Genomic DNA, 57,671 nt, shown 5'->3' with positions numbered 1-57,671 from the left:
AGGTCGACGCGGATCCGGCCGGCTCCCGGCAGATGGCCACCTCGACGGACCTGAGCAAGTACGACTTCGCGTTCCCGTCCAGCGCGGACGCCGCCGAGCGGATCCAGTTGGCGCGCAAGGTCGGAGCGGCCAAGTACACGCCGTTCTCCTCGCCGATGGCGATCGCCACGTTCGCGCCCATCGTCGACCTGCTCACCGCGGCGGGTGTCGTGACGCCCGGTCCCACACCGCAATTCGACGTACAGAAGTTCCTGCAGCTGGCCGAGCAGGGCAAGCAGTGGAATCAGTTGCCCGGCAACACCTCCTACGCGGTGCCCAAGAACATCCTGGTGTCCACCACCGACCCGCGCACCTCGAACTCGGCGGCAATGTTCCTGGCGGTCACCGCCTACGTCGCCAACGACAACAGCACGGTCCGCGGCGGCACCGCGGAAGACTATGCGGTGTCGCGGATCTCGCGGCTGTTCACCCGGCAGGGCTTCACCGAGCCCAGCTCGGACGCGCCGTTCAAGGACTACCTGGCCAACGGTATGGGCCCGGCGCCCATGGTCTGGATCTACGAGGCCCAGTACGTCGACGCGGCCGCGCACGGGGCGCTGAAGCCCGGCATGGTGCTGATGTATCCCAAGCCCACCACCATGTCCCAGCACACCGTCGTCCCGCTGGACGACAAGGGCGACACCCTGGGCAAGCTGCTGACCACCGATCCGGTGCTGCAGCAGCTGGCGGCCGAGCACGGCTTCCGCCCCACGGATCAGAGCCTGTTCACCAAAGTTGCCGCCGCCCACCAGGTTCCGGTCGACGCGGACGTCCTGAACTCGATCAACCCGCCCGACTACGACACCTTCGAACACCTTCTCGACGGCGTCGCCAAGGCCTACAGCTGACCCACCCGGTCCACGGCACCGACGTCTCCGGTGCCGACATGAGAGAGCCGGTCGTACCGTAAACCCGCGGTGCGACCGGCTCTCTCGTCGTCCCGGGTCAGATGGTCCAGTCGATCGGATAGTTCACGATCGGGTGGAACGTCAGGCCGCCCAGCGCCTCGAACTCCCCGCGAGCCACGACGACCATCTCGTGCAGCCGATCCATCTGCGCCGCATGCTCTTCGGAGTCCCAGATACTGACGTTCGCGATCGAGCCCTCGGGCGAGACCGCCGTGTACCAGTGGATGAGCCCCGGGAGCGCCCGGATGGCCGGAACGAGATAGTCGGCTTGCTTGCTCGCCAGGGTGTCGACCTCGGCGAACCGGCTCGGGTCGAAGCTACCGCGGGCGAAGTGCACGACCGCGGTCACCGGCAACGATCGGGACATGGAAGTTCCTTCCGGCGCTCGGGGTCAGATGGTCCAGTCGATCGGGTAGTTGATGATCGGCCGGATGAATTTCCCGCCGATGGCTTCCATCTCCCCGCGGGCGACGACGGCCATGAGCTTCAGCTCGTCCATCTGTTCGGCGTGCTCCTCGGTGTCCCACACGCTGATCTGCACCATCGACCCCTCCGGCGAGACACCGGTGAACCAGTGCAGCAGTCCGGGAAGTTCCTCGATGGCGGGGACCAGGTATTCGGCCTGCTTGCGCACCAGGGCGTCGAATTCGGCGTACCGGCTCGGCTCGAAGGTGGCGCGTCCGACGCGGACGACCGCGGTGGCCGGCAACGACTCGGTCATGGTGGATCCTTCCTCGGTCAAAAACATTACGATATACACTCGGAACGTAATGGACTTCCCACCGATGAAAGCAGGGCGACCGCGCAATCCGGCGCTCGACGAAGCACTCCTGTCCACCGCCGCGCGTCACCTCGGCGAATTCGGTTATGCCCGAATGTCGTTGGAGGCCGTCGCGGCCGCCGCGGGCACCACCACGCCCAGCCTGCGCCGGCGCTACCGGAACAAGGCCGAGCTGGTGGCCGCGGTGATCGGCTCACTGCGGGTCGAGGAGCCGCCCGCGGGCGCGCCGACCCCGCGGGCGCACGCACTGGCGATCCTGACGAACTTCCACCACAATCTGCGGTCCATCCCGGCCATGGCGATCCTCGGCTCACTGCTCGCCGAGCAGGAGCGGCACCCGGAACTGTTGCAGCTGTTCAAGACTCGCTTGGTCGAGCCGCGCCGGGCGATGCTGCGCGCGGCGCTGGCGGCGGGCGGTTTTCCCGAGTCCACCGACTTCGACGCGCTCACCGGCATGCTCATCGGGTCGTTCTACGGCGCGTATGTCACGGTCGCCGGTGTCCCCGACGACTGGCCGGAGCGGGTGCTGCATGTCGTCTGGCCCGCGAGCACTTGACGGCGAACGTCGACACACGAAAAGGCCGGTCACACAGAGCATTCGCTCCGCGTGACCGGCCTGGAGTTTCGAATCAGCCCCGAACCCGCGCCACCACGGCCTCCACCGCGGTGTCCGCCGGGATCTCCTCCGCCGTACCGGCGAACCGGTCGCGGATCTCGACCTTGCCGTCGGCGTACCCACGGCCCACGACCACGATCAGCGGCATGCCCAGCAGTTCGGCGTCCTTGAACTTCACCCCCGGCGAGGCGGTGCGGTCGTCGAGCAGGACCTCGAGACCGGCCGCATCCAGTTGCGCGGCAAGGGCTTCGGCGCCGGAGCGGGCACCCTCGTCCTTGTTGGCGATCACCACGTGCACGTCGAACGGCGCGACCTCGCGCGGCCAGCGCAGGCCTTTCTCGTCGTGCTTCTGCTCGGCCAGCACCGCGACCATGCGGGACACACCGACACCGTAGGAACCCATGGTCAGGCGCACCGGCTTGCCGTTCTCGCCGAGCACGTCCACGTCGAAAGCGTCGGTGTACTTGCGGCCCAGCTGGAAGATGTGCCCGATCTCGATGCCGCGCGCGGACTCCAGTACGCCGGCACCGTCGGGCGACGGGTCACCGTCGCGGACCTCGGCGGCCTCGATGGTGCCGTCGGGGGTGAAGTCGCGGCCCGCGACCAGGCCCACGATGTGCTTGCCCGCTTCGTCGGCGCCGGTGATCCAGGTCGACCCGGTGCTCACGCGCGGGTCGACCAGGTAGCGAACCCCGTTCTCCAGCAATGCCTTCGGGCCGATGTAGCCCTTCACCAGGAAGGGGTTCTCCTTGAAGTCGGCCTCGGTGAGCAGTTCCACCTCGGCGGGCTCGAGCGAGGCGCCCAGGCGCTTCTCGTCGATCTCACGGTCGCCGGGCACGCCGATGCCGAGCAGTTCGGTCTTGCCGTCCGGGTGGCGCAGCTTCACGATCACGTTCTTCAACGTGTCGGCCGCGGTGACCGGGCGGCCGAACTGCTCGGCCAGGCCGGCGCCGTTGGCCCAGTCGACCAGGGTGGCGATGGTCGCGGTGTCCGGGGTGTCGTGCACGACGGCCGCGGGCAAGCCCTCGATCGGACGGGCGGCGGGCGCCGGGGTGACCACGGCTTCGACGTTCGCGGCGTAGCCGGACTCGCGGCAGATCACGTAGGTGTCCTCGCCGACCGGGCTGTCGGCCAGGAACTCCTCCGACGCGCTACCGCCCATGGCACCGGAGGTGGCGGCCACGATCACGTAGCTGACGCCGAGCCGGTCGAAGATGCGCTGGTAGGCCTGCCGGTGCGCGGCGTAGCTGTTCTTCAGGCCCTCGTCGTCGAGGTCGAAGGAGTAGGAGTCCTTCATGATGAACTCGCGGCCGCGCAGGATGCCCGCGCGGGGACGGCCTTCGTCGCGGTACTTGGTCTGGATCTGGTACAGCGTGACCGGCAGATCCTTGTACGAGTTGTACTCACCCTTGACGGTGAGCGCGAACAGCTCCTCGTGGGTGGGGCCGAGCAGGTAGTCCTGTCCCTTGCGGTCCTTGAGCCGGAACAGGCCGTCGCCGTATTCGGTCCAGCGCTTGGTGGTCTCGTACGGTTCGCGCGGCAGCAGCGCGGGCAGCGAGATCTCCTGTGCCCCGATGGCGTTCATCTCTTCGCGGACCACGTCCTCGACCTTGCGCAGCACCCGCAGTCCCAGCGGCAGCCACGAGTAGACGCCCGGGGCGACGCGGCGGACATAGCCGGCGCGGACGAGAAGCTTGTGGCTGGGCACCTCGGCGTCGGCGGGGTCGTCACGCAGGGTACGCAGGAACAGGTGCGAGAGGCGGGTGATCACGGGTGCACAGCGTAGTCCCTGGCAGGACGGTCCTCGCAAGGCGATTACCGTATCCGTTCGTGCTCGTATTGCTGCCGCCCTCCGAAACCAAGTCCGACGGTGGTTCCCCAGCTCCGCTGGACCTGGACGCACTGTCGTTTCCCCAGCTCACCGCGGTGCGGGCGGAGCTGGTGGATCGGCTCGTGGCGCTGGCCGCAGACCCGGCCGCGTCGGTGGCCGCGCTGTCGCTCGGCAAGGGGGGTGACGCCGAGATCGCGCGTAACGCGGCGCTGCGGTCCGCCCCCACCCGCCCGGCGCTGCAGCGCTATACCGGGGTGCTCTACGACGCCCTGGACGCCGGCTCGTTCACCAAGGTGCAGCGGGAGAAGGCCTACGCCCGGCTCGCGATCGGCTCGGCGCTGTTCGGCGCGGTCCGCGCCGCCGACCCGATTCCGGCCTACCGGCTCTCCGGTGGCTCGAAGCTGCCGGGGCTGTCCACCTTGGCCGCGCTGTGGAAGCCGGCCCTGGCGCCCGCACTCGCGGCGGGCAGCGACGGCGAGTTGGTGGTCGACCTGCGGTCGGGGGTGTATCAGCAGTTGGGCCCGGTACCGGGCGCGGTGACCGCCACAGTGCTCACCGAGAAGCCCGACGGCACCCGAACCGTGGTGAGCCACTTCAACAAACACCACAAGGGACTGCTCGCCCGCGCGCTGGTGCTGACCCGCGCCGAGCCCACCGACGTGAAGGGGCTGGCCCGAATCGCCACCAAGGCCGGGTTGCGCACCGAGATCGCTTCTGCGACAGAACTTCTCGTCCTCACCTGAGTCGTAGTGGGCCCGGCCGAGCCGGTTCGGGCCCGAACTCGAGAAAACCTTGTGGACACCGGCACGGCGTCCTACTATTTCACGCACCAAGTCTGAATACGCAAATATTCGAACTTGGTCGTATCTCTCAGGAGGAAGTCCATGCCCGAGCCCACTCCCGCTCGCCGACGCAGAAAAGCGCTGCGCCGCACCGCAACCATGATCGCCATCGGCGTCGCCGCCGTCACCGCTCCCGGTGCGGTCGAATCCGCGAACGCGCAGACCGCCCTGCAGGAGGTGATGCTCGTCGGCAACAACTGGGACGGCACCGCCGACGTCATCCACTCCACCGGCGACTTCGCCAAGATCGGCCGGATCAACATCATCCCCGACAAGGACCAGCGCCTGGCGGAGATCTTCAGCAACCCCATCCGGGCCGGGTTCTTCCTCGGCATCCGGCAACTCGTCGGCCAGGGCCACGACCAGTACGTCGACGACATGTACACCACGCCTGACGGTTCGGCCGTCGTGGCGTCGCGCCCCAGCTTCGCCGACGTCGTCTCCATCGACACCGCGACCGGAAAGCTGAACTGGCGCTTCGCCGTCGCAGGCAACCGGGCCGACCACATGGCGGTGTCGCCGGACGGCAACCGGGTCGCGGTCTCCGCCTCGACCGCCAACAAGGTGCAGGTCCTCGACATCCACACCGGCCAGGAGGTCGGCGAATTCGCCACCGGCGACAGCCCGCACGAGAACGTCTTCACCAAGGACGGCAAGTTGTGGAACATGTCGATCGGCAACGTGGAAACCGGATTCGATGCACCCTGGCAAGACTTCACCAAGGGTGACCGGCACATCACCATCGTCGACGCGAACACCTTCGCGCCGATCAAGACCATCGACATGCGGGCCCGGCTGGACGCGTTCGGCCGCAACGACCTGTCGAACGCCGTGCGCCCGGTGGCCTTCAGCCCGGACCAGACCAAGCTCTATTTCCAGGTGTCGTTCTTCAACGGCTTCCTGGAATACGACATCGCCCAGGACAAGATCCTGCGCATCGCGACCCTGCCGGGGAACCCGAACCTCAACCCCGACCGCACCACCTGGGTGCTCGACTCCCGCCACCACGGGCTGTCGATCGATCCGACCGGCGCCAAGCTGTGCGTCGCGGGCACCATGGACGACTACGCGACGGTCGTCGACCGCACCACCCTGCAGCCCGGCGCGCTCGTCCCGGCGTCGAAGCCGTACTGGGCGACGGTCAGCGGTGACGGCAAGGACTGCCTCATCTCCGAATCCGGCGCGAACCAGGTGACGGCCATCGACTTCGCCACCGGCGCGAAGGTCACCTCGACACCGGTGGGCACCCACCCGCAGCGGGTCCGGCTCGGGCACCTGCCCGCCACTTGGACCGCGCCGCCGGACAACGGCGGTGGCACATCGACCGGCGGTACCGGAAGTTCCGGCAGCGCAGGCAGTTCGGGTAGCTGAACCGATCGAGCCGGTGCGCGCACAGCCGCGCACCGGCTCGTACCGGGTGCACACTAGGACTGCGCGGCGTCGCCGGACTGCTGCGCGGCGTGGCTCGGCAGCACGCACACCGCGTCCAGCCCCAGCACCCGGTTGAGCCGGCCGAAGGCCAGCCAGGAACCCAGGCACATGGACAGTTCCACGATCTCGGTGTGGGTGTAGTGCTGCTTCATCCGGTCGAAGAACGCCTCGTCGAGGCTGTGGTGGTCGAGGGCGTACAGTTCGGCGTACTCGGCGGCGAGGCGGGTCCGGTCGTCGAAGGATTCGGTTGTGCGCCATTCGGTTACGGCGTCGGCGAAAGACTCCTCGACCTTCTCGCCGTCGCGGTCGGTGCGCCAGTCCAGGCAGAACAGGCAGCCGTTGATCTGGGCGATCCGCAGCCGCGCGGCCTCGAATTCGCGCAGGCCGAGGGTGCTGTGCGAGTAGACCGCGAGCGAGAGGTTCGCCGCGGCGATGCCGATGCCCGGCACCATCTCCCCCCACACGTAGGCGATCGGGTCCTTGTCCGCGGGAATGTCGATCATCATGGCCGGTTCCTTCCGAGGTTGCCGTAGGGCAGCGGTACGTCGAGGGCGTCGTAGAGCCCGGGTTCGGCGGCGGTCAGCCACGGGATCGCGTTCACCAATCTGCCTACCGCCGTGGCGTTTCCGCCGGCGGCGTGGTTGCCGCCCTCGTCGGTGGCCTGGACCGTCACCTCGATGCGCGGCCGGCCCTCGATGATCACCCGATGCGCGCCCGCGCCACTGGGCGGCTGCGGCCAGTCCGGCGCGCAGCTCGCGTGGATGCGCGTCACGTGCTCGATCACGATGCGCGGTTCGCCCGCGACGATGCCCTGCACCTCGAACCGCACCGCACCCTGGGTGCCGGCGTCGAACCGGCCCATGAGTTCGGTGTCGACGTCGGTCGCCAGCGGCAGGCGTTCGACCACCTCGCGGATGTCGGTGAGCTCCACCCCGAGCCCGCGCGCGATGAGCCGAATCTGCCCGCCCCACACCATGGTCGGGACGGTCGGGGCCAGCATGGGCGGCTGATAGTCCATCGGCTGGCCCATGCCGACCAGGTAGCGAACCGAATCGGGCTGGTCGTAGCTGGTGTAGTCGAAGATCTCCTGGCAGCGCACCACGTCGACGTCGCTGCCCAGCCCGCTGACCAGCAGCGGCAGTACGTCGTTGCCCCAGCCCGGGTCGACACCGGAGACGAACAGTGAGCCGCCGCCCGCGTCCACGGCCGCGGTCACGCGTTTGCGCAGTTCCTCGGGCGCGTTGCGCGAGTCGTAGAGCGCGTACAGCGCGGGCGTGACGACCACGGCCCCGGCGCGCACGGCCCGCTCGATGTCGGCGAGGGCGTCGTCGGGCCGGATGTCGCCGGATGCGGCGTAGACGACCGCGCCCGGTGCGGCGGCCAGCACAGCCTCGATATCGGTGGTCGCGGCGACCCCGAGCGAGGTGTCCAGGCCCGCGAGGTCGGCGGCGTCACGACCGGCCTTGGCCGGATCGTGGACCAGGACAGCGGACAGTTCCAGGCCGGGATGGGCCGCGACAGCGCGCACCGCGGCGCGGCCGACATTGCCCGTACCCCACACGACGGTGGAAATCATGGTCGGACCGTAGCAATTTCCGGGTGCACAGAACTGGAATTCGTTACATTTCGGTATGGACTTCGAAGCACTCGAGACGATTCGCGCACTGAAGTATCGCTACCTGCGCACCCTGGACCTGAAACTGTGGGACGAGTTCGGCGACACGCTGTGCCCGGACATCGTCGGCTCCTACGGATCCCCCTCCGGCGGCAGGCCGTTGGAGTTCACCAGCCGCGACGAGATCGTCGAGTACATGCGCGGCGCGCTCGGCGGCAACATCATCACCGTCCACGTCGCCGGTCACCCCGAGATCACCGTCGACGGCGACACCGCCACCGGCAGCTGGTGCATGGAGGACACCGTCATCGCCCCCGACTTCGAGATCCTGATCCGGGGCGCCGCCTACTACCACGACACCTACCGCCGCGAGGACGGCGTGTGGCGCATCGCGAGCACCGGTTACCAGCGGATCTACGAGTCCCACCAGTCCACCAAGGGCATACCCGGGTACGGGCTCACCGCCAACCGCTGGGCGCCGGAGTCGGCCGGACACGACAGCTGACGGCCGCGGTGACGGAAAACACTGTTGCCCTTGGCCGCCGGACCCCGGTAAGCTGACCGGCGTCTTGTCCCCGATGATCGGAGTCGGTCGGTTGATCCTGTCGAAGTAGCCCTCGCGTGGCCCGCATTCTGCGCGCCGCACTCTTCTGCTACTTCCGGGAGCACGCCATGTGTACCGTCACTCTGTCCGATCTCACCTTCGCGCGGCCCGACGGGCCCGTTCTGTTCGAGGGACTGAATGCCACGTTCGGCCCCGGCCCGGTCGGCTTGATCGGCGCCAACGGTGCCGGGAAGACCACCCTGCTGCGGCTGATCGCCGGTCGGCTGCGACCGGCCCGCGGCTCGGTCACCGTCACGGGACAGCTGGGCTACCTGCGCCAGGACCTCACGCTGGCGGCCGGGCAACAGGTGTCCACCGTGCTGGGTCTCGACCCGGTGCGCGACGCGCTGCACCGCATCGAGTCCGGTCACGGCACCGAGGCCGATTTCGAACTGGCGGACGGCAATTGGGATGTCGAGGAACGCGCGATCGCCCTGCTCGGCCGGCTCGGGCTGCCGTACCTGGCCGACGACGTGACCCACCTGGACCGGCGCCTGGACACCCTGTCCGGCGGCGAGACCGAATTGCTGGGCCTGGTCGCCGAACTGCTGCGCGAACCCGACGCGCTGCTGCTCGACGAGCCGACCAACAATCTCGATTCCGTTGCGCGGGAACGACTCTGGTCGGTGATCGCCGAGTTCTCCGGCACCGTCCTGGTGGCCGGACACGACCGCGAGCTGCTCGACCGGATGGGCACCATCGCCGAACTGCGGCGCGGCGAGATCCGCATGTTCGGCGGCAATTTCGCCCACTACGAGGAGATCGTCGACGCCGAACAGGAAGCCGCCCGGGCGGCGGTGCGGGACGCGCGCAGCGATGTGCGCAAACAGGCGCAGGAGCTGATCGCGGCCCGCACCACCATCGATCGGCGCCGCCGGTACGGGCAGAAGATGTTCGAGAACAAGCGGGAACCCAAGATCGTGATGGGCCAGCGCAAACGGCAGGCGCAGGAGTCCGCGGGCAAATACCGCAACCTGCATCTCGATCGGGTGGCCGAGGCACGCGAACAGCTGGCCCACGCCGAGGAACAGATCCGCGACGACCGGGAGATCCGGGTGGATCTGCCCGACACGCGGCTGTATCCGGGGCAGCAGGTGGTCGAGCTGGCCGGGGTCGAACTGGCCTGTGGCCCGACGGTCGATCTGGCCGTCACCGGCCCGGAACGGATCGCGATCACCGGCCGCAACGGAGTCGGCAAGACCACGTTGCTGCAGCGCATCATGGCGGAATCGCCGGCGGTGCCGTGGCGGCTGTTGCCACAGCGGCTCGACATCTTCGACGAGGACCGTTCCGTCGCGGCGAACGTCCGGGCCGCGGCGCCGGGCCGCTCCGACGAGGAGATCCGGGCTCGATTGGCCCGCTTCCTGTTTCGCGGCACCGCGGCGGATGTCCCGGCCGGCGCGCTGTCGGGTGGCGAACGGTTGCGGGCCGCGCTGGCCGTACTGCTGCTCGCCGACCCGGCGCCGCGGTTGCTGCTGCTCGACGAGCCGACCAACAACCTGGATCTGCCGAGCCTGCGTCACCTCACCGAGGCGCTGGCCGAGTTCCAGGGCGCGCTGATCGTGGTCAGCCACGACCAGCGGTTCCTCGACGAGATCGGCATCACCCGGCAGCTGGAACTCACGCCGGACGGGCTGACCGAAGCTCCCTCAGCTCCGTGCTGAGATTCGCCCGCGCCGCGACTTCGTATGCGGCGCGGGCGATCTCGGCGTGGAACAACCGGGGCAGGTCCAGCAGGGACTGCAGCACGGCCGCCCGGCCCCCGCGGAACAGGTCGTCGGGAACGGTGGCGTATTCGGCGCGAACCGCGGCCGTGTACGCCGCGTAGTCGGCGGCCGAGCCACCCAGGACCGCCAGGTCCACGTCGCAGAGCACGGCGCCGTTGCGGTCGCCGGGCTCCGGGGCGTGGGCGGCGGTGAGCCGCACCAGCCGGACCACCTCGGCCACCGTCGCGGGATCGAATTCGGCTGCGGTGAGCACGGATTCGGCCAACTCGGCGCTGCGGTCCTCGTTGTCGGGGGCGCCGATCACGTAGATCGCGTCATGGAAGAAGGCGGCGAGCACGACCGCGGTGACGTCGTCCGCGTCCGCGGCGAGCCGGTCGATCGCGCGCAGCATCGCGGTCAGATGGTCGACGGTGTGATAGCGGCGGTGCGGCTCACGGTAGCGAGTCACGAGATCCGTTCCAGCGCAACGGTTGCGCTCCCCAGCCACCGCCACCCAGCGGTCCAGCAGTTCGTCGTCGGTCGGCGTCATCGCTCGCCCCTCCCCCGGAGTCACCTGGAATCCGAGCAAGTGTGCGCCGCTGGTGGACGCCGCGACAGTACTTGTGACACATGCCATCCGGACACCGACCGCTCACCGGATCCCGCCCCGACGCTCGGGGCGATGCGCGGCCGGGATGCCGGCCGGTCGCGGCCCGACGCTCAGGGGTGATTCGAATCCGGTCCCGCCAGCAGGTCGGCGAGATCGACGCGGATCGGGAACGGGACGGTGGTCGCCAGCACTCCGGTGTGCGCGTAGGCCGGGGCCGGGCGATACCGGCGGGATTCGTGGTCGAGCCAGTATTCGTACACGATCGGACGGCCGTCGAGGCCGCGTTCGACCCGCCAGAAGTAGGCGATGCCGGCGGCCGCGTAGCGGCTGGGGGTCCGATACCAGCGGTCGGAGCGGTCGCCGGCGGAGACGATCTCCACCACCAGGACCGCCGCGTCGGCGGGCAACACCTCGGCGGCGTACAGGTCGACCGCGGCCCGGTTCACCACGACGACGTCGGGCACGGCCGGATTGTGCTCGTCGAGCAGGACGCACTGGCACGCCAGCACGGCGTAGGGAGCGCGCTGCACCTCCGACAGCGCCGCGAACAAGCGGTCGGCCACCGCCGAACGCCATGGGTCGCGCCGGTGCCGTACGGTCATGCAACCGTCGGTCACCTGCCATTCGAACGGCAGAGCCGCACTGCGTAACTGCCGGTACCCGAACCCTCTGCGGCCGCCCCGCACGCGAGCCGACGGATCCACTGCCATCCAGCCCCCTCCCTATCGAAAGATCGTGGAGGCGAGCGTAACCGGATCCGGACCGGATTCGCAGCCGGAAATGACCAGCCGCACACCGGTCAGGCCTGGGCGGCTTCTTCCTGGTTGTGGTGCGCCTCGGCCAGCTGAGCGGGGGTGAAACGCAAGGTGAGCACGATCAGTCCGACGACGATCGCCATCAAGCCGCAGACGAACAGCACCAGCGTGTAACCCGAACTCAGCGCGACGATCTCGTCGTGGTTCATGGTGCTGGCCTTACCGACCCGCCCGCCCATCGACAGTGTCCGCGACACCGCGACCGGGGTCATGATGCCGACTCCGAGCGGAGCGCCGATCTCGAACGCCATCTGCCCGATCGCGGCCAGCGGGCCGATATTGTTCGGCGGCACGCCCACCAGCAGGCACAGCGGAACCACCACGATCACCATGCCGACACCGAAACCGATGACCAGCAGCAGCGGCAACAGGGTCGTCGGATAACTGACTCCCGGTCCGAGGGTCGAGGCGATCAGCAGCCCCACGGCCAGTCCCGCCGCGGACCCGCTCAGCAGCCAGCGCGGCGCCACCATCAGCGCCAGTTTCGACGACAGGGCGCTGCCGGCACCGATCGCCAGCGTGAACGGGATGGCCCGCAAGCCCGCCCCGAGCGGCGTGTAGCCGAGCACATTCTGCAGGAACTGCGCCACGAAGAAGGTCATGGCGCCCATGGCCGCACCGGTGATCACGATCGACAGCAGCGTGATCACCCGGTCCCGAGAGCTGAACAGCGACCACGGCAACAGCGGGTTGTCCACGTGCTGCTCGGCGAAGACGAACACGACCAGCAGGAGCAGGCCGATCACGAACGAGCCCAGCACGATCCAGCTGTCCCAGCCCAGCCACGGCCCCTCGGTCGCGCCGAAGACGATGCCGGTGCAACCCACGGTGGCCAGCACGGCACCCCGCACATCCAGCGTCAGCCGGTGATGGTCGGTGTCGCGCAACTGCGAGATCGCCCCGATTGCGACGAGGACACCGATCGGCACATTGATCAGGAAGATCCAGCGCCAGCTGACCTGTGTGAGCGCGCCACCCACGACCAGACCGCCGACCGAACCGAGCCCCATCATCGACCCGAAGATCGCCATCGCCTGCGTTCGTGGCTTACCAGGCGCGAACGTGCTGGCCACCAACGCCATCGCGGTCGGCGCGGCGATCGCCGCGGCGGTCCCCTGCATCCCGCGTGCCGCGACCAGCATCCATTCGTTCTGCGCGAGCCCGCACAGCGCCGAGGCGAGGGTGAACAGAGAGACGCCGAGGATCAGCATCCGCTTGCGCCCGAACGCGTCACCGAGCCGGCCGCCCAACAGCATCAATCCGGCGAACGGCAACCCGTACGCGGTGACCGTCCACGCGCTCGCCGAACTGGACAGGCCCAGGTCCTCCTGCAGCTTCGGAATCGCGAAGATGGCGACGGTGCCGTCCAGCACCACCATCAGATTCAGCCCGCTGAGGACCAGGATGGGCAGCCCGAAGGCGCGTCCGGTCACCGGATAATGCATCGTCGCAGTGGGTTGGTCCAGCACATCGAGCAACTGTACGGGATGGGTTCTCCCGCGGAACCGGACTGTCGGATCCCGATCTGCCCAGCTCAGCACCCGATTCGCCTGAAGTGACGCGGTCGCGGGACCGCTGACCTGCGTCGACGTACCTACCGGTAACCGTTACTGTGCAGCACCCGCGGTGAAGCCGGCGGTCGGGCCGATCACCACGATCGCCGGCGGGCGGATGCCCTCCGCGCGGATCCGCTCGGCGACGGTACCGAGGTCGGCGCGCAGGCTGCGCTGGGTGCGCAGGCTGCCCTCCTGGACGACCGTGACCGGGGTGTCGGCGGACCGGCCGCCGGCCAGCAAGGCGGCAGCGAACTTCTCGATCCGCTCCACGGCCATGAGCAGCACGATGGTGCCGCGCAGCCGGGCCAGGGCGTCCCAGTCCACCAGCGAATCCGGGTGGTCCGGCGCGACGTGGCCGCTCACCACCACGAACTCGTGGGTGATCCCGCGGTGCGTGACCGGGATACCGGCCAGGGCGGGCACCGAGATGGCACTGGTGACACCCGGCACCACCGTGACCGGCACCCCGGCCTCGACGCACGCCTCGAGTTCCTCGTAGCCCCGGCCGAATACGTACGGGTCGCCGCCCTTGAGCCGGACCACGAACTTGCCGGCCTTCGCGCCCTCGATCAGCGCGGCGTTGATCGCCTCCTGGGCCATCGAGCGGCCGTACGGGATCTTGGCCGCGTCGATCACCTCGACGTCGGGCGACAGTTCGGCGAGCAGTTCGGGCGGGGCCAGCCGGTCGGCGACCACCAGGTTCGCGCGGGCCAGCAACCGCCGGCCGCGCACGGTGATCAGGTCCGGGTCGCCGGGGCCGCCGCCGACCAGGGCCACTCCGGGGATCACGTCGCCGGAGTCGTCGGTGACCACACCCGACTGCAGCGCTTCGAGCAGCGCGGTGCGCACGGCGGCCGAGCGCCGGTGCGCGCCGCCGGCCAGCACGCCGAGGGTCAGACCGTCGTAGCGGGCGGTGGCGGGGGTGACAGCGGTGCCGAGGCGGGCGTTGTCGGCCCGCACGCAGAAGATGCGGCGCGCGGTGGCCTCGGCTACGACCGCGGCGTTGGTCTCGGGTTCGTCGGTGCAGGCGATCGCGTACCAGGCGCCGTCCAGGTCGCCGTCGACGTAGGCGCGCAGCTGCACCGTCAGCTGACCGGCCGTGGCCATCCCCTCGACGGCGGGCGTGACCTCCCGCGCGATGACGTGCACGTCGGCGCCGTGGGCCAGCAGCAGGCCGAGGCGGCGCTGCGCGACGGTCCCGCCGCCGACCACGACGACGCGGCGGCCGGCGAGGTCGAGACCGGCGAGATAGTTCTGGTCACCGGCATGCTGGTCATCAGGGGTATTCGGCACAATATTCCAGCCTAGGGCCTACCGCGGCCCGGCCGATAATCGGCCGCGAGTTCACAGGTTGCCGACGATCTTGTGCGGTGTGACCCGCACGATCACCCGTGCGGCGTCGTTGACCGAGGCGGGATTGAACTCGGCATAGGGCAGCCCGGTGTACTTGTGCGACAAGCGGTTCGGCAGCACCTTGTCCGGGTCCGGGGTGATGGTCACGGTGCCGCGGACCTCGGCGTAGGCGAACGGGCGGTCCGGCGGATACAGCATCACCGTCACGCGCGGGTCGCGGACCATGTTCTTGTACTGCACTCGCGAGACGGTGGTGGAGAACACCAGATCGGTGTCTTCGCGCTCGAGCCAGATCACGGTCAGGTGCGGGCTGCCGTCGCGGGCCACCGTCGCCAGCGTGGCGTACGGCTTACCGTCGTCGATGAATTTGGTGAGTTCCGGAGAGAATTCCACAGTCACGCTCGGGTGTAACAACCGCGGGCGCGATCGTGTTCCCGGGCGCCGATAAGCTGGCCGACATGGCGAAACTGCGGACTCGGGTGGTCGAAGCTGCCGAAGCCGCACTCGCGCAACGCAAATACGTGGCGGCGGTCGAGGTGTTCACCCGGCTCGGCTGGCTGCGCGCCGCGCAGGTGGACCGCTGGCGGCAGGGGCAGGTGGCGACGCTGGTCGAGCTCGCCGCGGTCGAGGAACCGCGCCTGCGCGATGTGGTGACCCTGCTCGCGGACTGGGCCCGTGAGCGCGGCCTCACGCCCGGCGACGCCACCTATGTAACGGCGGGACGTGATCAGGAACCGTTGCGGTTCACCGCATCCGGTGACGACGCCGCGTTCCGGACCCACTGGCTGTCGGGTGAGTTGTCCGACGCCGCGCGCCGACGCCTGGTCGACCGGCAGAACAAGGCACCCGACCTGCAGGTGGTGGTGGCCGAGGAACCGTGGCGGTGTGCCGAATGTCGCGACACCGGACCGTATTTCATCATGTCCGCGACCGGCGCCCAATGCCTGACCTGCGCCGATCTCGATCACCTGGTGCTGCTGCCGGCCGGTGACGCCGCGCTGAGCCGGCGGGCCAAGAAGGAGAGCACGCTGGCCGCCCTGGTGGTCCGGCACAATCGCCGCCGCAAGCGCTACGAGCGGACCGGCATCCTGATCGAGGAGGCCGCACTGGACCGCGCCGAGGCGCAATGCCTGGCCGACGAGGACGCGCGGGCCCGCCGCCGCGACCGCGATCGGGTCCGGCGCGCCGACCAGGACGTGGAGTTCTGCGCCCGGATGGCCGCCGAGATCCGCCGCCTGTTCCCGCACTGTCCGCCCGAGCGGGCACAGGCGATCGCCGAACACGCCGCCCTGCGCGGCAGCGGCCGGGTGGGCCGCACCGCGGCCGCGAAGGTCCTCGACACCGAGGCGGTCACGTTGGCGGTGATCGCGTCGATCCGGCACCTGGACACCGAATACGACCGGCTGCTCATGCGGGGCGTGCCGCGCATGGACGCCCGCGCCGCCATCCGCGACACTCTCGACCGGGTGCTGGAGTCCTGGCGCGCCTGACGACACGCCGAAATCCGGTCCGGCGGCAGCCGTGTGGCTGTAACTGTGATGTAGCTCTCGGGTAGCGTGCTGCCGGAATCGACGCCGGGCCGCCGGCCCGGGCAGCACACACGAGAGGCAGCAGGGATGACCGGATCAGGTGTTTCGCGCGGTGTGGCGGGTGCGGTGCTGGCCGCGGGGCTGGCGGTACCGATGGCCACCGGGCCCCAGGCGGTGGCCGCCCAGCCGGAGATCGCGATCACGATGCTCGGCTCGGGACTGACCATGGTCGACTCGGCATCGGTCGGCTGCAACCAGACCGTCCAGGTGTCGGTGAAGAACCCGGACGGGTCGCCAGTCACCAACGGTTCGGTCGACTTCACCAGCCATCTGGTGAACGAGGCCGGCAACGTGGTCGGGACCGTCCCGGTCAGCGCCGACGGCACCGCCTCGATCGGCTGGACCCCGGATGTCGCGGGCGAGCACATCGTGGGCGCCCTGTACTTCGGCGGTGACCCGGGCACGCAGTCGACCGCCACCAACATCCAGGTGGTCGCGCTGCCGCTGGCCGGTATCTGCGTGTGACACGCACGAAGGCCGCGCCGTTCACCGGCGCGGCCTTCGTTGTTCGTCAGGGACGCATCTCGTAGGCGCCGTCGTAGGCGACGACCTGGTCCCACACCCGGTCGAACCGCGCCTTGTCGGCCACCGGAGCACGCAGGGCCTCCACGGCCCAATCCCGTTGCGCGGCAGTCGCGGACGGCTTGCCGAGCAGGGCGGTGGCGTAGCCGTTGAAGTCCCGGACCTGGAAGTCGAAGATCGAGTCGAGCAGGTCGTGGTTCAGGCCGGTGAGCTCGGCCTGCTCCAGGATCAGCTGGCCGTAGACCACCAGGGAGAACAGGTGGCCGACGGTCAGCATGAAGTCCAGATCCTTCTGCTGATCGGCGTCGGGGGCGGCGGACAGCAGCAGGGCGCGCAGCGCCAGGGCCTGCTCGTAGAAGCGCGCCACATTCGGGACGGCGGCGAACCGCTCGTAGACCGGGGTCCAGTCCGCGAACTGCACCTTGCCGGCACCCCGCGCCGGACCCTGCGCCCAGAAGAAGGCGTTGTCACCGGCTTCCAGCATGGTGGGGACCGGCGGGTACTCCTTCGGGTTGAGCAGATAGTTGGGCATGAACTTGAGGATCTGGCCCACGTTCACGTGGACGGTGCCCTCCAGCCGGGGCAGGTGGTTGATGTAGCGGGAAGCCTGGGCGAAATAGGTGGCCTTCTCGAATCCCTTGGCGGCCAGCACATCCAGCAGCAAGGTCATGGCGACCTCGCCCTCGGAGGTGACCTTCGACTTCGTCATCGGGTTGAACAGCAGATAGCGCCGGTCGTCGAGGCTCGCGACGCGGAAGTAGTCCACCGCGCGATCGCTGAACAGCTTCATCGCGATCAACCGGCTGTAGGCGTCGACGAAATTGCCTCGGACATGGCCGAAGTCGGTGACCCGGTTGCCGTACAGAATGCGGTTGTTGGCGTGCGTGATCGCCTCGTAGAACGAGTGCTCCACCATGCCGATGCTGCCGTGGCAGAGGTTGAACTTGCCGACGTTGACGGTGTTGAGCGCGGCCGAGAACGCTTCCGGCCCTTGGTGCAACACGTCCTCGGCGCGCACCGGGTAGTCCTCGAGCCGGAAGTGGCTGACATACATCTGACCGTGGATCACGCTGTCGATCAGGTGGTAGTGACTGTGCCGGCTGTCGGCGGCGAACCAGACGTAACCGTCGGCGCCCTCGATGTCGCCGCGCCGGGAGAACACCGACACCATGGAGGCGACGTTGCCGTTGCCGATGTAGTACTTCTCGCCGTTGGCGCGGAACAGGATTCCCGCCTCGGCGTCGGCACTGCCGGGTTCGGTCGGCGTGAGCACGAGGTCGGTGTTGTAGATGTCGGCACCGTGGTCGCGCTCGGACAGCGCGAACGCCATCACCTGACCGTCGTCGAGGTCGGCGGCGGCCTTGCGCTTGGCGATCTCGTTGTCGCTCTGCCAGATCGGGCCCAGGCCGAGGATCGTGACCTGCTCGGCGTACCAGTAGGCGAGGCCGTAGAAGCCGAAGATCTCCGCCAGTGCGGCGTTGCGGGCCGCGTCCCAACGCTTGTTCTCGTCGCCGTCGGCGTAGGCGGCCGGAGTCAGGAAGGTCGCGAACAGCTTTTCCTTCTTGACGAATTCGAGGAAGTCGGCGGTCCAGACCGCATCGCGGTCCTCGGCCAGCAGCCGGCTCTGCCCGCGCGACTCGAACCAATCGATCGTCGCGCGCAGCAGGCGCCGGGTCTCGGCATCGAATTGCCGGGGATCGTAGGTGGCGGGGTTGAACAGCAGCGCATCGCTCATGCCCCTAACCTACCGGCTGGTAGCCCTTCCCTGGCCCCAACCCGGTCCCCTGACCTGCAGATTTCTCCTACGTAACCGTAGGTTGCCCGGTCCCGGGCGTGACTCTGCGATGGTCACGCTCCGGGGGTGGCCGACGGAACCCCGTCTCCGGGCCGGCTGGTCCCGGGCGTTGCGACGGCGAGAGTAACGCCCCGGACGGTGGTCTTCGGGACCAGAAGATGGCCGTGACCGGAGGCGAGGATCGCGGCGGCCTCCGCGACACTCGGAGTGCCCAGCGCCCGCGTCACCCGCTCGGCTGGGTTCGGCACCGCGACTTCCGCGAGCTGCTCGGGGGTGAAGCTCCGGACCGGGACAGCCAATTCGGCAGCCGCCGTTGTAAGCCCGGACTCCGCCGCCCGCCGATCGACGGTCGCCAGGCAGCGAATCTCGCTGCCGCCCAGCACGTCTCGCACCGCAGCCAGAATGACAGGAGCCGCAGCGCCTGGCCGCAGCCCGATTCCGACCACGAGGTTGCCCTGAATTCCACCGGCCCCCGCCCCCGGCCCATTGGGACCCTGGGCCGCCGATTCCGTGCTCGGCGTCGAGAACTCGTTCGTCATCGACGGTCTCAGTTCCCGGCGGTGGCGTACTCGGCCGCACCGGCGACGAAACGCGCTGTGGCAGCGGGGTTTCCCGCCGGGTGGGTGTGCAGGTAGGAGGCGTGGACCCGGTGCACGAGTGCGCCCTCTCGGACGGTGGTGCCCGCCGGGTCACGCCACGCCCAGGCCGGGTGGGCAGCAGGGCCGTCCAGGAGGCGGGTGCGGTGGAATTCGTGGCCGCGGACCCGCTGCCCCGCCGTCCAGAGCGGAGAGTCGGTGAGTGCCACGGCATCTCGGTAACCGAGGGCCAAGCGAGGGCCGAATTCGGCGGTGGCGTCGACGACACCGGCCATCCGGTGGCCGTCCAGCGAGCGGGTCAGGTAGAGCAGGCCGGCGCATTCGGCGTGCACGGGCATACCCGCGAAGGCGGCCTCGGCGACCGCGGCCAGCAGCGGGGTGTTGGCGGCAAGTTCGGCGGCGTGCTCCTCCGGGAAGCCGCCGGGCAGCACGAGCCCCGCTGTGCTGGTAGGTAGTTCGTCGCGCAGCGGATCGAAGACCGCGACGCGGGCGCCGGCGGCGGCCAGTAGTTCGCGGTGCTCGGCGTAGCCGAAGGTGAAGGCCGGTCCCCCGGCCAGCGCGATCAACGGGCCGTCGGGCGCGATCGCGGTCGGTGCGGCTCCAGCCGGGCCGGTCCCGGCCGACGCCGTCGTGGCAGCCGATCCGGTCCCGGCCACCGGCATGGTCCCAGCCGCCGAAACGGTCTGGGCGACGCCGTGGTCGGCGGTCCGCGGGAGTCCGGCCGTGGCCGCGCCACGGACGAGCTCGATCTCCTCGGCCGGATTCCAGGCCGGACCGTGGACCCGCGCTCCCGCCAACGCCGCCACGGCGGCCAGATCCACGTGTCCGGCAACGAGTTCCGTCATCGCATCCACTGCGGCGTGGGCCGCCGAACCGTGCTCGACGGCCGGGATCAGGCCCAGATGCCGTGAGGGGACCGACAATTCGGCAAGGCGTGGTAGCGCGCCCAGCACCGGCAGTCCGACCCGGGCGCAGGCGGCGCGCAGCACCTGCTCGTGCCGTTCGCTGCCGACCCGGTTGAGAATGACTCCGCCCAAACGGATTCCGCTGTCGAAGGTGGCGAAGCCGTGCAGCAGCGCGGCCAGGCTCTGGCTGTGCCCGCGGGCGTCGACGACGAGGATCACCGGCGCGCCGAGCAGGGCGGCGACCTGGGCGGTGGAGCCCTCCGCCACGGCCGGGGCGGCCGCCGCGTCGTCGATGCGGCCGTCGAACAGCCCCATCACGCCTTCCACGACGGCCAGGTCACAGCCGTGGGTGCCGTGCCGGTACAGCGGGACTACCCGTTCGGTACCCACCAGCACCGGGTCCAGATTGCGGCCCGGCCGGCCGGCGGCGAGGCCGTGGTAGCCGGGGTCGATATAGTCCGGCCCGACCTTGAAGGGCGCGACCGTGTGCCCGGCGCGCCGCAGCGCACCGATCAAACCCGTTGCGAGCGTGGTCTTTCCGCTGCCGGAGGCCGGTGCGGCGATGACCACCGCGGGAACACTCACCGCGGCACCCCGCCGGCCGCTACCGTGCGCCGCCCGATGCGCCCGCCCGGCCGGTTCACCATTCGATGCCGCGCTGGCCCTTGCGGCCCGCGTCCATCGGGTGCTTCACCTTCGTCATCTCGGTCACCAGGTCGGCGGCCTCGAGCAGGGCCGGCGGGGCGTCGCGGCCGGTGATCACCACGTGCTGGTTGCCGGGCCGGTTGCGCAGCACCTCGACCACCTCGTCGACGTCGACCCAGCCCCACTTCAGCGGGTAGGTGAACTCGTCGAGCACATAGAAGCGGTGCTGTTCGGCCGCCAGCCGCCGCGCGATCTCCCGCCAGCCGGCCAGCGCGGCCGCCGCGTGGTCCTCGTCGCTGCCCTGCTTGCGGGTCCAGGACCAGCCCTCGCCCATCTTGTGCCATTCGACCGGACCACCCACACCGGTCTCGGCATGCAGCGCGCCCAGGGCCCGGAACGCGGCCTCCTCGCCGACCTTCCACTTGGCGCTCTTCACGAACTGGAAGACCGCGACGTCGAACCCCTGGTTCCACGCCCGCAAGGCCATACCGAACGCGGCGGTCGACTTGCCCTTCCCCGGCCCGGTGTGCACCGCCAGCACCGGCTGATTACGCCGCTGCCGGGTCGTCAGCCCGTCCTCGGGAATGGTCTCCGGCACACCCTTCGGCATCCGCGCCGCTCCTTCCACATCGAACTGTGCAAACTCGTATCGAGTAAACGCAACGTGGCGATGTGTTCACTCGACACCACACGTTGCCACAACGCGATGGGCGGCCCGTAGCCTGGTCAGGCTAGTCGGCAGCGGATGCGCCGCTCAGCCTGCGAACCTCAGTTCGGCGGGAACTGGCCATTGGCCTGCACAGTGGTTCCGGTCAGCGTGAACGTGACCGTGCCGGAACCCTGCGGGCAGCACAGGGCGTCGCCGTCGAGCGGCCAGTGGTACTGGGCCTGGACGACATTCGCCGACTGCCGGGATACCTGGGTGTAGGCATGCGGCTGGGAGGTCGCGGTGCCGAGGTAGGTGCCGCCGGTGAAGAACAGGATGTGCATCGGCGCGTGGATGCCGCCGGTCTCTACCGTCATCCACGACAGCAGCCCGTCACAGCCCGCGCTGATCGGATCGGTGCTGCCCTCGTCGACCTGCCACGGCCCGCCCGACAGGCGCTGCACCGCACTGTTCGCCAGCTCGGAGTTGACATCGAAGCAGAGCCCGTGACCACTGCCGTTCGGCGGCTGCGCGGCAGCCGAAGTCTGCGGCGCGGGGCTCTGGGGTGCCGGGCTCTGCGGCGCGGGCGCCTGCGGAGCAGGGCCCTCAGCCCCCGGCCCCTGCGGAGCCGAGCCCTGCGATGCGGGACCCGGCGCCGCCGAGTTGTCCGGCCGAGCCGGTACCGATACCGGCGCAGACGGATTCGCGGCCCCCGAGGGCACCACGGCCGAGTCCGAAACCGCCGGCGCGGTCACCGTGACGGTCGCGCCTGTCGACGAATCGCCATTGCACCCCGCGACACCGAACGCCACCGCGACGGCCGCCGCCACACAGAACAAGGATCGAGTACGCATTGTTTTCCCTTCGAGGACCGGAGCCCGAAGCACCCGACGCGGCCACATCCGCACTGCCCGAACGGATCCGACCACCGCCATGCCGCGGTGACGGACGGATATCGATCATGTGCCCGGATGCGTTAATGCCCGATCGACCCGCTCGACCAGCACCGGACCCGCATGCTGCGGCCACACCCGAATCAGCCGCGGGCATGCGGAGCGCCCGCACGAGCCGTCGGCGCCGCGAACCAACCCCGCTACGGTCATCTGTCGAATCCGGGCTAGACGCAGGCAGGTTTCGCGCCGTTCGCTCGTCAGACTGCCCGGTGACCGGAGGGCCTGGAGGCACCGCACACCACCCCGATCACGGTGTCACCCGTCGAATCCGGCCAGACACAACCAGATTCCGAGCCGTTCGCGTCAGACTGCCCGGTGACCGGCGTGCCCGAAGGCACCGCACACCCGACCACGGTGTCACCCGTCGAATTCGGCCACGCGCAGGCAGGTTTCGCGCCGTTCGCTCGTCAGGCTGCCCGGCGACCGGCGGGTCCGGAGGCGCCGCGGACCACCCCGGCTACGGTGTCACCGGTCAATTCGGCGAGGCGGAGGCAGGTGCCGCGGAGGTCGGCGGCCAGTTCGGGGGCGAGGCCGAGGCGGATCATGCCGCGTTCGCAGTCGACTACCACGGCGGTGAGTCCGTCGGCGGCGAGGCGGCGGGCGGCGGCGCGGGCGCGGGGCAGGGCGTCGGGGGTGCCGGTGGCGCGGCCGTCGGTGAGCAGGACCAGCAGGGGGCGGCGGTGCGGGTCGCGGATGTGTTCGCGGCGCACCACTTCCCGGGCCCGCAGCAGGCCGGCGGCGAGCGGGGTTTTGCCGCCGGTGCGCATGGCGGCCAAGCGGCGCACCGCGATGTCGACCGAGGAGGTGGGCGGCAGAACCAGTTCGGCGCCGGTGCCGCGCACGGTGATCACGGCGACCTTGTCGCGGCGCTGGTAGGCGTCGCGGAGCAGGGTTACCACGGCGCCGGTGACGGCGGAGAGGCGGTCGCGGGCCGCCATCGAACCGGACGCGTCGACCACGAAGACCACCAGGTTGCCTTCGCGCCCTTCGCGATACGCACCGCGCAGGTCGCCGGCCGCGAAGGTCAGCGGACCACCCGTGCGACCGCGAGCCTGCTGCTGGGGTGCGGCGGCGAAAACCGTGCCCAGCAGATGCAGGCCGGTCCCGGGTTCGGTGGTGGACCGGACCACCCGGCCGCTGCGGGTGCGGGCACGCGAGCGGCGACCGGCGACACCCTCGCCGACGCCGGGCACCTCCCAGCGCGGTGGGCGGGCGGCCACCGAAACCGGTGCTGCCGCAGCACGTTCCGGCGCGGATCCCGCCGGTCCCGGGCCGCCGGTCGGCGCATCCGGGACTGGCGCACCGCCACCGTCCGGATCGTCATCGGGATCCACGGGCCCCTCGGGAGTACCCGTATCCGATGGCGGATCCGACTCGGGACCGAAATCCGCTGTAGCCGAACCCGTTTCGGAACCCGGTGTCGCGGAACCCGTTTCGGGACCCGGTGTCGGCGAACCGGTTTCGGACCCCGCATCGGTCCCGGATTCGGTTGCCGCGGAATCTGTTCCGGCAGCGGACTCCGCATCGGCGCGTCCCGCCTCCTCGTTCGCCCGGTCCATCGCCTCGTCCAGCTGTTCCGGGCTGATTCCCGGCTCGTCGAACGGGTCGCGCCGGCGCCGGTGCGGCAGGGCGAGTTCCGCGGCGACCCGCACGTCCTCAGCGCTCACGCGGTCACCACCACGCCAGGCGGCGTGCGCGGCGGCGGTCCGGGCGACCACCAGGTCGGCCCGCATCCCGTCCACGTCGAACGTCGCGCACAGTGCCGCGATCCGGCGCAGCTCCACATCGTCGAGCCCGATCTCGGGCAGCCGGTCGCGGGCGATGAGGATCCGATCGGCGATCTCCCGGTCGGCCTCGGCATAGCCGGCGGCGAAACCGTTCGGGTCGGCCTCGTAGTCCAGGCGCCGGCGGATCACCGCCATCCGCACGTCCACGTCGCGGGACGCCACCACGTCGACCGTCAGGCCGAACCGGTCCAGCAGCTGCGGGCGCAGCTCCCCCTCCTCGGGGTTCATGGTGCCGACCAGCACGAACCGCGCCGGATGCGAATGCGAGACGCCGTCCCGCTCGACGTGCACCCGGCCCATCGCGGCGGCGTCGAGCAGCACGTCCACCAGATGGTCGTGCAGCAGATTGACCTCGTCGACGTACAGCACGCCGTGGTGGGCGGCCGCCAGCAGGCCGGGCTTGAACGCCTGCTCGCCGTCCCGCAGCACCCGTTCCAGATCCAGCGACCCGACGACCCGATCCTCGGTGGCGCCGACCGGCAGTTCCACCAGCCGTGCGGGCCGCGGCCCCCGCTCGTCGCTCACCGGCGGCAGCAGCTGCGCCAGTGCCCGCACCACCGTCGACTTCGCGGTCCCCTTCTCGCCCCGCACCAGCACCCCGCCGATCCCCGGATGCACCGCGCACAGAATCAGCGCCAGCTGCAACCGCTCCTGCCCGACCACCGCCGAGAACGGGAACCCCGCCTCCTCGGAGACGGGCACACCACTGGTCCGGGTCACACTGCCGGTCGAAGAGTAGGACACCACCCCACCCTAAGCCGCGCGGAAACAGCCCCCACCCACCCCCTGCGGTGCGGGCTCACGCCGACCACCGGCCTGAGCCCACGATCACCGCCCGACACTGCGATCCCTGCCCGCAGGACAATGTGTGCTCAGGCCGGGCCCGCATCACATCCGGCCCCGGACGAACCGCCGTGCCGCTGAACACTCGCCAGCGGCCCCGGCCGGCACCATCATCGTGCTCGCGCTCGCCGGCACCTTCGTCATGGACCAGTGGATCGAAGACCGGCCGAACAGGTGGGTGAGGCCGCCGAGGAAGACGCAGAACGGTAGCCACACCGGGCCGGAGTCCGTCCGACGCTCAGCTCAGCATGGCGATTGCGTTTCGGGACGGGGATTCGTCCGGCCTGGGCGCACAATCGTCTGCCCGCACCGGCAATTCCTGTCCGAGGAGCCCCGACACTGGGCGCTCAGGTCGACCCGGCGGTGACCACGGCAACCGATACCCTTGCCCCGTGCGTGATCTCGTGACCGGGTTCCGGTTTCTGTGGCAGGGCCAGCGGTGGGTGTTCGGGCATCCGCGGCGGTGGCTGGTGGGGCTGTTGCCGGGGGTGATCGCGTTGGTGGTCTATCTGGTGTTGCTGGTGTTGGTGGTGGTCTATGTCGGCGATGTGGTCGATTGGGCTACGCCGTTCGCGGCGGGCTGGGAATCGGGGTGGCGCAAGCTGTTCCGGGCGGGGCTGGAGGTGTTGCTGTTCGGTGCGGGGGTCGCGGTGGCCGCGCTGACGTTCACCGCGACGACGCTGGCGATCGGGCAGCCGTTCTACGAGCGGCTGTCGCAGCAGTTGGAGCGGTCGCTGCCGGGTCCGGTCGCGCCGGAGGTGGATGCGCCTGTGCTGCAGGAGGTCTGGGTGTCCGCCCGGGACAGTGCGCGGATCCTCGTGCGGGCCGCGGGGTGGAACGCGGCGGTCTTCGTGGTCGGGTTCTTCCCGGTGGCGGGGCAGGTGCTCGCGCCGGTGCTCGGCGCGGCGACGACCGGCTACTTCCTCACCGAGGAACTGGCCTCGGTGACCTGGCAGCGCCACGGTGTGCCACTGGACCGCCGCCTGCGGCTGATGCGCGAGCGGCGCCTGCTGATCTGGGGATTCGGTACCCCGCTCGCGGTGGTGTTCCTGCTTCCGGTCGTCGCGGTGTTCCTGATGCCCGGCGCCGTGGCCGGCGCGACCCTGCTGGCCCGCGAACTACACGGCCTCGACACCCGACCGGGGAGATGAACGAGACTGTCCCGCAGCCGAACTCGGCTACGGGACAGTGATCGCAGGAAGTACTCAGCCGCGGCGCATCGGGATGTGCGGGATACCGTCCTCCAGGTACTCCGGTCCGTCGACGACGAATCCGTGCTTGGCGTACAGGTCGACCAGGTAGGTCTGCGCGTTCAGGCGCACCGTCGCCGAACCGGCGTCGGCCAGTGCCGCCAGCAGCAGCCGAGTCGTATAGCCGTGTCCGCGAGCTTCTTTCGCGGTGCACAGGCGGCCGATGCGGTATTCCTTGTGGCCCTCGACCCGCTCCTCCAGCAGCCGCAGGGTGCAGATGATCTCACCCTCGTCGTCGAGCCAGAGATGGCGGGTACGCGGCAGCAGATCCAATCCGTCCAACTCCGGATAGGCGCAATGCTGTTCGACGACGAATACCTCGACCCGCAGCTTCAGCAGCTTGTAGAGCGTGGCTGTGTCGAGATCAGCGGCCCACGACCGTTTCAGTACAACCGTTGACATCATCGCGTCTTGCTACCACATGGGACAGCCGCGTGTCGACCAACACACAGCAGCGGGGGCCGGCCCGGAGCGTCCGGACCGGCCCCCGCTACCGGGAAACTCACTGCGTGACCGGTACGCCGGTCAGGTTGAGCGACTTGCTGGTCCAGTTCCACACATCGGCGAACAGTGCCTGGTTCTCCGACAGCTTCACACCGAGCGAGGGCACCATCTCCTGCAGCTTGGGCTGCCAGGCGGTGTACTCCTTCGGGAAGCACTGCTGCATCACGTCGAGCATGGCGCTCACACAGGTCGAGGCGCCCGGCGAGGCACCGAGCAGACCGGAGATGCTGCCGTCCTGCGCCGCGATGACCGCGGTGCCGAACTCCAGCACGCCGCCCATCCCCTTGCGGCGGATGACCTGCACACGCTGACCGGCGGTGATCAGCTCCCAGTCGCCGCCGTCGGCACGCGGAATGAACTCCTCCATGGCGTACACCCGGCCGGACTGCGACTTGAGCACCTCGGAGATCAGGTACTTGGTGAGGCCCATCTCGGTGAGACCCACGCCGACCATCGACATGAGGTTGTTCGGCTTCACCGACTTGATCAGGTCGGTGTAGCGGCCGTCCTTGAGGAACTTCGGCGTCCAGCCCGCGTACGGGCCGAACAGCAGGCCCTTGCGGCCCTTGATGACTCGGGTGTCCAGGTGCGGCACCGACATCGGCGGCGCGCCGACCGCGGCCTTGCCGTACACCTTGGCTTCGTGCTGGTCGACCAGTTCGGGGTTGGTGCAGCGCAGGAACAGGCCACTGACCGGGAAGCCACCGATGCCCGACATCTCGGGGATACCGGCCTTCTGCAGCAGCGGCAGCGCGTAACCGCCGGCGCCGACGAACACGAATTTGGCGTTGACGACCCGGGTCTCGTGGTTGCGCGTGTTGCGGACCTTGACGTTCCAGCTGCCGTCGGACTGCTTGGCCAGGTCGCGCACCTCGGAACCGAACGAGATGTCGACACCGCTGCGGCCCAGGTAGGCCAGCAGCTGGGTGGTGAGCGAACCGAAGTCGACGTCGGTGCCGTAGTCGGTCCAGTTCAGTGCGACGGGCTCGTCGAAGTCGCGGCCGCGCGACATCAGCGGCAGCCGGTCCGCGAACTCGGCGGGGTCGTCGATGAACCGCATGCCCTCGAACAGGGGGTGCCGCGACAGGGCCGCGTGCCGCTTGCGCAGGTAGTCGACTCCGTCGGCGCCGTGGCAGAAGCTCACGTGCGGTACCGGATTGATGAACTGCGACGGCTCGGAGAGCAGACCGTTCTCGACCCCGTAGGCCCAGAACTGGCGGGACACCTGGAAGCGCTCGTTGATGTCGATCGCCTTGGAGACGTCGACCGAGCCGTCGGCGTTCTGCGGGGTGTAGTTCAGCTCGCACAGGGCCGAGTGGCCGGTGCCCGCGTTGTTCCACGGGTCGCTGCTCTCGGGGGAGGCGGCGTCGATGCGTTCGAACATCGAGATGGTCCAGTCGGGCTGGACCTGGCGCAGCAGAGCGCCGAGGGTGGCGCTCATGATCCCGGCGCCGATGAGGACTACATCGGTCTTTTCAATCGTCGCGGCGTTCGGCACGGGTACGTCGACTTCCTTGTCCTTCTACGCGGTCCCGCTCGGCGGACCAACCTCGGTATGTGTTGGGTGGTCGCCGGATGCCCCTCCGGCGATCGGAGCGCACATCAGGTTACCGGCTGTTCACTTGCTCTCGATTGTGCCCCGCGCTGATTCGATCCCCGACATCAGGTGGCCCGGGTGTGACCGATCTGGCTCTGCCGAGATACGGCGGACCATGTCGAATATGGTGGTTCTGTGACGAACGATACGTCGGTGGACGCACCCGAAACGACCTCCTGGCAGCCCGACGTTCTGGGCGCCGGATTCGAGCAGACGACCCTCCCGCTGGGCCCGGATCCCGACGGCGAGGGCGAGATCGCGGCGACGCTGATCCGCTACACCCCGGAACCGGCCGTCCCCGCCACCGGCGCGGTGCTGTACGTGCACGGTTTCACCGACTACTTCTTCCAGGTCCATCTGGCCGAGCACATGGCCGCCCTCGGCTACCGCTTCTACGCCCTGGACCTGCGCAAATGCGGACGCTCGACGCGTGCGGGCCAGTCGCCGCACTTCGTGCGCGACCTGGCGGTCTACGACGCCGAACTGGACCGCGCGCTCGAGATCGTGCGTGCCGAGACCGGTCTGCCGGTGCTGATGATGGGCCACTCGACGGGTGGCCTGGTGACCGCGCTGTGGCTGGACCGGATCGAGCGGGCCGCCAAGGGCGGTGTCGCCGCGCGCGACATCTCGGGTGTGGTGTTCAACAGCCCGTGGCTGGACCTGCAGGGCCCGTCGTGGGTGCGCGGGATCGGCACGACGGTGATCAACACCGTCGGGTTGGTGCGGCCGAAGCAGCTGTACCCGGCGGGCCTGGTCACCTCGTACGGCGACAGCCTGCACAGCAGCCGGTTCGGCGAGTGGGACTACAACCTCGACTGGAAGCCGCTGACCGGTTTCCCGGTGCGGCTGGGCTGGTTGCGCGCGATCCGCCAGGGTCACGCCACCGTGCATCGCGGCCTGCGGATCGGCGTTCCGGCGCTGGTGCTGCGTGGCACGCGGTCGGCCGCGCCCAAGGAGTACGGCCCGATCGCCGACGAGGCGGACTGCGTGCTGGACGTGCGGCAGATCCAGCGCTGGTCGGGTTGCTTCGGGGACCGCACCGCGGTGGTCCCGGTCCCGGGCGCCCGCCACGATGTGTTCCTCTCCGTCCCGGAGGTCCGGGCGCAGGCGTTCGCCGAGATGGACGCCTGGCTGAACGCGCACGCGGCCCGCTGATTCGATCCCGCGCCGGCCCGTCGCCCGGGCCGGCGCGGGCCGATCACCAGAGTCCGCTGCGGAGCACGATCTCGGTGGCGAATTCGTGGTCGGCCTCGGCGACGATGTCGGCCACGTCCAGTCCGGTCACCCGGAACTCGCCGCGGACGAAACGGGCCGAGCCCTGCGCCGCCTCCAGCGGCAGCGCCTTGGTGGCGATCACGGTGGCCGGGATCTCGACGGCCGGGCAAGCCGGATCGGCGACCGTGCCGTCGGCGTCGGGGGCAGCGGGGTGGCCGGCGCCGGCCGCGACCAGCGTCATGAACCGCCCGAAGCCGCGCGCGCAGAGCTGCCAGGCCAGCACCGCACCGGTGCCCACACCGGCCAGGTTGGTGTAGGGCACCTTCACTTCGTCGAGAATGGCGTAGACAGCCGCTTCGTCGAGGCCCGGGGCCGGGTCGACGACGACCGTTCGCAGATCGGAGTTGTGTAGCCGCTCGCAGACCGCGTCGAGGGAACCGCCGTGGGCGTCGGGCAGCAGAAGCACGGTGTGGCGGGACTTCTCCGGGCCACCGATCCGCACGGTCCAGGCGTGGTCACCGACCACGATTTGCCGTGAATCCATGCCGACAAGCTACACGGGCCTTGCGAATCGAGCCCGTCGTCGTCGGCGTCGTCACAGTCGTCGTCGCGCCGGGTCGGGCGTGGCGCCGGCCGCATTCCGGTTCCGGGCCGGCGATTGTTCGCGGCCGCGGCCGCGAAACGGCTGCCGACCGGGGTGTCAGTGGCTGGTGGAGAGGGTCGGCAGGCCGGTGGTGGCGCCGTGGTCGATCAGTCGTTCCAGGGCCGGGAGGTCGAGGTGTTCCTCGATCAGGTCGGCCAGCAGGTCCAGTTGGGCGGTGCGCACGGCACCGACCCGCACGTCGGGAGCGACCACGAATCCGGTGCGGCCGGCGCGGGCCGCCACCTCGGTGAGCCAGGCACGCCGGAATTCGTCGGATTCCATCAGGCCGTGCAGGTGGGTCCCCCAGATCGCTTCGCGCACACTGCCTTCCGGCCGCCCGTCGGCCAGGGTCAGCCAGGCGGCGTCCACCGTTTCCGCCACTCGGCCGTGGTGGATTTCGTAGCCGCCCACCGCAAGCGGCGTTCCGGCCCGGCCCGCCGACCCGAAACCCGTACTCCGGCACAGGATCTTGGGGTCGGCGAACTCGATCGCCAGGTCGAGCAGGCCGAGGCCCGCGACCGCGCCGGCGCCGGATTCCACCTCGTCGTGGATCGTGCGGGCCAGCATCTGGTAGCCGCCGCAGACCGCCAGGATCGGGCGGCCCGCCGCCGCGCGCGCGGTCAGCGCGTCGGCAATTCCGCTGCGCCGCAACCAGTTCAGATCGTCGACCGTCGACTTGCTGCCGGGCAGCACCACCAGGTCGGCGTCCGCCAGCCGGGACGGCTCGCTCACCCACCGCACCGCGACCCCGGGCTCACACGCGAGTGCCTCCACATCGGTGGAGTTGGAGATCCGGGGCAGCCGGACGGCGGCCACGGTCAGCCAGTCGCTGCCGCGCGGCGGGCGAGGCCGGCCGACCGGCGCGTCGGCGACCGTGCCGAGCGAGTCCTCGGCGTCGAGCCACAGGTCCGCCGCGAACGGCAGCACCCCGAGGGTTGGGCGCCCGGTGAGCTCCTCGAGCCGAATCAGGCCGGGGCGCAACAGTTCTACGTCACCCCGGAACTTGTTGACCACGAACCCGGAGATCAGCCGCTGGTCCTCGGGTTCGAGGATCGCGACCGTGCCGAACAGGTGGGCCAGCACCCCGCCCCGGTCGATATCGCCGACCAGGATCACCGGCAGCTCCGCGGCTCGGGCCAAGCCCAGATTGGCCAGGTCCGTGGCCCGCAGATTGATCTCCGCCGGCGAGCCCGCGCCCTCACAGATCACCACGTCGAATTCCGTACGCAGCGCGGCCAACTCGTCCGCGACGACGGTGCGCAGTTCCGTCCGGTGCCGGAAGTAGTCGGCCGCGCCGACGGTGTCGACGGCCCGCCCGCGCACCACCAGCTGGGACCGCCGGTCGCTCCCGGGCTTCAGCAGGATCGGGTTGAACCGCACGCTCGGCTCCAGCCCGCACGCCTGCGCCTGCAGCGCCTGCGCGCGCCCGATCTCCCCGCCGTCGAGGGTGACCACGGAGTTGTTCGACATGTTCTGCGCCTTGAACGGCGCCACCCGCACGCCGCGGCGCGCGAGCAACCGGCAGATCCCGGCCACCACGACACTCTTCCCGGCATCGGACGTGGTGCCCGCGACGAGCAGGGCGCCCTTCACGACGACGTGAGCCTCGAGCTGCGCCGTCCACCCGGACCCGACAGCCGCCTCACGGCAGTGTCAGGATTTCCGCGCCGGTCTCCGTCACGACCCGACGACGTGAGCCTCGAACTGCGCCGTCCACTCCGACGCGACAGCCCGCTCACGGCAGCGTCAGGATTTCCGCGCCGGTCTCCGTCACGACCCGACGACGTGAGCCTCGAACTGCGCCGTCCACTCCGACGCGACAGCCCGCTCACGGCAGCGTCAGGATTTCCGCGCCGGTCTCCGTCACGACCCGACGACGTGAGCCTCGAACTGCGCCGTCCACTCCGACGCGACAGCCCGCTCACGGCAGCGTCAGGATTTCCGCGCCGGTCTCCGTCACGACGAGTGTGTGCTCGAACTGCGCCGTCCACTTGCGGTCTTTGGTGACCACCGTCCAGCCGTCGTCCCAGATGTCGTAGTCGATGCCGCCGAGGTTGATCATGGGCTCGATGGTGAAGGTCATGCCCGGTTCGATCATCGACTCCACGGCGGGCTGGTCGTAGTGCAGGATCACCAGGCCGGAGTGGAAGGTGGGGCCGACGCCGTGGCCGGTGAAGTCGCGGACCACGCCGTAGCCGAAGCGGTTGGCGTAGGACTCGATGACCCGGCCGATGACATTGAGCGCCCGGCCGGGCCGCACGGCCTTGATGGCCCGCAGCGTGGCCTCCTCGGTGCGCTCGACCAGCAGCCGCACCTCCTCGTCCACGTCGCCCGCGAGGTAGGTCTTGTTGGTGTCGCCGTGCACGCCGTCGATGTAGGCGGTGACGTCGATATTGACGATGTCGCCGTCCTCGATCACGGTCGAGTCGGGGATGCCGTGGCAGATGACCTCGTTCAGCGAGGTGCAGCAGGACTTGGGAAATCCCTTGTAGCCCAACGTGGACGGGTAGGCGCCGTGGTCGCAGAGGTATTCGTGCACGATGGCGTCGAGCTCGTCGGTGGTGACGCCGGGAGCGACGGCGGCGCCGGCCGCTTCCAGCGCTTGTGCGGCGATCCGGCCCGCGACCCGCATCTTCTCGATGGTCTCGGGTGTCTGCACCCAGGGCTCGCGGCCCTCGTTGACGGTGCTCTTCCACGCGTACTCCGGGCGCTCGATCGACGCGGGGACCGCGCGGGTCGGCGACAGCGTGCCGGGGGCGAGGGGTTTACGGGTACGGACGGCCATGGATCCAGACTATCGGTCGGCGCGCCGGTGGGAACACGCGCGGCGCTGCGCCGGGACTCAGCGAGCGTGCCGCGCCAGTCGACAACGCGGCACGCCGGGCGGGAAGCGACGCTGCATCCGGCCGTTCAGGAGCGACGGCGACCGTCGGCCACTGCGCTGACGAGATCAGTGTATCCGTCGACCAGCTCGGCCAGGTGATACCAGTGTTTATGGGTATTGTCGCTGCGCGCGCCCTCACGGTCGATCGCCAGATTGGCTTGAACCCAGGCGCGGGCCATGCGGTCGACCACGACCCCGATGCTGTCGGCGCCGATGGCGGCCGCGGGCAGTTCCCGCTCGACCCATTCGTCGATGTCGTCGATCAATTCGCTACGGCGCCGGTCGATCTCGGCGACGAACAGCGGGTCGCGGGACGTCGAGCGGCGGTCGTGCAACTCGGCCAGCGCGTGCGCCGACCGCAGCAGCACCAGATCTCGGAAACGCCGTCCTTGGAATGCGCACAACAATTGTGGCGCGGCCGGCAATACTCCAGCGATCGACATTGTCATGATCGAGCCTCGGGCAATCGCGAACAGGCGACGACACACTGCGGCATCATTTTGTTCTCCGGATTCAGCAGGACCGGTTGGGGATCGGTGCTCGCCAACAAGGCTAACTCCCGAACCGCGACCGTAAGGGCGAGAACGCAATACTGCATTCCCAGTGCTGCATCGGCCGTGGTCAGACGTTCAGCTACCTTTACGGCCGCCCGCCGGCCAACCGGACGAACCGCACCGAAACCGCTGGTCCGCAGTCCCGACCGCGACCGCGGAGCCCACTGATCGAGCACCGAGCAACGCTGCGGCACAACGGAATCGGACTTCCCGGCAACCCCTGGCCGTCCCGCGCGCAAAATGAATCGGCAGAACGGGTTTCGCGGTCACAGGTATTCCACTCGTTCGGCCCGGCCGGATCGGCGCCGCCGGTACGCTCGGTCGGACGAACCCGATCATGGGTTCCCCACCTCGTGACGGGAGGCGACGAGCCGCGATGGCAGGCAAACGCACAGTCTTGACGGTCCAGCTGCGGCGGCTCGCCGCACTGCTCAGCGAGATGCGGGAACGCGCCGGCATCAGCAAAGAGGTGGTCAGCGAGCGGACCGGGATCAACGTGACGACCCTGTACCGCATCGAATCCGCCCAGGCCCGGCCCCAGCGCCGCACCCTGATGGCGATGCTCGACCTGTACGGCGTCGACGACGCCGGCCGGTCCGACGTGATCCAACTGCTGCAGGAAGCGCAGAAACCCGGCATGTCCCGGCCGTTCGAGGCGGCCGTCTCGGACGTGTACGCCGCCTACATCAACTTCGAGAGCGACGCCCGCTCCGAGCGGATGTACGAACTGTCCTGCATCCCGGGCCTGCTGCAGACCGAGCGCTACGCGTGGGCGGTCCTCGACACGACCATGCCGAAGGTCGACGCCGGCGTCGTCGAGCAGCGCCTGCGCGCCCGGGTGGAACGGGCGAAAGTGCTGAACCGAGAAGGCAATCCGCTCGAACTGTGGGTCGTCCTGGACGAGGCCGCGATCCGCCGTGTTGTCGGCGGCGCCGAGGTCATGCGGGAACAGCTCCTGCGCCTGGCCGAGGAGTCGGAGAAACGCAACGTGATCCTGCAGGTGCTGCCCTTCGACGCCGGCGCGCACCCCGCCATGGTGGGCTCGTTCGTGCTGCTCGACTTCTTTCCCGAACACGGCGACCCCGAACTGGTGTACGTCGAGGGCATCGCGGGCGACAACATCGTCGAGGGCGAGACCGAGATCCGCCGCTTCGGGGTCATGTTCGACCAGCTGCGCGCCATGGCCTTGAGTCCGCGTGACTCGATAGCCCTGATCCACGAGGTGGCCGACTCCCTGGCGGACAGCGGGCTAAGCTGACCGCCGTGGTCGAACCCCAGCCTCCCGTCGCCCCGCACCCGGACATCGCCCTGCTGGCCCCGCTGCTCGGGGTGTGGCGCGGCCACGGTCACGGTGAGTACCCGACGATCTCCCCGTTCGACTACTCCGAGGAGGTCGAGTTCGGGCACGTCGGACGGCCCTTCCTCACCTATCGGCAGCGCACCCGGCACGCCGAGGACGGTCGCGGCCTGCACGCCGAGACGGGCTATCTGCGCTGCCCGGCCCCGGGCCGAGTGGAGTGGATCCTGGCGCATCCCACCGGGATCACCGAGATCGGTGAGGGCACCGCGACGATCGAGGACGGGGTACTGACCCTGAACTTCGACTCGACCCACATCGGCTGCAGCGGCACCGCGAAACCGGTGACCGCCGTGGGACGTTCGCTGACGATCGTCGGCGACACCCTGGAGTACGGCGTGCGCATGGCCGCGGTCGGCGAGCCGCTCACCCATCATCTGTCGGCGGTGCTGAAGCGCGCATGACTCAGGGCGCGGGCGGCAGCGCCGCCAGCATGTCCCGGGTGACGGCGACGGCATTGTCGGAACTGCCACCGCGCACCACCAGGGTCGCCCAGGCCAGGTCGCCGCGGTAGCCGATGAACCAGGCGTGCGAGCCGCCGTCGACCTCGGCCTCTCCGGTCTTGCCGTGCACATCGCCCTGGTCGGCGATCCGTTCCGCGGTACCGCTGGTCACCACCTGCCGCATCATCGACCGCAGACCGTCCACGGTCGCCGCGTCGGGCCCGTTCGGCGCCTTGCCGGTGACGGCGGTGTCGCGCCCGGTCACCAGGTACGGCAGCGGCACCGATCCCCGCGCGACCGTGGCCGCCACCAGCGCCATGCCGAACGGGCTGACCACCACTTTGCCCTGGCCGATGCCGTCCTCGGTGCGCAGCGTCAGGTCGCCCGCCGGCGGTACCGAGCCGGACACCGTCTGCATGCCCGCCAGCGTGTAGTCGGGTCCGACCCCGAACTGCGCGGCCGCGCGGGTGAGGGCGTCGCTCTTCAGCCCGCCGGCCACCTGCGCGAACGAGGTGTTGCAGGACCGCGCGTAGGCCGTGGCCATCGGCACGTCGCCGAGCGCGAAGTTGTCGTAGTTGGGAATCGTGCGCTCCCCCACCACGATCGAGCCCGGGCACGGCAGCACGGTGTCGGGGGTGTCGAGGCCCGCCTCCATGGCGGCGGCCGCGGTGACCGTCTTGAACGTGGAACCGGGTGGGTAGAGCCCAGTGGTGGCGACCGGGCCGTCGGCGTCGGCGGCCTTGTTCTGCGCGACCGCGAGCAGCGCGCCGGTCGAGGGCTGGATGACCACCATCATGGCCTGTTCGGTGCGGCCGTCGACCGCCTTCTGCGCCGCGTCCTGCACGGTGCGGTCGATACTGAGCCCGAACGACGGGGCCGGCTGCGGCGGAACCTCCTGCAGGATATCGGTATCCACGCCGTCGGCATTGACGGTGACCACGTTCCAGCCGGCCTTCCCGTCGACGTCGTCGATCACGGTCTTGCGCACCTGGTTCAGCAGGTCGGTCGCGAAGCCGCGCACGGTCGGCACCAGGTCCCAGTCGGAGGTGACGGTGACTCCCGGCAATCCCACCAAAGCCCCACCGCTGTCGTCGAATTCGCTGTCCGAGAGCCCGGCGACGTCGAACCGGCCGCTGCGCGCGGCGGTGAGCACGCTGTCGGCAGTGATGGTGTCGTCGTACCGGTTCAGCGCGCCGGCGAGCGCCCGGGACACGTAGCCGGGATCGGGCACGGTGGCCGGGTCGAACGAAATATGGTGCACCACACCGGGAACCAGTACATCGGTGCCCTCGTGCTCGTGCACCCGGGCGCGCGGGGCGGGCTCGGTGCGCAGTTCCATGGTCTGGGTGTCACCGAGTTTGGGGTGGATGTCGACATTGCTCCAGCGAACCTGCCAGCGGCCACCGGTCCGCATCAGCGGCAGCTGTCCCGAATAGGACCACACCCGATCCTTCGGCAGCCGCCATTCGTACGAATAGTCGACGGTCGCAGTGTCACCCGAGACCCGGGCATCGCCGATCCGCGCGGTCAGCCCGGTGGCGTGCAGGTTGTCCCAGGCGGCGCCCAGGCCGGTCGCCGCCCGCTCGGGATAGGAGGTGAAGTCGGCGGCCGCGCGCACGTCGTGGCGGGCGAAGGCGCCGGCGAAGGCGGCAGCCACTGCGGCGGGACTCTGTGGGCCCCGGGCGCAACCGGCGGCGGCGAGGACGGCGGCGACGGAGAACACGGCGGCCGCGCCACGCCGGACGGACGTTCTCGGCGGTGTCGACATCGCCGCAATGGTAGCCAGCAGTTCACCGGCGACCCGTCCGACACTCGGGTCGCGACGAAACCCGCGCCGGCCGGTTCCCGGTGTCGGATCGACCGCACCGGAAACGCGTAGATTCCGCTACCCGAGCGACATTTCGGTTTCCGATGTCCAGCCGGGTTACGTGGCGGATCTCACGCGGATTTCGGATGAATCAGTGGGCCCGGGTCACTTCGGCGGACTGTCGCGTCGGGTGTCAGCTGAAATGCATACGAGACCAGTCCGGCTTGAAGTCGCGATTCCACATCGAGTTTCGACAGAATCTGAGTGACATGCGCCTTGACGGTCCGCTCGGCAATGTCGAGCTGTTTCGCCATGGCGCGGTTGGACTTTCCCGCACCCAGCATGATGAAGACGTCGAGCTCCCGCTCCGACAGGTCTTTGACCCGGTTGATCTGGTCTTTCCAGTACTCGGACACCCCCGGGGCCCGATGCTCGACCGCGCGCGCCGCAGACCGCCGCCCGGCGCCGCGTACCACAGCGGCCGGACTCGATGAAACGTCACTCATTATCGATATCCCCCACGCTCGAACGCTTCGCGGATGCCATTCGACAAAGCGCGCCGGTCGCGGGCACCTCATGTCGACAATCCAAAACTACCACGCCCCAGGATAATCGGCCGTACCGTCTTCCCGAGGATGGCGAGTTGTCGACGATCGATTTGTGGTATTAGTGGCGCCGATCCGCCGGATTCATCTCCTGACATCGTCGCGCGGGACGGAATTGGGACCGCGGGCGCGAAACCCGCGGTCCCGCACCGAGATCAGTGTTGGTCCGCCAGATCGGCCCGAGGCTGCTCGTCCACCACCGGTGCCGGTGCCGGTGCCGGCGCGGCGGCGGCCGGCGCGGGCAAGGTGAAGAAGATCGCGGTGACCACACAGACCACCAGCAGGATCACGGTCAGGTAGAGCGAGTCGGTGAGTGCCGACGCGTAGGGCGCCTTCACGGCGTCGGCGAGGCGACCCGTCTCACCGACGGAGGCGGGCAGGCCGTGCGCCGAGATCCGGGCGGTGAGCAGCGCACCGATACCGGCGCTACCCAGCACCGATCCGACCTGACGGGTGGTGTTGTAGATACCCGAGGCCGCGCCCATCTGCGCCAGCGGCAGACTGCGCAACGCGGTGGCGGGCAACGGCGCCCAGATGCACGAGCTGCCGATGCCGCAGACCACCGACATGACGAGCATGAGCGGGATCGAACCGTCCGGGGTGGCCAGGAATACGAACCACAGCACGGCCAGGGTGAACACGCCGAAGCCGAAGGTGAGCAGATACCGCGGCGCCACCTTGTCCGAAAGTTTGCCGACGACCGGCGAGAGGATCGCGGAGACGACCGCCATGGGCGCGAACACCAGCGCCGCGCGCGTCGGGGACAGGTCGCGCACCGCCTGCAGATAGAAGTACGACGGCACCATCTGCGCGGTCATGGCCGCACCCAGCGCACCGGTGGCCACATTGCCGAGCGAGAAGTTGCGGTTGCGGAACAGGCCCAGCGGCACCAGCGGCTCGGCGTGGTTGCGCTGGTAGGCCAGGTACAGCCCGAGTACGACCAGACCGCCGATGATGAGCGCCCACACCCAGGCCGCCCAGTGATAGACGTTGCCCTCCTGGATACCGAATACCAAGGCGGACATACCGATCGCGACCACGATCACGCCGGGGACGTCGAACCGGTGCTCATTGGTGGGCAGCAGCGGAACCAGCCACGCGCCGAGCGCCAGCGCGATCAACCCGATCGGCACGTTGACGTAGAAGATCCACTGCCAGCCGCCGTTGTCGATGAGCGCACCACCGAAGATCGGGCCGATCAGGGTCGCGATCCCGGCGATGCCACCCCACACGCCCATGGCCGCACCACGCTTGTCCCACGGGAAGATCCGGCCGATCACGGCCATGGTCTGCGGTGCCATCAGCGCCGCGCCGAGGCCCTGGACCGCGCGGGCGGCGATCAGCGTACCGATGTCACCGGCGAGGCCGCACCACAGCGAGGCCAGCGTGAAGACCGCGAGTCCACCCAGGTACAGGTACTTCTGGCCGAAGCGGTCACCGAGGCGGCCGGTGATGAGCAGCGGTACCGCGAAGGTGAGCAGGTAGGCGCTGGTCACCCAGATGACCTTGGACATGTCGGTGTGCAGGCCGGTCATGATGGCCGGGTTGGCCACGGCGACGATGGTCATGTCCAGCAGGATCATGAAGTAGCCCACACAGAGTGCACCCAGCGCCCACCAGGGGTTGCGTTCGGTTGTCATGTCCCCGTCCCTTGATTTTTATGTTGATCGACACAAAAATAGGTAGCACCGGCGCGGAACCCGCGTCAAGGATATCTTTGATGATCGACACAGAATTCATCTCGGGCCGGTGGAAGGCAGGTGCACGATGAGGGAACGAGGTCGCCCCCGCGGCTTCGACCGGGACACGGTGCTGCGGCAGGCGATGGTCGCGTTCTGGAGCAAGGGCTACGAGGGCACGTCGATGACCGACCTGACAGCCGCGATGGGCATCGCCTCCCCCAGCATCTACGCCTGCTTCGGCTCCAAGGAACAGCTGTTCCGCGAGGCGATCGAGCTGTACGACTCGATCGCGGGCAACCCGGCCCGCCTCGCGCTCGCCGACGCGCCCGCCGCCCGCGACGCGGTGTACGGAATGCTCGCCACCAGCGCCGACTTCTACGCCGACCCGGCCACTCCCCCCGGGTGCATGGTCGTCATGGCCGCGCGGACCGGCGTGGGCGCCGACGTCCAGCAGTACCTGGCAGGCATCCGCCGCGGCATGCAGACCGCGATCGCGGACCGGCTGCGCCGCGCGATCATCGAGGGCGATCTCCCCGAGACGGCCACCGTCGACGCGATGGCCGCCTTCTACACCACGGTCCAGCAGGGCATGTCGATCCAGGCCCGCGACGGCGCCACCCGCGCGGACCTGGAGGCGGTGGTCACCGCCGCCATGTCCGCGTGGGAACCGTTGGCGGGCTTACACTGACGCGTCCACCCGCAGCGCGGACACGAGGGCTCCGACCAGCGCGTCCGCCCGCTCGGCGGACAGCAGGCCCGCGACGTACCCGAGGTTCAGCGATAACTCGTCGGCGCCGATACCCACGGTCAGCATCAGCAGGCCGCTGATCGACATACCCGAGACGAACTCGGCACCCTCGATATCCCACTGTCCGATGCGGGACGGGAAGTCTCGCGTGTCCAGCACCGTCATGCACAGGTTGCCGGGGCCGCGGGCGTCCAGCTGAGCGACCGCCGCGTCCGCCTGCGCGGGCGTCTCCGGCAGCAGATACTCGATCCCGAGCAGGCCGGCCAGATGACGGCGCTGTGCCACGCGCGCACCGTATTCGGCCTCGAAGCCCGCGGCGACCTCCCACAGCGGCGGGCCGGCCGGGGTGGGCACGGCGATCATCGCCTGGTAGGCGCCGGTGTGCCGGTCGTCCAGCGGGCGGGCCAGGTGCTCGCGGAACAGCACCGAGACACCGACCGGGTAATGCGCCTGCGGCACACCGGTATCCGCGGCGGCGGCCTGCGCCAGGGCGGCGGCCACGACGCTCTGCGGCAGCACCCCGTGCTCGCGGCAAGCCGACAGCAACGCCTGGTACTCGGGTCCGCCGAGCACCCGCCGGGTCGCCCGGGACAACCGGTCGCCGGGCGCCACCTCGGCGTCGGCGGCCAGCCGGACCGGCTCCAGCTCCTGGTCGGCCTCGGCCGCGGCCATGAGCCCGGCGAGCGCGGCGCGCTTGCCCTCCGGATCCTGGAACTCGGTGGGCAGCAACGCCTCCGGGCCCGGGAGGGCCGGCACCTCGGGCACCCAGCCGACCGCGCCGTCAGCGGCGAACTCCAGCACCTGCCGGGCGAACGACAGTATCGTCACCGCGTCGGCGATCGTGTACACCGAGGTCAGGATCAGGTCGTGCACGCCGGGCGCGGCCGTGACCAGGGTGGCGCGCAACAGCGGCGCGCCGGGCGCGAAGCGGTCCCGCAGTTCAGTGTCGAGTTCGGCGGTCCATGCACCGGATGTGACCTCGCGCAACGGAATCGGCTGCACGGCGACCGGGACGAACTGCGGGTCCCGGCCGTCGTCGCTGCGCACCAGCACGTGCAGCATCGGGTGCCGACGGACCAGACCGGCCAGACCGGTGCGCACCGCGTCGGCGGTCAGGTCGCCGGTCACCCGCACCCGGGACAGGATGTGCAGCGGCGCAACCTGATCCGCGGTCCAGTGCCAGCGCTCCAGCGGCGACAGCGGCCGCGGCAGGGCGCCGGGCGTCTCCGGGTCGCCGAAACCCGGCCAGGTCATCGGCTCGAGACTGCGGGTGTGGCCCGCTTCGCTGGACATGTAGGCGTCGCGGGCCGCGACACGCTCCGGATCGGTGGTCTGCTCCAGTTCGCCGAGCCGGCGCGATCCCTCGACGAACATGACGGACCGCGGAATCCGGCGCTGCTCGTACCCGCGCAGCGCGGTCTCGGCGTCCGGTTCGGTGGCCAGCGCGTGCGCCAGGACGACGGCGTCCTCGATGGCGGCGTTCGCGCCCTGCCCGAAGCTGGGCAGCATCGGGTGGGCGGCGTCACCGAGCAGGGTCACCCGGCCGCGACCCCACTCCGTGGCGGCCGGCCGGTCCTGTGCGGGCAGCGCCAGAATGTCGGATTCCGGTGTGCCCGAGATGATCTCGGCGATCCCCGGCGCCCAGCCGGCGAAGCGCGCCAGCAGGTCGTCCTTGCCGTGCGGCCAGTCCGCGGCCAGCTCCGCGGTGGTGGTCTGGGTGCCCCACCAGTAGATCCGGCCGGCACCGAGGTCGCTGATGCCGAATCGCTGTCCGGTGCCCCAGTATTGGACCGATTCGCCCTCCTCGACGAACCGGCGATCGAACTGTGCGAGCGCGAGCCAGCACACGAACTCGCCGGAACGGATCGGTTCGCTGCCGTGCAGTTGCTTGCGGATCGCGGAGTTGATGCCGTCCGCGCCGATCAGCACGTCGGCGCTCAGGGCGCGGCCGTCGGCCAGTTCCACGGTGACCGCGTCGGCGGTTTCGGTGAAGCCGACGACCTCGGCGCCCAACTCGACCCGCAGGTCGTCACCGCAGGCGTTCAACAGGACCTCGTGCAGATCCGGCCGCGCCAATACCACTGCCGGGGCGCCGAGCAGGGCCTCGGTGGGCGCTACGTCGACCCGCCGCATGACCGTGCCGTCCGGCCTGCGGTAGGTGGCCGACAGCGCCCGGCCGCCCACCCGCAGCAGTTCGTCCTCGATGCCGAGGCCGAGGGTGCGCAGCGCGTTCATGGCGTTCGACTGCAGCGACAGGCCGAAGCCGGCGGCCCGCAACCGCGGACCGCGCTCGCACAGCACCACATCGATGCCGGCCCGGCCGAGGGCGGCCGCGGCGGTGAGACCGCCGATGCCGGCGCCGACGACGATGGCCGATTTCACTGGAGAGTTCACGATAATTCCTTGCTGGATAACGGGATTCGGACGGTTCAGCCGACGTTCGCCGGGGCGGGGGCGAGCAATCGCGCGAGCTGGGCGGCGACCTCGGCGACCTGCGGGGGCTGGACCAGGGTGAGATGGTCGCCCGGCACCTCGATCACCTCGAACCGCCCGGCGGCGTAGGCGTCCCAGCCGTTGGTGGGGTCGTGGTGCAGGGTGCCGACCCGGTCGTGCCTCAGGCGGAGCATGGCGGGCAGTGGTTCCGCGGCCCGCAGCAACGTCATGGCGCCGGCGTACGGCCGCGGGCGATAGGCGACGAAGGCCCGCCAATTCGCCACGAACACATCGAACAATCTCCGTACCAGTTCACGGGAACCGGTGGCGGGCAGCACGCCCGCCTCGACGGCGGTGGCGAGCATGAAGTCGAAGACGTCGCCGTCGGTGTGGATCTCGTACGGGATCTCCACCGCCTCGGCCTCGGCGCCCCGGGCGAGCAGCAGCAGCTCCCAGAGGAAGAACTCCTGCAACCGGCGCTCGGACACCGGGATCGGGTCACCGTTGCGCACCGTCATGGCGTCGATCATGACCAGGGCGCCCACCTCCTGCCCGGCCGCGGTGAGCTGCTGCGCCATCTCGAACGCCATCATGCCGCCCAGCGACCAGCCGCCCAGGTGATACGGCCCCTCCGGCTGCACCCGGCGGATCGCCGTCACATAGTCCCGCGCGATCTCGGTCATCGACGACGAGGCGACGCTGCCCGGCTGCAGACCGGCGGCCTGGAGCCCGTAGAGCGGACGGCCCGCGGGCAGGTGCTTGCCCAATTCGACGTAGCACAGCACATTTCCGCCGATCGGCGGCGCCAGGAACAGCGGTGCGCCCTCCCCGTCGCGCAACAGCACCAGCGGGTCGAAGCCGGTGCTCGCGCCGTCACGCACCCGATCGGCGAGCGCGGCCACGGTGGGCCCGGTGGCCAGTGCGGACACCGGCAGCGACACCGCGAACCGCTGCTCCAGCGACACGATCAGCCGCATGGCGGTCAGCGAGTTCCCGCCCAGGGCGAAGAAATCGTCGAACACCCCGATCTCGGTGCGCCCCAAGGTTTCCGCCATGAGCGCGGCCACCGTCTCCTCGACGGGCGTGCGCGGCGCGACTCGGTCGGCGGCCAGGTCGACCGCGGGCAGTGCCATGGTCCGCAGCACCGCGTCGGCCCGCTTGCCGCTGGGCGTCAGCGGCAGCGCGTCCAGCCAGACCACGCGGGTGGGAATCATGTACTCGGGCAGCCATTCCCGCAGCGCCGCCACGACCGTCTGCTCCTCGACCCCGGTGCGGGAGCCGACCAGGAACGCCACCAGCTGCACGTGGGCACTCGAACCGCCCACGCTGTCGTGGGCCACGACGGCCACCTCGCTGACGCCGTCCAGCGCGGCCGTGACACGCTGCAGCGCCAGTTCCACCTCCATGGGCTCCACCCGATGCCCCCGGATCTTGACCTGGCCACCGCGGCGGCCGTCGCTGACGACGGCGCCGCCGGGCAGGCGACGGCCGATGTCGCCGGTGCGGTACAGGCGCGCGTTCGGCCGGAACGGATGCGGCCGGAACACCGCGTCCGTGAGGTCGGGCCGGCCCAGGTAGCCATCGGCGAGCGCGGCGCCGCCGAGGTGGATCTCGCCGGGCACGCCGTCGGGAACCGGCCGCAGCTGCTCGTCCAGGACGAGGATCTCGACATTGGCGATCGCCGTGCCGATCGGAGGCAACACCGGGAACGCCGCCGGGTCACCGGTCATGGAATACCTTGTGGCGACGTGTGTTTCGGTGGGACCGTACTGGTTCTCCAGGATCACGTCCGTTCCCGCGGCACACAGGGCCCGGATCTCGTCGGTGACCCGCAGCTGCTCACCGGAGGAGACGATCACCCGCAGGGCTGCCGGCGCGGTGCCGAGCCGGACCGCCGCCTCCGCCAGCTGCTGCAGTGCGACATAGGGCAGGAAGATCCGCTCGGCGCCGGTCGAGGTCAGCACCCCGGCCAGGGCGGGCAGGTCACGGCGCTGTTCCTCGGTGAGCAGGATCAGCCGGCCGCCACCGCAGAGCGTCGAATAGATCTCCTGGAACGACACATCGAACGACAGCGGCGCGAATTGGGTTGTGGCCGGGGCACGTCCGGCGTCGGCGAGCCAGCCGCCGGGTTCCGACAGCTGCCAGGTGATCAGGTTGGCCAGCGCCCGGTGCGGCATGGCCACACCCTTCGGGGTGCCGGTCGAGCCGGAGGTGAACAGCACGTACGCGACCGCGGCCGGATCCACCGGCGGCAGCTCCACCCGGTCGGTGCAGGTCAGCAGCTCGTCCAGCGAGAGCCGCGAATAGTGCTGCGGCACCGAGATGTCGGCGGCGGCTCGGGTGATCACGGCGAACGGCTCGGCCTGGTCCAGCATCGCCTGCAGCCGCGACTTCGGATAGCTGAGGTCCAGCGGAACACACGCGGCACCCGCCATGGCGATACCCAGCACGGCCGCGACCAGTTCGGGTGAGCGATCGACCGCGAGCGCGACCCGGTCACCCGGGCGGGCACCACCCGCAACCAGGGCCGCGGCGATCCGCCCGGACATGTTCGCGAGGTCGGCGTAACTCACTGTGCGGGAACCGAATTCGAGGGCGATCGCACCGGGGACGCTGCGTACGCGACCTTCGAACAACTCGATCACGGTGCTCGCCGGGCCGTCGATCGAGACCGGGTCGAGTGCAGCCGCGCCGGGCACGCCCGAGCCGGGCACATCTGTACCACGCACAGCCGGAGCGAGCGCATCCGTACCACGCACGGCCGAAGCGAGCGCATTCGTACCAGGCCCGGCCGGAGCGAGCACATCCCGGCCGGGCACGGCCGGGCCGAGCGCGGCCGCCGCTGTGTTGAGGCCGGGCGCGGCCGGGGCCGACACGACTCCGGCGACGTCGGCGAAATCGATTGGTGCAGTCGAGTTGTCGGTGAGCAGCCGCAGCACCCCCAGGTAGGTCGAGCCGATGAGGGACAGCTGGTCGGGGGTGTACAGGGCCGGGTCACCGTCGATGCGCAGTGAGAGGCTGCCGTCGGAGGGGCTGCGGATCGCGTTGACCAGCAACGCGAAATTGGTGTCCTCGCGAATGTCGACGCCGAGCAACTCCACGTCGAGTGCCCGCAGGGTCGCGCCGAAGGCGTGGAAATGGATGTAGTTGAAGGCCGTGTCCAGGGTGACACCGAGGTCGCGCTGGATCTCGGGGAGCGGGAACCGGCGGTGCGGCGCGCTGTCGCGCTCCTGATCGAACAGCGCGGCCAGTACCTCCCGGCCGCTGCGGCCGGTGTCGAGGTCGAGGCGGAACGGCATGTTGTTGAGGAACAGTCCGATCATGCGCTCGGCGTCGAGCAGGTCGGGGCGGCCGTGCGTGACGACGCCGGTGGTGACATCGGTCCGTCCCGAGAGCAGGCCGACCGTGCACAGGTGCGCCGCCAGCATGACCGTCTTCAACGGCAGGTGGGCGGCCGCGGCCATCGCTTCGACGCGGTCGCGCAGCTCGGCGGGAATCGGTATCGACCGGGACATGCGGGCACCGGCGGGGGCACCGGCCGGCTCCCGCTCGACGGGAACGTGCGGGCGCATCCCGGGGATCGGCGTGGTTTCCGCGCCGGCCAGGAGTTCGGCCCAGTACTGCCGGTCCGCCGGATCGGTGATTGACTGCTGTTCCACGCGAACGTATTCGGCGAATACCGGCAGGTCCGGTGCGGCGGCCGGGCCGGAACCGGTGGCCAGCGCTCGGTAGTCGGCGAGCAGCTCCGAGAGCAGGGTCGACACACTCCACCCGTCGAGGATGGCGTGGTGGAACGACAACACCAGCTCGATCCGGTCGGCGCCCAGCCGGAAGATCCCGATGTGGAACAGACCGGGCTGTTCGAAACGGTATGCGCCCCAGCGTCGTTGCGCTACATGGTCGGCCACGACCGCATCCGTCACATCGGTCTGGATGGACCGCAGATCGACCACCGTCAGCGGCGGCTCCAGGTCCGGATGGACCAGCTGCAACGGCTCCGAATACGAGGCCAGGTCGAAGGAGGTCCGCAGGACCGGGTGCCGGGCGATCGTGCGGGCCAGTGCGTCGCGCAGCGCCGGTTCGTTCCACTCCATCCGCAGCGAATACCGGAAAACATCGTGGTAGAGCGGTGATTCGGCCCGCTCTCGGCTGTGGAACAGCATGCCCAGCTGTAGCCGGGTCAGCGGGTAGGCGTCCACGACGTGGCCCAGCCGGGCCCGGTCGATGACCGCCACCAGTTCGAACGGCCGCACCGGTGCCACCGTGGTCACGTCGAGGCGCACCCGGGCCGCCAGTTCGGCGATGGTGGGCGATTCGGTGAGATCACGTGCGGTGAAGGACAATCCGCGCGCCTCGGCGCGAGCGCGGACCCGCAGCAACAGGATCGAGTCACCGCCCAGGTCGTAGAAGTTGTCGGTCACCGACACCGACTCCCGGTCGAACACCTCGCACCACACGGCCGCGAGCTGTTCCTCGACCCGGGTGCGCGGCGCCCGGTGCGCGGCCGGTTCGCCGCTGGGCCGGATCGCGGCCAGCGCGGCACGGTCGGCCTTGCCGCTGGGAGTCAGCGGAATCACCGGGACGCGCACGAACTCGGCGGGAATCATGAACTCCGGCAACGTCTTCGCCAAGCCGGACCGCAACGCCGCGGTCTCCAGGCCGGTCTCGGACACGCAGTAGGCGGCGAGATAGGTGCCCCGGGCCGGAGAATGCAGGTCGACGACCGCCGCGGCTCCGATGCCCGGTAGCGCCGCCAGGGCGTTCTCCACCTCCCCCAGCTCCACCCGGTTGCCGCGGACTTTCACCTGCCGGTCGATCCGGCCCAGGTACTCCAGCTGCCCGTCCGCCAGCCGGCGCGCCAGGTCGCCGGTGCGGTACATGCGCTCGCCCGGATGGAACGGGTCGGCCACGAACTTCTCCGCGTCCAGCTCCGGCCGGTTCCGGTAGCCGCGCGCCAGACCCACCCCGGCGATGCACAATTCACCCGGCACGCCGACCGGCTGCGGCCGGTCACCGGCACCGAGGACGTACAGGCGGGTGTTGTCGATCGGGCGGCCCAGCGGCACCCGTGTCACCGGCACCTCCGGGTCGACCGGGCAGTCGTAGTAGGACACGTCGACGGTCGCCTCGGTCGGCCCGTACAGGTTGACCAGGCGCGGAGCGGCCGTGCCCAGCCCCGCGAACGCCCGGTTCCACCGCGTGACCTGGTGCGGCAGTAGCGCTTCACCGCTGCAGAACACGGTCCGCAGGGTCGCCGCCCGGGAGACCGCCGCCGGGTCGGCTTCCAGTAGATCCAGGAACGGCGTCAGCATCGACGGCACGAAGTGCAGCACGGTTACACCGAAATCGGCGATGGCGGTGAGGATCTCGCGCGGGTCCTTCTCGCCGCCGGGCCGCAGCAGCGCGACCCGGGCACCGGCGAGACCCCACCAGAACAGCTCCCACACCGAGACGTCGAACGACGAGGGCGTCTTGTGCAGGATCACGTCCGCCGGGCCCAGCGGGTAGCGGCGCTGCATCCAGGACAGCCGGTTGATCACCGAGTGATGCTCGACCGCAACACCTTTCGGCCGCCCGGTGGAGCCGGAGGTGTAGATCACGTAGGCCAGATCGGAACCACCGGGCACGGGCCGCGGCCGCGCGCCGGTGATTGCCGCGCCCCAGCGGTCCGTGGTCAGGACCGTGGCCCCGGCGGATCCGGCCGTCGCCGCCCGGGCGGTGTCGGTCAGCACCACGACAGCGGAGCTGTCGGCGAGCAGGTACTCGATCCGCTCGGCCGGATAGCCCGGGTCGACCGGCACGTAAGCGGCACCGGCGTGCATGGCGGCCAGGATGCCGATCACCAGCTCCGGCCCGCGCTCGAGCATGACCGCGACCAGGTCGCCCACCCCGACCCCGTTGTCCCGCAACACCATCGACAGCGCGGCCACCCGGTCCGCGAGCTGCCGGTAGCCGAGCCGGGAACCGTCGGCCGCGCACAATGCGACCGCGTCCGGCGTGCGCTCGGCCTGCGCCAGGATCGCGCCCACCACGCTGGTGCGGGTGTCGTAGGGCCGGTCGGTCACCCGTCGGCGGTCGACCAGCAGCTCGGCGGCGGCCGCCGGCACCACCGACAGGGTGGCGGGATCGGCGTCCGGCGTGGCGATCCCGGCTTCGAGCAGTTCGACGAGCCCCGCGACGACGGATTCGATGGGGAAGTCGGCGTCGAAGACGTCCGCGGCATGGTCCAGCCGGATCTGCAGCGGGCTATCCTCGTCGACCTCGATGATGGTCCACGCCATGGTGTTCGGGCTGTAGCCCTGCCAGCTCGACGACGCCGACCCGGTGAACGTGGTCGACACCGCCTGCTGCCCGGTGGGTTCCAGTTCCGGGATCCGGCCGAGGTTCGCGGGCAGCCGCAGATAGGAGACGGTCACGTCGAAGAGCTGGCGGGCGGGATCGCCGGCTCGGCGCAGCTCCGCCACCAGGTCACCGAGCGGGTACCGCTGGTGCTGCTTCATTCCGCGCACATCGGTTTTGACCGCGGCGACCAGCTCGGCCACGGTGGGGTGCGCGGCGGTCCGGATCGGCAGCGGCAACGTGTTCGCGAAGTTGCCGACCGCGGCTAGTTCGGCGGGATTGTTCCGGTTCAGGAACGGGACCCCGAGGATGATCTCGTCGGTACGCAGCACGCGGGACAGATAGACGCCGAGCATGGCGCACAGGTAGGGGTACAGCGAAACACCGGCTGTGCGAATGCGGTTCACCAGGTCGCGGTCGAGTTCGAAACCGCGGGTGACGATCGGGGACAGTTCGTCGGTCCCGTGCCGGCGGTCGAACAGCGCGGGCGCGACCCCCCGCAGTCGCGGTACCAGGGCGTCGCGGTCGATCCGGTACTGCTCGCTCGCCCGGTACTCGCGCTCGTAGTCCAGGCAGGCGACGAAGGAGGATCCGGGCAGCTCCGGCGGTGTCCCGGTCCGCACGGTCGTGGCGTAGTCGGTGAGCAGGTCGGCCCGCAGGTTGCGCAGGCCGGTCGCGTCGACCGTCAGGTGGTGCGCAGTGGCGACGATGTAGCAGGAGTCCGCGGCGGTGCGGACGACGGTGAGCCGGAACGGTTCCGGGCCGGTGACGTCGATGCTCGACCGGGTCAGGTCGTGAATGTGCCGCTGCGCCTGGGCTTCCGGGTCGTCGTCGGCGGTCAGATCGAGCAGCACCACCGGCGGTACCCGGTCGGGCGCGAACTCTTGGTACGGCACGCCGTCCAGGACGCCGTACCGCAATCGCAGTCCGTCGTGTCGCGCGACGGTGCGCCGCGCGGCGGCCAGCAGCTCGGGCACGTCGACCGGGACGGCGAGGTGCCATACCGCGCAGCAGAGATAGGTGGGCAGTCCGGGATGCAATTCGGCGATCGACCAGATGTCGCGCTGATATGTGGTGAACGACAAACGCACGGGAACAGACATGAATAACCCCAATGTAAACAGTTGAACCGCTGAACGAAATCCGATCTCGTGAATACGCGGAGATCCGGATGCCCGAACAAGATGCGCTCGGCCGAGCCTTTCTTGCTGCCTCGATGCAACAACCAAGCGCTCGCTTGATATTCGACTTTCAACGTAGCCGCTCCCCAATGGGCCGTCAACGTCGTCGCACCCTGACCGCTTGCCGCACATGCGATTTCACAGACAGCGCAGCACCAGTAGTGAGAACATCTGCTATGGCGGACGCAGCCGTTCCAACAGGAGGTTTGCCGTCGGCCCCGATGGTCTACTCCCGCAACAGAACCGGCGCTTCGGCGTGATTCGGCCGCCGAAACAGCCTCTTGTTGCCTGAAAGTGCGATGCCCGAAGGTGCAATGCACCAAAGTGCCATGCACTTTGGTGCATTGCCCGAAAGTGTTACATACAGCGGATCGACACAGGTTCTAATTTTGTCTGGCACGCGACAATTCGGACATGGCGCGATGCATATCGAGCTGCATTTCGGCGATTTCGATCGAGATGAGTCGAAATAGGGGAATCGGGGGAATCGACCGCTCGTATCGGAGCGGGAATCGTACGGCGACCCGCGCTTTTCGCGGACGTCGGCGCGCCCGGTGAATTCCCCTGCCGCAGCGATCGGAACGATCGGACAATCGGAGGATTCAGTGTTCGGACGAAACACCACCGTTCTGACCGCGACCGCGGCGGCGGCCATCGGCGGCTGGGCACCCGCGGCCGCCGACACCGCGCCGCTGCCGGTCCCCTACGGCCCCGCCGCCTCGTACGCGCACGTCGCCGACGCGACCACTCCCCCGCCGGGCGCGAACCTCGCCGGCTGCGCCGGGCCCGCGCCGCACCCGCACCCCGTGATCCTGATCAACGGGATGTACCTGACCCAGGGCGCGGCCTGGAACACGGGCGCGCCGCTGTTGCACAACGCGGGCTACTGCGTCTTCACCTTCAACTACGGCAATCCCGTTCCGCTGGCACAGTTCCCGCTCCAACAGCTGACCGACCTGCGCGCCGCGGCACGGGAGCTCGCCACCGAAGTGGACCGGGTGCGCATCGAAACCAATTCGGACACAGTCGATCTGGTCGGCTACTCGCAGGGCGGTGTGCTCGCCCAGTACTATATCAACGTCCTCGGCGGAAACACGAAGGTGGACAAGCTGATCGGGATCGTCGCCGAGAACCACGGCATGACCGCCGGCCCGCTGCCGGCCCCGCTGGACCGCGCGATCCCCCCAATGACCCAACTCCGGCGCGGCTCGGACTTCCTGAACGAGATCTACGCCGACGGCGACACCCGGCCCGGCGCCGACTACACCGTGATCGCCAGCAGCACCGACCCCGTCACCGCCCCCTACGAACACACCTTCCTCGACGGCCCCGGCGTCACCAACGTTCTGCTCCAACAGGATTGCGACCTCGACCACTCCGACCACGAGTCCGCGCTCTACTCCCCGCGGGTCTGGCAGTACGTGCTCGACGCGCTGCAGCCCGACGCGGCGAGCCCCGTCCCCTGTGTCGAGGTCGCGCCGGCCAGCAGCTGACCGCCCCGCGGCCGGCTAGTCGACCAGCACCGTGGCGAAGGTGGCGACCTGCCGGAACCCCACCCGGCGGTAGGCCTGCCGCGCGATCTCGTTGTAGCAGTTGACGTACAGGCTCGCGGTCCGCCCGGCCGACACGATCGTGTTGGCGACCGTCGCGGTACCGGCGATGCCCAGGCCGCGCCCCCGCCAATCCGGATGCACCCACACGCCCTGAATCTGCCCGGTCTGATCCGACAGCGCGCCGATCTCCGCCTTGTAGACGACCTGCCCGTCCTCGAATCGTGCCCAGGCCCGGCCGGATTGGATCAACCCGGCCACCCGGCGCCGGTAGCCGCGGCCACCGTCACCGGCCCGCGGATCCACCCCGATCTCCTCGGTGAACATCGCCACCGCGGCGACCAGGTAGCGATCGAGTTCGTCGGCGCGCACCCGGCGCACCTTCTCGTCGGGCAGCGCGGACGCCGCCCGGTCCAGCGCGAGCAACGGCTGCTCGGAGCGCACCTCACGCGGCGGCCCCCACTGCTCGGCGAGCCGCTCCCACAGCGGCAACGCCAGCTCCTGCCGGCCCACCACCGACGAGCAGGTCCGTGGCCAGCGCAGCGCCCGGTCCGCGAAGGCCCGCAGATCCTCGGGCCGCCCGCGCAGCGGAATCAGGTTCGCGCCGGAATAGCACAGCGACTCCGACGGGCCACCCCGGCTCCACAGTTGACCCACGCCACCTTCGATGCCGAACTCCTGCAGTCGCGCAGCCACCATGCACGAGGCAACCGGATCGGTATCGAGGATCCGTAGTACTTGCGCCAGGTCACGATCGGCAAGCTGGCGTGCGCCGGACGCCCGGGTCCGGCGGGTCGGCTCCAGCACACTCCGCACGATCACAGCCTGCCACGAACCGCCGCTCGTGTTACCGCGTTCGGCAAGCGGTTACGAGACGGTGACTACCGGCTCACCGCTCGGCGTGTTCTGACCGAGTTCCTCGGCGATCCGCATGGCCTCGTCGATCAGGGTCTCCACGATCAGGTGCTCGGGCACGGTCTTGATGACCTCACCCTTGACGAAGATCTGACCCTTGCCGTTGCCGGAGGCCACACCCAGGTCGGCCTCGCGCGCCTCACCGGGACCGTTGACGACACAACCCATGACCGCGACCCGCAGCGGCACCTCCAGGCCCTCCAGCCCCGCACTGACCTGGTCGGCGAGGGTGTACACGTCGACCTGGGCCCGGCCGCAGGACGGGCAGGACACGATCTCCAGCTTGCGGGGGCGCAGGTTCAGCGACTGCAGGATCTGCTGACCGACCTTCACCTCCTCGGCCGGCGGCGCCGACAGCGAGACCCGGATGGTGTCGCCGATGCCCTCCGACAGCAGAGCGCCGAACGCCACGGCCGACTTGATCGTGCCCTGGAACGCCGGGCCGGCCTCGGTCACACCGAGGTGCAGCGGGTAGTCGCAGGCCGCGGCCAGCTGCCGGTAAGCCTCGACCATGACCACCGGGTCGTTGTGCTTGACCGAGATCTTGATGTCGCCGAAGCCGTGCTCCTCGAACAGGCTCGCCTCCCACAGCGCCGACTCGACCAGCGCCTCGGGGGTGGCCTTGCCGTACTTCTCCAGCATCCGCTTGTCCAGCGAACCGGCGTTGACGCCGATCCGGATCGGGATGCCGGCCGCGGCGGCCGCCTTGGCGACCTCGCCGACCCGGCCGTCGAATTCCTTGATGTTGCCCGGGTTCACCCGGACCGCGGCACAGCCGGCGTCGATCGCGGCGAAGATGTAGCGCGGCTGGAAGTGGATGTCGGCGATCACCGGGATCTGGGACTTGCGCGCGATGGTCGCCAGCGCGTCGGCGTCCTCCTGGCGCGGGCAGGCGACGCGCACGATGTCGCAGCCCGAGGCGGTGAGCGACGCGATCTGCTGCAGGGTGGCGTTCACGTCGTGGGTCTTGGTGGTGGTCATCGACTGCACGGACACCGGGAACTCGCTGCCCACGCCGACCTTGCCCACCATGAGCTGCCGGGTCTTACGCCTGGGCGCCAGAACCGGCTGCGATACTTGGGCGGCACCGCCGCCGGGCGCGGCGGGCATGCCCAGAGTGATGGCTGTACTCACGTTCGAGCGCCTACTTTCGTCAGGTCGGCCGGTACCGCTTCCGAGTCTAGTCACGGCGGTGGAACCCCCTTCGTCAGAGCTACGTCATCGGCGCCCGGCCGCACTGCGGCCGATCCGTGTCGACGGTGGGTCGACAGTGATTCGGCGCAGACCAGGGCGGGTACGGAAACCCGGGCCGGGGCTCGGCGATTCGGGTCGCCGGGCGCGCCGGGTCCCGCGGTGTGAGCGATCCCACAGCACACGACGCGAACCGGATCGACCCGACACTGCCGAAAGACGCATCGGCAGGTACCCCGGTTGTGAAAAGCTGAGGGCGTGGGCGACGCGAGCACGGCGCTGACAGCGCACGACTTTCTCGAAACGTTCCGGAATCCGGATCTGCCGCGAGAGCATCTGCAGCAGCTCCTGACCACGGTCTCCGGCTTTCTCGACAACCTTGCCTCCCCGGCTGCGGAGGCCACAGCCATCGCACTGCAACTCGAACGTGCGCTGGAACAGGTCCTGGCCGAACGCGATGCCGCCGATCGCGCCCGCGACCGCCGGCGGGAGGCGCGCGATCGATTCCTGGCCGTCATGACCGAGTTGCGCGACTTCATGGTCGAGTTGCCCACCCTCCTGGACGCGGAGGGCGCGATCGGAAAGGCCGCGCTCGGCGAGGGATTCGAGGTGCACTCCGACGGCGGGGTGCGCACCACGCCCGATCAGGCGGGCGTCGAACCGGGCAAGCTGGAGCTGCGGCGCGTCGAGCTCGAGGAGCAGATGGTCGCGGCGATCGCGGCCCGGACCGCCCTGATCAGCGATGCGGTGGACCGGATCTGCGAGCTGCTGGCGACGTATCCGGGCAGCCCCGAGGGGTCGTGGGTGGTGCGGGAAGTGGCGGGCTTCGCCACCGACCTCGATCTGGCCGAGCCGTTCGCCACCACCATTCCGGTCCTGCCCGCCTGTTCGCTGCAGGATCTGCTCATCCAGATACTCGCCGAGATCGACCGCGGCCGGTCCCGGACCTGATCCGGGCGGCTCGCGCTGGACCGCGCGTGGCAGCCTGGTCCGGTGCGATCGATTGCGCCCGACGAATCCCCGCCGACCCCGAAGCGGCTGTGGCGCTGCAGAACCGGCTGCGGCACCTGGTGGTTCCGCACAATCCGGGGACGCCCGAGTTCGCGACGGTGGCGGGCCTCGATTCGGCCTATCGTGCGGACGGGACCGTGGTCACAGCCGTGGTCGTCCTCGACGCGCGGACGCTGGAACCGGTGGAGACCGCTACCGCTGCGGGGGTCGCGTCGTTCCCGTACGTGCCCGGGCTGCTCGCGTTCCGCGAGCTTCCCGGCAGTGTGGCCGCGCTCGAAAAGCTTTCCACCACACCGGATCTGCTGGTCTGCGACGGCCAGGGCATCGCGCACCCGCGCCGGTTCGGGCTGGCCTGCCATCTGGGCCTGCTGACCGGACTGCCGTCCATCGGCGTGGCCAAGACGGTGTGGGGTGACCACGAACCGCCGGGGAACGAGCGCGGCGCGTGGTCACCGATCACGATCGACGGCGAGGTGGTCGGCCGCGCGGTGCGCACCCGGACCGGGGTCAAACCGGTCTACGTCTCCGTGGGACACAACATCGATCTCGATACCGCCACCGCGCAGGTGCTGGCGCTGGCGCCGCGGCACCGGCAGCCGGAGACCACCCGGCACGCCGACCACCTGTGCCGGACCCTGCTGCGGGAGCTGCCGGCCTAGGGGAAGATCTTGATCGGGTTGACGATGTCGGCGACCAGGGTCAGCACCATGTACGCGCCACCCAGCACCACGACGACGTAGGTCGCGGGCAGCAGCTTCAGGTAGTCGACCGGCGCGCCGTCGGACTGCCCGCGCCGGCGGCGGAAGGTGTTGCGCAGCTTCTCGTACAGCACCACCGCGATGTGCCCGCCGTCCAGCGGCAGCAGCGGCAGCAGGTTGAAGGCACCGAGGAAGAAGTTCAGGCTCGCCAGCACCAGGATGAACGGGCCCCACAGGCCGCGTTCGGCGGTCTGGCCGCCGATGGTCGCGGCGCCGTACACGCTGACCGGGGTGTCCGCGTCGCGCTCGCCGCCGGTCACGGCATGCCACAGGGCGACCACCTTGCTGGGCATCTGCGCCAGCGACTGGAAGGTGCGGCCGAACATGTCACCGGTGAAGGAGGCGGCGGCGGGGACGGCGGTGACCGGGTTGTAGGTCTGCGGTTCGTAGTAGTCCTGACCGATACCGACCTTGCCGACCGTGACCGGTGTGGTCGAGCGCTGCTTGGTGGTCTTGTCCACCGGATAGGTGACGGCCTGGTCCGGGGTCACCGTGATCGTGATCGTCTTGCCGTCGCGCAGCACGGTGAACGGGGTGGGCCCGCTGGAGTGCTGGATCGCGGTGGTCATCTCGTCCCAGGTGTGGACCGGGGTGCTGCCGACCGCGGTGACCTGGTCACCACGCTTCAGGCCGGCCAGCTGCGCCGGGCCGTCGCCAGTACACGGCGTATAGCTGCCGTCGGCCTGCTGCGCCGGCACACAACCGGCCGGCAGGATCTGCGTCGCCGGCGGGGAATCCAGCCGCGGCAGGCCCCACACGCAGGCCAGCAGCATGATCAGCAGGAAACCGAGGATGAAGTTCATCCCGATGCCGCCGAACATGACCAGCAGCCGCTTCCAGGTCGCCTGCCGGTACATGGCCCGGTCCAGGTCGCGTGGGTCGACCTCGTCGAGGGCCGTCATGCCCGCGATATCGCAGAACCCGCCCAGCGGCAGCGCTTTGAGTCCGTACTCGGTCTCGCCGCGCTTGAAGGAGAACACCTTCGGGCCGAACCCGATGAAGTAGCGGCGCACCTTCATGCCGGTGGCCTGCGCGGTCCACATGTGGCCGCACTCGTGCAGTGCCACCGACACCGTGATGCCGAGCGCGAAGAGCACGAACCCGATCGCGAACCCCATGCGAGCCTTCCTGCGTCGTATCCCCCACGCTCGTGGGACGGATCCAGCCTACTGCTGTCCTGCCTGCTGACCGGCCTGCGTGATGTAGGTCCGCGCACGCTCACGCGCCCACGTGTCGGCCGTGAGCACCTCGTCCACGGTACTGGGTTCCGCGGTCCAGGTGTCGGCGGCCTCGACCACAGCGGCGACCGTGCCCACGATCTCCGGGAACCGGATGCGGCCCGCCAGGAAGGCGTCGACGGCGACCTCGTTCGCGGCGTTGTAGACGGCGGTGACACAGCCGCCCAGGCGCCCGGCGTGCCGGGCCAGCTCGACGGCCGGGAACACGGTGTTGTCCACCGGCTCGAACTCCCAGGTCGACGCGGTGGACCAGTCCAGTGCGGGGACGGCGCCCGGCACCCGGTCCGGCCAGCCCAGGGCCAGCGCGATCGGCAGTTTCATATCGGGCGGGCTGGCCTGCGCGAGGGTGGAACCGTCGGTGAAGGTCGCCATCGAGTGCACGATCGACTGCGGGTGCACCACCACGTCGATGTCGTCGTAGGAGATGCCGAACAGCATGTGCGCCTCGATCAGCTCGAGGCCCTTGTTCATCAGCGTGGCCGAGTTGAGCGTGTTCATCAGGCCCATCGACCAGGTGGGATGCGCCTTGGCCTCGGCGGGGTTCACCGCCTGCAGCTGTTCGGTGGTCCAGCCGCGGAACGGGCCACCCGACGCGGTGAGCACCAGCCGGGCCACCTCGTCGGCGCGACCCCCGCGCAGGGCCTGCGCCATCGCCGAGTGTTCGGAGTCGACCGGGACGATCTGACCGGGTGCGGCGGCTCGGGTCACCAGCGAGCCACCGGCCACCAGCGACTCCTTGTTGGCCAGTGCCAGCCGGCGGCCCGACTCCAGCGTGGCC

47 protein-coding genes (2 of these 47 only partly in view) are annotated in these 57,671 nt (G+C 69.8%); 16 read left to right on the top strand and 31 right to left on the bottom strand.

Going from position 1 to position 57,671, the window contains the following annotated elements; genetic code table 11:
- A protein-coding gene (locus tag EBN03_RS05470) for a hypothetical protein (protein ID WP_233608141.1) crosses the window boundary here: on the top strand, positions 1-887 show its 3' portion. 187 nt of this gene lie to the left of the window's left edge; the window shows 887 of its 1,074 coding nt (coding positions 188-1,074); its start codon lies beyond the left edge, outside the window; it ends in the stop codon at positions 885-887.
- Positions 888-984: 97 nt separating this feature from the next.
- Here the strand turns inward: EBN03_RS05470 and EBN03_RS05465 are convergent, their stop codons facing one another.
- Together EBN03_RS05465 and EBN03_RS05460 are read right to left on the bottom strand one after the other, a co-directional pair.
- A complete protein-coding gene (locus tag EBN03_RS05465; RefSeq protein WP_122186647.1) occupies positions 985-1,314 on the bottom strand; it encodes a hypothetical protein in 330 nt (109 codons plus the stop codon).
- Positions 1,315-1,338: 24 nt separating this feature from the next.
- The gene (locus tag EBN03_RS05460; protein ID WP_122186646.1) at positions 1,339-1,668 is read right to left on the bottom strand and encodes a hypothetical protein; all 330 of its coding nucleotides are present in this window, start codon (positions 1,666-1,668) and stop codon (positions 1,339-1,341) included.
- 64 nt (positions 1,669-1,732) lie between these two features.
- Between EBN03_RS05460 and EBN03_RS05455 the strand changes: the two genes are divergently transcribed.
- On the top strand, positions 1,733-2,284 hold the full coding sequence (locus EBN03_RS05455) for a TetR/AcrR family transcriptional regulator (RefSeq protein ID WP_158675543.1): 552 nt from the start codon (positions 1,733-1,735) through the stop codon (positions 2,282-2,284).
- 73 nt (positions 2,285-2,357) lie between these two features.
- On the opposite strand, the gene EBN03_RS05450 is transcribed toward EBN03_RS05455, so the two are convergent.
- Complete coding sequence (locus EBN03_RS05450) at positions 2,358-4,115, bottom strand: proline--tRNA ligase (RefSeq protein WP_122186644.1); 1,758 nt, start codon at positions 4,113-4,115, stop codon at positions 2,358-2,360.
- 59 nt (positions 4,116-4,174) lie between these two features.
- Between EBN03_RS05450 and yaaA the strand changes: the two genes are divergently transcribed.
- On the top strand, positions 4,175-4,918 hold the full coding sequence (gene yaaA, locus EBN03_RS05445; RefSeq protein WP_122186643.1) for a peroxide stress protein YaaA: 744 nt from the start codon (positions 4,175-4,177) through the stop codon (positions 4,916-4,918).
- 141 nt (positions 4,919-5,059) lie between these two features.
- Positions 5,060-6,388, top strand: coding sequence for a YncE family protein (locus tag EBN03_RS05440; RefSeq protein WP_122186642.1), 1,329 nt, complete (start codon positions 5,060-5,062; stop codon positions 6,386-6,388).
- 53 nt (positions 6,389-6,441) lie between these two features.
- Here EBN03_RS05440 and EBN03_RS05435 read toward each other — a convergent pair whose 3' ends face one another.
- Positions 6,442-6,954, bottom strand: a complete 513-nt coding sequence (locus EBN03_RS05435) for a carboxymuconolactone decarboxylase family protein (RefSeq protein ID WP_122186641.1) — start codon at positions 6,952-6,954, stop codon at positions 6,442-6,444.
- Positions 6,951-8,024, bottom strand: a complete 1,074-nt coding sequence (locus EBN03_RS05430; protein WP_122186640.1) for an NAD(P)H-dependent amine dehydrogenase family protein — start codon at positions 8,022-8,024, stop codon at positions 6,951-6,953. The genes EBN03_RS05435 and EBN03_RS05430 overlap by 4 nt, the downstream gene beginning before the upstream one ends.
- A 55-nt stretch (positions 8,025-8,079) precedes the next feature.
- On the opposite strand from EBN03_RS05430, the gene EBN03_RS05425 reads away from it, so the two are divergent.
- A complete protein-coding gene (locus EBN03_RS05425) occupies positions 8,080-8,568 on the top strand; it encodes a nuclear transport factor 2 family protein (protein WP_122186639.1) in 489 nt (162 codons plus the stop codon).
- A 167-nt stretch (positions 8,569-8,735) separates the two neighbouring features.
- Positions 8,736-10,331 (top strand): ABC-F family ATP-binding cassette domain-containing protein, encoded by a 1,596-nt coding sequence (locus tag EBN03_RS05420; RefSeq protein ID WP_122186848.1) that lies wholly within the window; start codon positions 8,736-8,738, stop codon positions 10,329-10,331.
- On the opposite strand, the gene EBN03_RS05415 is transcribed toward EBN03_RS05420, so the two are convergent.
- The 5 genes from EBN03_RS05415 to EBN03_RS05395 form a co-directional block, all read right to left on the bottom strand.
- Positions 10,288-10,923: an HD domain-containing protein gene (locus tag EBN03_RS05415; RefSeq protein ID WP_122186638.1), complete on the bottom strand. Its 636-nt coding sequence runs from the start codon at positions 10,921-10,923 to the stop codon at positions 10,288-10,290. The two genes, EBN03_RS05420 and EBN03_RS05415, sit on opposite strands and share 44 nt — an antisense overlap.
- Positions 10,924-11,093: 170 nt before the next feature.
- Positions 11,094-11,585 (bottom strand): Uma2 family endonuclease, encoded by a 492-nt coding sequence (locus tag EBN03_RS05410; protein WP_158675542.1) that lies wholly within the window; start codon positions 11,583-11,585, stop codon positions 11,094-11,096.
- Between the two features lie 197 nt (positions 11,586-11,782).
- On the bottom strand, positions 11,783-13,267 hold the full coding sequence (locus EBN03_RS05405) for an MFS transporter (RefSeq protein ID WP_233608139.1): 1,485 nt from the start codon (positions 13,265-13,267) through the stop codon (positions 11,783-11,785).
- Between the two features lie 138 nt (positions 13,268-13,405).
- On the bottom strand, positions 13,406-14,647 hold the full coding sequence (cobA, locus tag EBN03_RS05400; RefSeq protein ID WP_122186636.1) for a uroporphyrinogen-III C-methyltransferase: 1,242 nt from the start codon (positions 14,645-14,647) through the stop codon (positions 13,406-13,408).
- A 51-nt stretch (positions 14,648-14,698) separates the two neighbouring features.
- Positions 14,699-15,106 (bottom strand): PPOX class F420-dependent oxidoreductase, encoded by a 408-nt coding sequence (locus EBN03_RS05395; protein ID WP_122186635.1) that lies wholly within the window; start codon positions 15,104-15,106, stop codon positions 14,699-14,701.
- 59 nt (positions 15,107-15,165) lie between these two features.
- Between EBN03_RS05395 and EBN03_RS05390 the strand changes: the two genes are divergently transcribed.
- Both EBN03_RS05390 and EBN03_RS05385 read left to right on the top strand, forming a co-directional pair.
- A complete protein-coding gene (locus EBN03_RS05390) occupies positions 15,166-16,197 on the top strand; it encodes a DUF2293 domain-containing protein (protein ID WP_122186846.1) in 1,032 nt (343 codons plus the stop codon).
- Between the two features lie 126 nt (positions 16,198-16,323).
- Positions 16,324-16,761 (top strand): Ig-like domain repeat protein, encoded by a 438-nt coding sequence (locus EBN03_RS05385; RefSeq protein ID WP_122186634.1) that lies wholly within the window; start codon positions 16,324-16,326, stop codon positions 16,759-16,761.
- A 46-nt stretch (positions 16,762-16,807) separates the two neighbouring features.
- Here the strand turns inward: EBN03_RS05385 and EBN03_RS05380 are convergent, their stop codons facing one another.
- From EBN03_RS05380 to EBN03_RS05350, 6 genes are all read right to left on the bottom strand, one after another.
- Positions 16,808-18,553 carry an acyl-CoA dehydrogenase family protein gene (locus EBN03_RS05380; RefSeq protein ID WP_122186633.1) on the bottom strand — a complete coding sequence of 582 codons (1,746 nt, stop codon included), beginning with the start codon at positions 18,551-18,553 and terminating at the stop codon, positions 16,808-16,810.
- 113 nt (positions 18,554-18,666) lie between these two features.
- Positions 18,667-19,059 (bottom strand): cobalamin biosynthesis protein, encoded by a 393-nt coding sequence (locus tag EBN03_RS05375; protein WP_267899256.1) that lies wholly within the window; start codon positions 19,057-19,059, stop codon positions 18,667-18,669.
- A 101-nt stretch (positions 19,060-19,160) separates the two neighbouring features.
- Positions 19,161-20,699: a cobyrinate a,c-diamide synthase gene (locus tag EBN03_RS05370; RefSeq protein ID WP_233608137.1), complete on the bottom strand. Its 1,539-nt coding sequence runs from the start codon at positions 20,697-20,699 to the stop codon at positions 19,161-19,163.
- A 55-nt stretch (positions 20,700-20,754) separates the two neighbouring features.
- Entirely contained in the window at positions 20,755-21,369 is a 615-nt protein-coding gene (gene cobO / locus EBN03_RS05365; RefSeq protein ID WP_122186631.1) for a cob(I)yrinic acid a,c-diamide adenosyltransferase, read from the bottom strand.
- Positions 21,370-21,527: 158 nt separating this feature from the next.
- A complete protein-coding gene (locus EBN03_RS33615) occupies positions 21,528-22,259 on the bottom strand; it encodes an LppP/LprE family lipoprotein (RefSeq protein ID WP_147471470.1) in 732 nt (243 codons plus the stop codon).
- 506 nt (positions 22,260-22,765) lie between these two features.
- On the bottom strand, positions 22,766-24,865 hold the full coding sequence (locus tag EBN03_RS05350; protein WP_199742624.1) for a VWA domain-containing protein: 2,100 nt from the start codon (positions 24,863-24,865) through the stop codon (positions 22,766-22,768).
- A 515-nt stretch (positions 24,866-25,380) separates the two neighbouring features.
- Between EBN03_RS05350 and EBN03_RS05345 the strand changes: the two genes are divergently transcribed.
- Positions 25,381-26,139, top strand: coding sequence for an EI24 domain-containing protein (locus EBN03_RS05345; protein WP_122186628.1), 759 nt, complete (start codon positions 25,381-25,383; stop codon positions 26,137-26,139).
- A gap of 54 nt (positions 26,140-26,193) precedes the next feature.
- Here EBN03_RS05345 and EBN03_RS05340 read toward each other — a convergent pair whose 3' ends face one another.
- Entirely contained in the window at positions 26,194-26,643 is a 450-nt protein-coding gene (locus tag EBN03_RS05340) for a GNAT family N-acetyltransferase (protein WP_122186627.1), read from the bottom strand.
- Between the two features lie 97 nt (positions 26,644-26,740).
- Entirely contained in the window at positions 26,741-28,240 is a 1,500-nt protein-coding gene (mqo, locus tag EBN03_RS05335; RefSeq protein ID WP_199742594.1) for a malate dehydrogenase (quinone), read from the bottom strand.
- A gap of 234 nt (positions 28,241-28,474) precedes the next feature.
- On the opposite strand from mqo, the gene EBN03_RS05330 reads away from it, so the two are divergent.
- Positions 28,475-29,494: an alpha/beta hydrolase gene (locus tag EBN03_RS05330; protein ID WP_122186626.1), complete on the top strand. Its 1,020-nt coding sequence runs from the start codon at positions 28,475-28,477 to the stop codon at positions 29,492-29,494.
- 43 nt (positions 29,495-29,537) lie between these two features.
- Here EBN03_RS05330 and EBN03_RS05325 read toward each other — a convergent pair whose 3' ends face one another.
- The 4 genes from EBN03_RS05325 to EBN03_RS05310 all read right to left on the bottom strand — a co-directional run bounded on the left by EBN03_RS05325 (position 29,538) and on the right by EBN03_RS05310 (position 33,530).
- Positions 29,538-30,098: an alpha/beta hydrolase gene (locus tag EBN03_RS05325; RefSeq protein ID WP_122186625.1), complete on the bottom strand. Its 561-nt coding sequence runs from the start codon at positions 30,096-30,098 to the stop codon at positions 29,538-29,540.
- A gap of 156 nt (positions 30,099-30,254) precedes the next feature.
- Positions 30,255-31,790 (bottom strand): cobyric acid synthase, encoded by a 1,536-nt coding sequence (locus tag EBN03_RS05320; protein WP_122186624.1) that lies wholly within the window; start codon positions 31,788-31,790, stop codon positions 30,255-30,257.
- A gap of 328 nt (positions 31,791-32,118) precedes the next feature.
- Positions 32,119-32,982, bottom strand: coding sequence for a type I methionyl aminopeptidase (map, locus tag EBN03_RS05315; protein ID WP_122186623.1), 864 nt, complete (start codon positions 32,980-32,982; stop codon positions 32,119-32,121).
- Positions 32,983-33,107: 125 nt separating this feature from the next.
- Positions 33,108-33,530: a DUF4254 domain-containing protein gene (locus EBN03_RS05310; protein WP_233608136.1), complete on the bottom strand. Its 423-nt coding sequence runs from the start codon at positions 33,528-33,530 to the stop codon at positions 33,108-33,110.
- Positions 33,531-34,011: 481 nt separating this feature from the next.
- Here EBN03_RS05310 and EBN03_RS05305 point away from each other — a divergent pair, with 481 nt between their 5' ends.
- Positions 34,012-34,893, top strand: a complete 882-nt coding sequence (locus tag EBN03_RS05305; RefSeq protein WP_122186622.1) for a helix-turn-helix domain-containing protein — start codon at positions 34,012-34,014, stop codon at positions 34,891-34,893.
- A gap of 5 nt (positions 34,894-34,898) precedes the next feature.
- Positions 34,899-35,396, top strand: a complete 498-nt coding sequence (locus EBN03_RS05300; RefSeq protein WP_122186621.1) for a peroxynitrite isomerase — start codon at positions 34,899-34,901, stop codon at positions 35,394-35,396.
- 1 nt (position 35,397) lies between these two features.
- Here EBN03_RS05300 and EBN03_RS05295 read toward each other — a convergent pair whose 3' ends face one another.
- The 3 genes from EBN03_RS05295 to EBN03_RS05285 all read right to left on the bottom strand — a co-directional run bounded on the left by EBN03_RS05295 (position 35,398) and on the right by EBN03_RS05285 (position 39,487).
- Positions 35,398-37,203, bottom strand: coding sequence for a penicillin-binding transpeptidase domain-containing protein (locus EBN03_RS05295; RefSeq protein ID WP_122186620.1), 1,806 nt, complete (start codon positions 37,201-37,203; stop codon positions 35,398-35,400).
- Between the two features lie 170 nt (positions 37,204-37,373).
- Entirely contained in the window at positions 37,374-37,748 is a 375-nt protein-coding gene (locus EBN03_RS05290; RefSeq protein ID WP_158675541.1) for a response regulator transcription factor, read from the bottom strand.
- Between the two features lie 254 nt (positions 37,749-38,002).
- Positions 38,003-39,487: an MFS transporter gene (locus EBN03_RS05285; protein ID WP_122186618.1), complete on the bottom strand. Its 1,485-nt coding sequence runs from the start codon at positions 39,485-39,487 to the stop codon at positions 38,003-38,005.
- Between the two features lie 127 nt (positions 39,488-39,614).
- Here EBN03_RS05285 and EBN03_RS05280 point away from each other — a divergent pair, with 127 nt between their 5' ends.
- Positions 39,615-40,217 carry a TetR/AcrR family transcriptional regulator gene (locus EBN03_RS05280; protein ID WP_122186617.1) on the top strand — a complete coding sequence of 201 codons (603 nt, stop codon included), beginning with the start codon at positions 39,615-39,617 and terminating at the stop codon, positions 40,215-40,217.
- Here EBN03_RS05280 and EBN03_RS05275 read toward each other — a convergent pair.
- Positions 40,209-42,671, bottom strand: coding sequence for an FAD-dependent monooxygenase (locus tag EBN03_RS05275; protein WP_158675540.1), 2,463 nt, complete (start codon positions 42,669-42,671; stop codon positions 40,209-40,211). The two genes, EBN03_RS05280 and EBN03_RS05275, sit on opposite strands and share 9 nt — an antisense overlap.
- 35 nt (positions 42,672-42,706) lie before the next feature.
- Complete coding sequence (locus EBN03_RS05270) at positions 42,707-50,152, bottom strand: amino acid adenylation domain-containing protein (protein WP_122186616.1); 7,446 nt, start codon at positions 50,150-50,152, stop codon at positions 42,707-42,709.
- A 683-nt stretch (positions 50,153-50,835) separates the two neighbouring features.
- On the opposite strand from EBN03_RS05270, the gene EBN03_RS05265 reads away from it, so the two are divergent.
- Positions 50,836-51,723: an esterase/lipase family protein gene (locus tag EBN03_RS05265; protein ID WP_122186615.1), complete on the top strand. Its 888-nt coding sequence runs from the start codon at positions 50,836-50,838 to the stop codon at positions 51,721-51,723.
- A 15-nt stretch (positions 51,724-51,738) separates the two neighbouring features.
- Here the strand turns inward: EBN03_RS05265 and EBN03_RS05260 are convergent, their stop codons facing one another.
- Positions 51,739-52,596 carry a GNAT family N-acetyltransferase gene (locus EBN03_RS05260; protein WP_233608135.1) on the bottom strand — a complete coding sequence of 286 codons (858 nt, stop codon included), beginning with the start codon at positions 52,594-52,596 and terminating at the stop codon, positions 51,739-51,741.
- Positions 52,597-52,647: 51 nt separating this feature from the next.
- Entirely contained in the window at positions 52,648-53,805 is a 1,158-nt protein-coding gene (gene ispG / locus EBN03_RS05255) for a flavodoxin-dependent (E)-4-hydroxy-3-methylbut-2-enyl-diphosphate synthase (RefSeq protein ID WP_122186614.1), read from the bottom strand.
- 339 nt (positions 53,806-54,144) lie between these two features.
- On the opposite strand from ispG, the gene EBN03_RS05250 reads away from it, so the two are divergent.
- Entirely contained in the window at positions 54,145-54,837 is a 693-nt protein-coding gene (locus tag EBN03_RS05250; RefSeq protein ID WP_122186613.1) for a hypothetical protein, read from the top strand.
- Positions 54,838-54,863: 26 nt separating this feature from the next.
- Positions 54,864-55,556: an endonuclease V gene (locus EBN03_RS05245; protein WP_233608133.1), complete on the top strand. Its 693-nt coding sequence runs from the start codon at positions 54,864-54,866 to the stop codon at positions 55,554-55,556.
- Here the strand turns inward: EBN03_RS05245 and EBN03_RS05240 are convergent.
- Positions 55,553-56,773 (bottom strand): M50 family metallopeptidase, encoded by a 1,221-nt coding sequence (locus EBN03_RS05240; RefSeq protein ID WP_122186612.1) that lies wholly within the window; start codon positions 56,771-56,773, stop codon positions 55,553-55,555. The two genes, EBN03_RS05245 and EBN03_RS05240, sit on opposite strands and share 4 nt — an antisense overlap.
- Before the next feature lie 48 nt (positions 56,774-56,821).
- A protein-coding gene (gene dxr / locus EBN03_RS05235; RefSeq protein WP_122186611.1) for a 1-deoxy-D-xylulose-5-phosphate reductoisomerase crosses the window boundary here: on the bottom strand, positions 56,822-57,671 show its 3' portion. Its footprint extends 314 nt past the window's final position; only the last 850 of its 1,164 coding nucleotides appear in the window; the start codon falls outside the window, past its right edge; it ends in the stop codon at positions 56,822-56,824.

It is taken from the genome of Nocardia stercoris, assembly GCF_003696265.1.
Lineage (GTDB): Bacteria > Actinomycetota > Actinomycetes > Mycobacteriales > Mycobacteriaceae > Nocardia > Nocardia stercoris.
This window is presented reverse-complemented; position numbering and strand designations above follow the sequence as displayed.

Bases quoted from the DNA above. Each gene is read 5' to 3' on its own strand.
- EBN03_RS05325 (WP_122186625.1), bottom strand. From the start codon at position 30,098: ATGGATTCACGGCAAATCGTGGTCGGTGACCACGCCTGGACCGTGCGG.
- EBN03_RS05430 (WP_122186640.1), bottom strand. From the start codon at position 8,024: ATGATTTCCACCGTCGTGTGGGGTACGGGCAATGTCGGCCGCGCCGCG.
- EBN03_RS05415 (WP_122186638.1), bottom strand. From the start codon at position 10,923: ATGACGCCGACCGACGACGAACTGCTGGACCGCTGGGTGGCGGTGGCT.
- EBN03_RS05385 (WP_122186634.1), top strand. From the start codon at position 16,324: ATGACCGGATCAGGTGTTTCGCGCGGTGTGGCGGGTGCGGTGCTGGCC.
- map (WP_122186623.1), bottom strand. From the start codon at position 32,982: ATGGCCGTCCGTACCCGTAAACCCCTCGCCCCCGGCACGCTGTCGCCG.
- EBN03_RS05390 (WP_122186846.1), top strand. From the start codon at position 15,166: ATGGCGAAACTGCGGACTCGGGTGGTCGAAGCTGCCGAAGCCGCACTC.
- EBN03_RS05420 (WP_122186848.1), top strand. From the start codon at position 8,736: ATGTGTACCGTCACTCTGTCCGATCTCACCTTCGCGCGGCCCGACGGG.
- EBN03_RS05460 (WP_122186646.1), bottom strand. From the start codon at position 1,668: ATGACCGAGTCGTTGCCGGCCACCGCGGTCGTCCGCGTCGGACGCGCC.
- EBN03_RS05280 (WP_122186617.1), top strand. From the start codon at position 39,615: ATGAGGGAACGAGGTCGCCCCCGCGGCTTCGACCGGGACACGGTGCTG.
- EBN03_RS05465 (WP_122186647.1), bottom strand. From the start codon at position 1,314: ATGTCCCGATCGTTGCCGGTGACCGCGGTCGTGCACTTCGCCCGCGGT.
- EBN03_RS05285 (WP_122186618.1), bottom strand. From the start codon at position 39,487: ATGACAACCGAACGCAACCCCTGGTGGGCGCTGGGTGCACTCTGTGTG.
- EBN03_RS05295 (WP_122186620.1), bottom strand. From the start codon at position 37,203: ATGTCGACACCGCCGAGAACGTCCGTCCGGCGTGGCGCGGCCGCCGTG.
- EBN03_RS05340 (WP_122186627.1), bottom strand. From the start codon at position 26,643: ATGATGTCAACGGTTGTACTGAAACGGTCGTGGGCCGCTGATCTCGAC.
- EBN03_RS05270 (WP_122186616.1), bottom strand. From the start codon at position 50,152: ATGTCTGTTCCCGTGCGTTTGTCGTTCACCACATATCAGCGCGACATC.
- EBN03_RS05290 (WP_158675541.1), bottom strand. From the start codon at position 37,748: ATGAGTGACGTTTCATCGAGTCCGGCCGCTGTGGTACGCGGCGCCGGG.
- EBN03_RS05455 (WP_158675543.1), top strand. From the start codon at position 1,733: ATGAAAGCAGGGCGACCGCGCAATCCGGCGCTCGACGAAGCACTCCTG.
- EBN03_RS05310 (WP_233608136.1), bottom strand. From the start codon at position 33,530: ATGACAATGTCGATCGCTGGAGTATTGCCGGCCGCGCCACAATTGTTG.
- EBN03_RS05305 (WP_122186622.1), top strand. From the start codon at position 34,012: ATGGCAGGCAAACGCACAGTCTTGACGGTCCAGCTGCGGCGGCTCGCC.
- EBN03_RS05425 (WP_122186639.1), top strand. From the start codon at position 8,080: ATGGACTTCGAAGCACTCGAGACGATTCGCGCACTGAAGTATCGCTAC.
- cobO (WP_122186631.1), bottom strand. From the start codon at position 21,369: ATGCCGAAGGGTGTGCCGGAGACCATTCCCGAGGACGGGCTGACGACC.
- EBN03_RS05440 (WP_122186642.1), top strand. From the start codon at position 5,060: ATGCCCGAGCCCACTCCCGCTCGCCGACGCAGAAAAGCGCTGCGCCGC.
- EBN03_RS05435 (WP_122186641.1), bottom strand. From the start codon at position 6,954: ATGATGATCGACATTCCCGCGGACAAGGACCCGATCGCCTACGTGTGG.
- EBN03_RS05380 (WP_122186633.1), bottom strand. From the start codon at position 18,553: ATGAGCGATGCGCTGCTGTTCAACCCCGCCACCTACGATCCCCGGCAA.
- EBN03_RS05410 (WP_158675542.1), bottom strand. From the start codon at position 11,585: ATGACCGTACGGCACCGGCGCGACCCATGGCGTTCGGCGGTGGCCGAC.
- EBN03_RS33615 (WP_147471470.1), bottom strand. From the start codon at position 22,259: ATGCGTACTCGATCCTTGTTCTGTGTGGCGGCGGCCGTCGCGGTGGCG.
- EBN03_RS05240 (WP_122186612.1), bottom strand. From the start codon at position 56,773: ATGGGGTTCGCGATCGGGTTCGTGCTCTTCGCGCTCGGCATCACGGTG.
- ispG (WP_122186614.1), bottom strand. From the start codon at position 53,805: ATGCCCGCCGCGCCCGGCGGCGGTGCCGCCCAAGTATCGCAGCCGGTT.